The 51,456-nt window shown below is 67.6% G+C and carries 39 protein-coding genes (1 of these 39 running past the window's edge); 11 read left to right on the plus strand and 28 right to left on the minus strand.

Going from position 1 to position 51,456, the window contains the following annotated elements:
* A protein-coding gene (locus tag ACZ7KI_RS20970) for an SDR family NAD(P)-dependent oxidoreductase (protein WP_470274775.1) crosses the window boundary here: on the plus strand, positions 1–367 show its final stretch. Its footprint begins 6,128 nt before the window's first position; only the last 367 of its 6,495 coding nucleotides appear in the window; its start codon lies off the left edge, out of view; it ends in the stop codon at positions 365–367.
* 44 nt (positions 368–411) lie between these two features.
* Positions 412–4,329, plus strand: a complete 3,918-nt coding sequence (locus ACZ7KI_RS20975; protein WP_470274776.1) for a type I polyketide synthase — start codon at positions 412–414, stop codon at positions 4,327–4,329.
* A 721-nt stretch (positions 4,330–5,050) separates the two neighbouring features.
* Here ACZ7KI_RS20975 and ACZ7KI_RS20980 read toward each other — a convergent pair.
* From ACZ7KI_RS20980 to ACZ7KI_RS21035, 12 genes are all read right to left on the minus strand, one after another.
* A complete protein-coding gene (locus ACZ7KI_RS20980) occupies positions 5,051–6,571 on the minus strand; it encodes a benzoate-CoA ligase family protein (protein ID WP_470274777.1) in 1,521 nt (506 codons plus the stop codon).
* The gene (locus ACZ7KI_RS20985) at positions 6,562–6,804 is read right to left on the minus strand and encodes a DUF6052 family protein (RefSeq protein ID WP_470274778.1); all 243 of its coding nucleotides are present in this window, start codon (positions 6,802–6,804) and stop codon (positions 6,562–6,564) included. The genes ACZ7KI_RS20980 and ACZ7KI_RS20985 overlap by 10 nt, the downstream gene beginning before the upstream one ends.
* Entirely contained in the window at positions 6,785–8,092 is a 1,308-nt protein-coding gene (locus ACZ7KI_RS20990) for a phenylacetate--CoA ligase family protein (RefSeq protein ID WP_470274779.1), read from the minus strand. Before ACZ7KI_RS20990 ends, ACZ7KI_RS20985 begins: the two co-directional genes overlap by 20 nt.
* Complete coding sequence (locus ACZ7KI_RS20995; protein ID WP_470274780.1) at positions 8,089–9,831, minus strand: FAD-dependent monooxygenase; 1,743 nt, start codon at positions 9,829–9,831, stop codon at positions 8,089–8,091. Before ACZ7KI_RS20995 ends, ACZ7KI_RS20990 begins: the two co-directional genes overlap by 4 nt.
* Positions 9,831–10,622, minus strand: coding sequence for a tryptophan synthase subunit alpha (locus tag ACZ7KI_RS21000; protein ID WP_470274781.1), 792 nt, complete (start codon positions 10,620–10,622; stop codon positions 9,831–9,833). Before ACZ7KI_RS21000 ends, ACZ7KI_RS20995 begins: the two co-directional genes overlap by 1 nt.
* Complete coding sequence (locus ACZ7KI_RS21005; protein WP_470274782.1) at positions 10,610–11,326, minus strand: alpha-hydroxy-acid oxidizing protein; 717 nt, start codon at positions 11,324–11,326, stop codon at positions 10,610–10,612. The genes ACZ7KI_RS21000 and ACZ7KI_RS21005 overlap by 13 nt, the downstream gene beginning before the upstream one ends.
* 78 nt (positions 11,327–11,404) lie before the next feature.
* The gene (gene trpD / locus ACZ7KI_RS21010) at positions 11,405–12,457 is read right to left on the minus strand and encodes an anthranilate phosphoribosyltransferase (protein WP_470274783.1); all 1,053 of its coding nucleotides are present in this window, start codon (positions 12,455–12,457) and stop codon (positions 11,405–11,407) included.
* On the minus strand, positions 12,454–13,458 hold the full coding sequence (locus tag ACZ7KI_RS21015; protein WP_470274784.1) for a methyltransferase: 1,005 nt from the start codon (positions 13,456–13,458) through the stop codon (positions 12,454–12,456). The genes trpD and ACZ7KI_RS21015 overlap by 4 nt, the downstream gene beginning before the upstream one ends.
* Positions 13,451–14,764 carry a tryptophan 2,3-dioxygenase gene (locus ACZ7KI_RS21020; RefSeq protein ID WP_470274785.1) on the minus strand — a complete coding sequence of 438 codons (1,314 nt, stop codon included), beginning with the start codon at positions 14,762–14,764 and terminating at the stop codon, positions 13,451–13,453. Before ACZ7KI_RS21020 ends, ACZ7KI_RS21015 begins: the two co-directional genes overlap by 8 nt.
* 50 nt (positions 14,765–14,814) lie before the next feature.
* Positions 14,815–15,579: a tryptophan 2,3-dioxygenase gene (locus ACZ7KI_RS21025; protein WP_470274786.1), complete on the minus strand. Its 765-nt coding sequence runs from the start codon at positions 15,577–15,579 to the stop codon at positions 14,815–14,817.
* Positions 15,576–16,961: an FAD-dependent oxidoreductase gene (locus ACZ7KI_RS21030; RefSeq protein ID WP_470274787.1), complete on the minus strand. Its 1,386-nt coding sequence runs from the start codon at positions 16,959–16,961 to the stop codon at positions 15,576–15,578. Before ACZ7KI_RS21030 ends, ACZ7KI_RS21025 begins: the two co-directional genes overlap by 4 nt.
* Before the next feature lie 52 nt (positions 16,962–17,013).
* Positions 17,014–17,796, minus strand: a complete 783-nt coding sequence (locus ACZ7KI_RS21035; RefSeq protein WP_470274788.1) for an alpha/beta fold hydrolase — start codon at positions 17,794–17,796, stop codon at positions 17,014–17,016.
* A gap of 233 nt (positions 17,797–18,029) precedes the next feature.
* On the opposite strand from ACZ7KI_RS21035, the gene ACZ7KI_RS21040 reads away from it, so the two are divergent.
* The gene (locus ACZ7KI_RS21040; protein WP_470274789.1) at positions 18,030–19,205 is read left to right on the plus strand and encodes an epoxide hydrolase family protein; all 1,176 of its coding nucleotides are present in this window, start codon (positions 18,030–18,032) and stop codon (positions 19,203–19,205) included.
* Positions 19,206–20,030: 825 nt separating this feature from the next.
* On the opposite strand, the gene ACZ7KI_RS21045 is transcribed toward ACZ7KI_RS21040, so the two are convergent.
* Positions 20,031–20,951: a VOC family protein gene (locus ACZ7KI_RS21045; RefSeq protein WP_470274790.1), complete on the minus strand. Its 921-nt coding sequence runs from the start codon at positions 20,949–20,951 to the stop codon at positions 20,031–20,033.
* A 217-nt stretch (positions 20,952–21,168) separates the two neighbouring features.
* Here ACZ7KI_RS21045 and ACZ7KI_RS21050 point away from each other — a divergent pair, with 217 nt between their 5' ends.
* A complete protein-coding gene (locus ACZ7KI_RS21050) occupies positions 21,169–21,855 on the plus strand; it encodes a DUF899 domain-containing protein (protein WP_470274791.1) in 687 nt (228 codons plus the stop codon).
* Between the two features lie 63 nt (positions 21,856–21,918).
* On the opposite strand, the gene ACZ7KI_RS21055 is transcribed toward ACZ7KI_RS21050, so the two are convergent.
* The 6 genes from ACZ7KI_RS21055 to ACZ7KI_RS21080 are packed head-to-tail and all read right to left on the minus strand — an operon-like array spanning position 21,919 to position 29,692.
* Complete coding sequence (locus ACZ7KI_RS21055; RefSeq protein ID WP_465502605.1) at positions 21,919–22,206, minus strand: putative quinol monooxygenase; 288 nt, start codon at positions 22,204–22,206, stop codon at positions 21,919–21,921.
* A gap of 23 nt (positions 22,207–22,229) precedes the next feature.
* Positions 22,230–23,846, minus strand: coding sequence for an MFS transporter (locus ACZ7KI_RS21060; protein ID WP_470274792.1), 1,617 nt, complete (start codon positions 23,844–23,846; stop codon positions 22,230–22,232).
* A 44-nt stretch (positions 23,847–23,890) separates the two neighbouring features.
* Positions 23,891–25,456 (minus strand): 4-hydroxyphenylacetate 3-hydroxylase family protein, encoded by a 1,566-nt coding sequence (locus tag ACZ7KI_RS21065; protein ID WP_470274793.1) that lies wholly within the window; start codon positions 25,454–25,456, stop codon positions 23,891–23,893.
* Positions 25,453–26,820, minus strand: a complete 1,368-nt coding sequence (locus tag ACZ7KI_RS21070) for a condensation domain-containing protein (RefSeq protein ID WP_470274794.1) — start codon at positions 26,818–26,820, stop codon at positions 25,453–25,455. The genes ACZ7KI_RS21065 and ACZ7KI_RS21070 overlap by 4 nt, the downstream gene beginning before the upstream one ends.
* 23 nt (positions 26,821–26,843) lie before the next feature.
* Positions 26,844–27,914, minus strand: coding sequence for a 4-hydroxyphenylpyruvate dioxygenase (hppD, locus tag ACZ7KI_RS21075; protein ID WP_470274795.1), 1,071 nt, complete (start codon positions 27,912–27,914; stop codon positions 26,844–26,846).
* A gap of 26 nt (positions 27,915–27,940) precedes the next feature.
* A complete protein-coding gene (locus ACZ7KI_RS21080; RefSeq protein ID WP_470274796.1) occupies positions 27,941–29,692 on the minus strand; it encodes an amino acid adenylation domain-containing protein in 1,752 nt (583 codons plus the stop codon).
* Positions 29,693–30,097: 405 nt separating this feature from the next.
* Here ACZ7KI_RS21080 and ACZ7KI_RS21085 point away from each other — a divergent pair, with 405 nt between their 5' ends.
* The gene (locus ACZ7KI_RS21085; protein WP_470274797.1) at positions 30,098–31,330 is read left to right on the plus strand and encodes an MFS transporter; all 1,233 of its coding nucleotides are present in this window, start codon (positions 30,098–30,100) and stop codon (positions 31,328–31,330) included.
* Here ACZ7KI_RS21085 and ACZ7KI_RS21090 read toward each other — a convergent pair.
* Positions 31,309–32,118 (minus strand): alpha/beta fold hydrolase, encoded by an 810-nt coding sequence (locus ACZ7KI_RS21090; protein ID WP_470274798.1) that lies wholly within the window; start codon positions 32,116–32,118, stop codon positions 31,309–31,311. The genes ACZ7KI_RS21085 and ACZ7KI_RS21090 overlap by 22 nt on opposite strands.
* Before the next feature lie 105 nt (positions 32,119–32,223).
* Between ACZ7KI_RS21090 and ACZ7KI_RS21095 the strand changes: the two genes are divergently transcribed.
* Together ACZ7KI_RS21095 and ACZ7KI_RS21100 are read left to right on the plus strand one after the other, a co-directional pair.
* Positions 32,224–32,892, plus strand: a complete 669-nt coding sequence (locus tag ACZ7KI_RS21095; RefSeq protein ID WP_470274799.1) for a winged helix-turn-helix transcriptional regulator — start codon at positions 32,224–32,226, stop codon at positions 32,890–32,892.
* Between the two features lie 410 nt (positions 32,893–33,302).
* Positions 33,303–34,523: a cytochrome P450 family protein gene (locus ACZ7KI_RS21100; RefSeq protein ID WP_470274800.1), complete on the plus strand. Its 1,221-nt coding sequence runs from the start codon at positions 33,303–33,305 to the stop codon at positions 34,521–34,523.
* A 369-nt stretch (positions 34,524–34,892) separates the two neighbouring features.
* Here ACZ7KI_RS21100 and aroF read toward each other — a convergent pair whose 3' ends face one another.
* A complete protein-coding gene (gene aroF / locus ACZ7KI_RS21105) occupies positions 34,893–35,942 on the minus strand; it encodes a 3-deoxy-7-phosphoheptulonate synthase (protein WP_470274801.1) in 1,050 nt (349 codons plus the stop codon).
* 224 nt (positions 35,943–36,166) lie between these two features.
* Here aroF and ACZ7KI_RS21110 point away from each other — a divergent pair, with 224 nt between their 5' ends.
* A complete protein-coding gene (locus ACZ7KI_RS21110) occupies positions 36,167–37,348 on the plus strand; it encodes an acyl-CoA dehydrogenase family protein (protein ID WP_470274817.1) in 1,182 nt (393 codons plus the stop codon).
* A gap of 44 nt (positions 37,349–37,392) precedes the next feature.
* A complete protein-coding gene (locus ACZ7KI_RS21115) occupies positions 37,393–37,809 on the plus strand; it encodes an SgcJ/EcaC family oxidoreductase (RefSeq protein ID WP_465502616.1) in 417 nt (138 codons plus the stop codon).
* Between the two features lie 107 nt (positions 37,810–37,916).
* Here the strand turns inward: ACZ7KI_RS21115 and ACZ7KI_RS21120 are convergent, their stop codons facing one another.
* Positions 37,917–39,569, minus strand: coding sequence for a (2,3-dihydroxybenzoyl)adenylate synthase (locus tag ACZ7KI_RS21120; RefSeq protein WP_470274802.1), 1,653 nt, complete (start codon positions 39,567–39,569; stop codon positions 37,917–37,919).
* A 254-nt stretch (positions 39,570–39,823) separates the two neighbouring features.
* On the opposite strand from ACZ7KI_RS21120, the gene ACZ7KI_RS21125 reads away from it, so the two are divergent.
* Positions 39,824–45,121, plus strand: a complete 5,298-nt coding sequence (locus ACZ7KI_RS21125; protein ID WP_470274803.1) for a type I polyketide synthase — start codon at positions 39,824–39,826, stop codon at positions 45,119–45,121.
* An 89-nt stretch (positions 45,122–45,210) separates the two neighbouring features.
* On the opposite strand, the gene ACZ7KI_RS21130 is transcribed toward ACZ7KI_RS21125, so the two are convergent.
* From ACZ7KI_RS21130 to ACZ7KI_RS21145, 4 genes are all read right to left on the minus strand, one after another.
* Entirely contained in the window at positions 45,211–46,224 is a 1,014-nt protein-coding gene (locus ACZ7KI_RS21130; RefSeq protein ID WP_470274804.1) for a methyltransferase, read from the minus strand.
* 11 nt (positions 46,225–46,235) lie between these two features.
* The gene (locus ACZ7KI_RS21135) at positions 46,236–47,435 is read right to left on the minus strand and encodes a cytochrome P450 (protein WP_470274805.1); all 1,200 of its coding nucleotides are present in this window, start codon (positions 47,433–47,435) and stop codon (positions 46,236–46,238) included.
* Between the two features lie 513 nt (positions 47,436–47,948).
* Positions 47,949–48,098 carry a hypothetical protein gene (locus tag ACZ7KI_RS21140; RefSeq protein ID WP_470274806.1) on the minus strand — a complete coding sequence of 50 codons (150 nt, stop codon included), beginning with the start codon at positions 48,096–48,098 and terminating at the stop codon, positions 47,949–47,951.
* A 21-nt stretch (positions 48,099–48,119) separates the two neighbouring features.
* A complete protein-coding gene (locus ACZ7KI_RS21145) occupies positions 48,120–48,641 on the minus strand; it encodes an arginase family protein (protein ID WP_470274807.1) in 522 nt (173 codons plus the stop codon).
* A 263-nt stretch (positions 48,642–48,904) separates the two neighbouring features.
* Between ACZ7KI_RS21145 and ACZ7KI_RS21150 the strand changes: the two genes are divergently transcribed.
* Complete coding sequence (locus ACZ7KI_RS21150) at positions 48,905–49,372, plus strand: DUF6308 family protein (protein ID WP_470274808.1); 468 nt, start codon at positions 48,905–48,907, stop codon at positions 49,370–49,372.
* A gap of 384 nt (positions 49,373–49,756) precedes the next feature.
* Here the strand turns inward: ACZ7KI_RS21150 and ACZ7KI_RS21155 are convergent, their stop codons facing one another.
* Positions 49,757–50,302, minus strand: coding sequence for a hypothetical protein (locus tag ACZ7KI_RS21155; protein WP_470274809.1), 546 nt, complete (start codon positions 50,300–50,302; stop codon positions 49,757–49,759).
* Positions 50,303–50,923: 621 nt separating this feature from the next.
* On the minus strand, positions 50,924–51,121 hold the full coding sequence (locus ACZ7KI_RS21160) for a hypothetical protein (RefSeq protein ID WP_470274810.1): 198 nt from the start codon (positions 51,119–51,121) through the stop codon (positions 50,924–50,926).
* Between the last annotated feature and the right edge of the window lie 335 nt (positions 51,122–51,456).

A 51,456-nucleotide genomic window follows, 5' to 3' on the forward strand; every position in this document is an offset into this window, starting at 1 on the left:
CTCGCTGACCTCGGTCGAGCTCCGCAACCGGCTCACCGCCGCCACCGGCCTCAGGCTTCCGCCGACGTTGGTCTTCGACCATCCGACGGCGAACGCGCTGGCCGGATACCTCGGTACGGAGATCACCGATTCCGGTGCTCCCGCCGCTCCGGCACCTTCGCCGGCGCTGGCGCAGCTGACCGCGCTCGAACGAACGATTTCCGAACTGGACGAGGACACCGAACTGCGCGCGACGCTGGGCGCACGGGTGCGTGCCCTGCTGACCGTGCTGGACGACGAGCGGCCCGGCGACGCGGAAGACACCCTGCGGTCCGCCTCCGTCGACGAGCTGTACGACTTCGTCGACCGGGAGTTCGGCCGTGCGTGAACCTGCCGTGCCAGTGACGACGACGAATCCGTTGGGGGCAAGCCATGTCCGATGACCCGAAGCTCGTCGAATACTTCAAGCGGGTGACGGCCGAACTGTACGAAACCAGGAAACGGTTGAACCGCCTCGAAAACGAGGCCGCCGATCCGGTGGTGATCGTGGGCGCGGGCTGCCGATTCCCCGGCGGTGTCGAGTCGGTCGAACAGCTGTGGGAGGTCTTGGCCCAAGGACGCGACGTGATCTCGGAATTCCCCGCCGATCGCGGATGGAACCTGGGGGAGATCTACGATCCCGATCCCGAAGCGCCGGGGAAGTCCTACGTCCGCCACGGCGGGTTCATCGAATCGGCGACCGAGTTCGACGCGGGATTCTTCGGCGTCTCGCCGCGCGAAGCCCTGGTGATGGACCCACAGCACCGGTTGCTGCTGGAGGTCTCCTGGCACGCGCTCGAGTCCGCCGGGGTCGATCCGGCCCGGCTCCGCGGCAGCCGGACCGGCGTGTTCACCGGGCTGGTCGGCGGCGACTACGCCTCTCGGGTGGAGGAGGTGCCGGTCGAGCTGGTCGGGCAGGTTTCGATCGCCAACGCGGCCAGTGTCGCGTCCGGACGGGTGTCGTACCTCTTCGGTTTCGAAGGACCGGCGATCACCCTCGACACCGCCTGCTCGTCCTCGCTCGTCGCGATGCACCTGGCCGCCCGGTCGCTGCGGAACGGCGAATGCGACCTCGCGCTGGCCGGTGGCGCGACCCTCATCCCGAGCCCGATCCGGTTCATCGAGTTCTCGCAGCAGCGTGGTCTCGCGCCGGACGGCCGGTGCAAACCCTTCTCCGCCGACGCCGACGGCACCGCCTGGGCCGAGGGCGCGGGGATCGTCGTCCTGGAAAGGCTTTCCGACGCCCGGCGCCTCGGGCACCGGGTGCTCGCCGTGCTCAAGGGGTCCGCGATCAACCAGGACGGGGCGTCCAACGGTCTCACCGCGCCGAGCGGGCGAGCCCAGCAGCGGGTCATCACCGACGCGCTCGCCGACGCCAAACTGTCCACACAGGACATCGACGTGGTCGAAGCGCACGGCACCGGCACGAAACTGGGCGACCCGATCGAGGCGCAGGCGCTGCAAGCCACCTACGGACGGGACCGCCCCGAACCGGTCCTCGTCGGAGCGGCCAAGGCGAACCTCGGGCACACCCAGGCCGCCGCCGGGATCGCCGGTGTGCTCAAGATGCTGATGGCCATGCGCCACGGTCTCGTGCCGCCGCTGCCCCATCTCGACCGGCCGACCCCGCACGTCGACTGGGACGGCGGCGGGATCGCGCTGACGACCGAAACCGTTCCCTGGCCCGAAACCGGCCGCCCCCGCCGAGCCGCGATCTCATCGTTCGGAATGAGCGGTACGAACGCGCATCTCATCCTCGAACAGGGCGAGTCACTCGCCGACGCCGAGGACGGCACTCCGCCGCCGCTGCTGCCGTGGGCGGTTTCGGCCGCCACGGCGGCCGGGGTGGCGGCGCAGGCGAAGAAACTGCTCGACGAACTCGGTGACGCAGACCCGGCCGACGTCGCGTATTCGCTCGCCACCACGCGGACCCATCATCGGCACCGTGCCGTGGTGCTCGGCGCGACTCGCGAGGAACTCCTCGACGGCCTTTCCGCGCTCGCCACCGGTGAACCGTCGTCTTTCGTGGTCGAAGGCACCGCGATCCCGGACACCGGGGTGGCGTTCGTCTGCCCGGGGCAGGGCGCGCAGTGGCAGGGAATGGCGGTGGAGCTGCTGGCCGCTTCGCCGGTGTTCGCCGAGCAGCTCGTCGAGTGCGAGAAGGCGCTGACCCCGTTCGTCGACTGGTCTCTCGTCGATGTGCTGCGGCAGGCCGAAGGGGCGCCTTCGATCGACCGCGTCGACGTCGTCCAGCCGGTGCTGGCGGCGGTGATGATCTCCCTCGCCCGGCTTTGGCGGCATCACGGCGTCGAGCCGACCGCCGTCGCCGGACACTCGCAGGGCGAGATCCCGGCGGCGTGGATCGCCGGCGCCTTGAGCCTTTCCGACGCCATGCGGGTGGCCGCGCTGCGCAGTCGCGCGCTGACGGCGTTGTCGGGTACCGGCGGGATGGTCTCGGTCGCCCTCGGCGCCGAGGCGACGGCGGAACTCATCGACGGCAAGCCGGGTGAGCTCACCATCGCCGCGGTGAACGGCGCACTGTCCACAGTGGTCTCCGGTACTCCCACCGCGTTGACGGAACTGCTCGCCGAATGCGAGGAGCGCGGCTTGCGGGCACGTCGCGTCCCGGTCGACTACGCGTCGCATTCGACCCACGTCGAACAGATCAGGGACAGGATCCTGCACGAGCTGGCACCGCTGACCCCCACCGGTCCGGTGCTGCCGTTCGTATCCGGCCGGACCGGCCGGTGGGTCGAGGACGAACCGCTGGACGCCGCCTACTGGTACCGCAGCCTGCGGGAAACGGTCCGGTTCGACGAGGTGACCGGCACCCTGCTGCGCGACGGCCACCGGGTGCTCCTCGAAGTGAGCCCGCATCCGGTGCTCGGCGGCGCCCTGCGCGAGACACTCGACGCGGGCGGCGAGACCGGCTCCGTGCTCGGGACGCTGCACCGCGGCGAAGGCGGCCTCGATCGCTTCCTGCGCGCGCTCGCCGAAGCCCATGTCGCCGGGGCCGAAGTCGACTGGCAGGTCGTTTTCGAAGGCAGCGGGGCGCGACGGGTGGATCTCCCGCCCTACCGGTTCCACCGCGACCGGTACTGGCTCGAACCGATCATGCCCGAGTTCGGGGACGGCGCGGCGGTGGAGGAAGCCGGCACCGAAGCGGACACCGGCCTGGCCTCGCTGCCGCCGGACGAACGCCGCCGCCGTCTGGTCCGAGTGGTCCGCGGACATGTCGCCGCGGTGCTGAAATACCCTCGCGGGCGCGAGGTCCCGCTGGACGACACCTTCCGCGACCTCGGCTTCGAGTCGCTCACCGCCGTCGAGTTGCGCAACCGGATCGCCGCCGCGACCGGCGTCGACCTCCAGCTGACCGATGTGCTCAACTATCCGACGGTCGAAGAGCTGGCGGAGTTCTTGACGGGCGAGGTCCCGGAGAGCGGATCCGGCGTTGCCGCGGCGGAAGAGTCCGATTCGGACAGTCTGGTTTCGCTGTACCTGAGCGGTGTCGAGCAGGGACGGCCGCATGACGCGATGGGCCTCGCCAGGATGGCCGGACTGCTGCGGGCCTCGTTCGACGACGAGACGGACGCGGCCGCGCTGGTGGCGGTCTCGCGGCTGGCCGTCGGTTCGGGCGGTCCCGCGCTGGTCTGCGCGATACCGCCGGTTTCGCCGATCACCGACGCCGCGTACTCGTTCATCGCCCCCGCGATGCCGCGGCCACACGACATGTGGACGATGTGGCCGCCGGGATTCACCGACGGCCAGCCCTTGCCGCCCGACCTGCCCAGCCTGTTCGCGGCACAACGGCGGGCGCTCGACGAGCACGTGGGCGACGGAAAGCTGGTGCTGGTCGGCTACTCCGCGGGCGGCTGGGTCGCCCGCGCCTTCGCCGAATACCTCGAGGCTCAAGGCCGCCCGGCCGACGCCGTCGTGCTCGTGGACATCTATCTGCCCGCTTCGGACCGGAACGAGGTACGCGGGCGGTTCATGCGGGAGCAGGCCGGACGGCAGGAACTCTTCGGTGGCGGGAAAACGGGTTCGATGGCGAGCCAGCTCGGCGCGATGGGCCGGTACGTCACGTTGTTCGACACCTGGGAGCCGGTCCCGATCCGGACGCCGACCCTGCACCTGCGGGCTTCGGAAGCCCTGCCGGGCCTGCCCTCGTTCACGGCGGACGAACAGTTCCCGACCGCGCTCTGCGCGCGGACCGTCGATCTGCCCGGCAACCACTACACCCTGCTGACCCAGCACGCGGAATCCGCCGCCTCCGCGCTGCACGACTGGCTGACGGAGCGCTTCGGCGACTGACCCCTTGCCGTGGCGCCGGGTCCTTTGTGCGAGGTCGTGAGTGGTAATGAGGGTTATTGAGGGGTAAGGCAAACGTGTCGTGTCTCGGGCGGGAGTGCGGCATCCGGGCACGCGAGTCACGCCTTATCGAAGTACATGAAGGCCCCCTTCCTTGCGCTAGGCGCAGGGTCCCGGCAAAGTCGAGGTAGAGCTTGATCGAGCCGAGGTAGGGCAGGCCTGATTCTGGATGCCGCGGGGCTGCGGGTGCGGTTTCGGAGGAATGTCGTGAGTGGCGGTTCGGGTGAGGGCCACTTGTGTCTTAGGTACCTGCCATCGGGCGACACGCGTGATCCGACGGAGGGTACGCGTGAGTGAACGGAGAACACCCGACGAAATCTGCCGCTCCCGCGTGTCATCCATCCAGACACACGTGTCCTCCGTCTGATCACACGCGCCATCCATCCAGCCACGCGAAACCACCCACTCGGCCCCGGTCGTGAGTGGCGATTCGGGCTAGAACGCTCATTGCGACTCGCGACCCCTCATGAAACTGCGCAAATCGCCTGGAACAGGCGCCATGGTCGCGAACAGTATCTCTTGTGGACAGTCAAGAGGCGGGCCGATCCTGACCGGGTGTGGCGAGGCCGCGACGATGAAGGAATCGGTACACTCAACGTCCCCGATCCTCCATCGTCGGCCACCGGCACCGAACGGCCGCCCCGCCGCTCCGCCAAGGCCCGGCTCAAGCGGCGTCGCGAAGCCTGCCCCGGTCGACCTTCCCCGAGGGTGTCACGGGAAGGGCGTCGACGAACCGGATGTCGCGCGGATACTTGTACGGGGCCAGCCGGGCGCGCACGTACTCCTGCAGTTCGGTCGCTTCGACGGGGCCGGACAGGACGACATAGGCGCGGCTGCGCGTCAGCCCGCCGTCCTGATAGCCGACGACGGCGCACGCTTTGACCGCGGGATGCGTCGCGAGACAGTTCTCGATCTCGACCGGCGCCACCCACACCCCGCCGACCTTGAGCAGGTCGTCGGCGCGGCCACGGTAGTGGAAGTACCCCTCGGCGTCGCGGGTGAACAGGTCACCCGACCGGACGGTGTGCTCGGCGGGGAAGGTGGCGGCCGACTTCTCCGGCGACCGGTAGTAGCCGAGCGCGACCGGCTCGCCGGACACCTCCAGCACCCCCGTCTCGCCGTCCGGCACCTCGGTCCCGCTCTCGTCGACGACCCGCGCGCGGTAGCCGGGCACGACCTTGCCGAGGGTGCCGATCCTGGATTCGCCCGGCCGGTTGGTGATGTAGCCGTGGTAGGCCTCCGAGGAGCCGATGCCGTCGATGACTTCGACCCCGAAGGTGTCCAGCCAGCGCCGGTGCAGATCGGGCGGCAGATGCTCGCCCGCCGAGGTGACGAACCGCAGACTGCTCAGGTCCTTGCCGGCGGCGTCGGGGTGCTCGACCATCGCCTTCATCATCGTGGGCACGTTGACCAGGATCGTCGGGCGATGCCGTTCGACGAGGTCGAAGAGCGTGTCCGCGGTGGACCGTTCCGGGAAGAGGATGCCGGTTCCGCCGACCCCGAGCGGGAAGAGCGCCACCATGTCCCTCGCGTAGCCGAAGAACAGCTTGGGCACCGGCAGCACGACGTCGTCTTGGTCGATCCCGAGCGTCGACCGCGCGTACCACTGGAAGCTCAGCCACGGGCTGCGCGCGGTCAGCCGGCACGCCTTCGGTTTACCCGTGCTCCCGCTGGTGAGTTTCCAGATCGCCTCGTCGTCGCCGTCGACGTGGACGGCCTCCAGTGTCGCGGGCAGTTCCGAAACGAGCGTCTCGAAACGGTGTTCCCCCGGCGCGAGCTCGTCCGGGGCGGCGCCGACCACGACGATCTCCCGTGCGCCAGCCGCCCTGAGTTCCGGTGCCGTGCCGGCGTCGGCGACGATCGCCTTCGGTTTCAGGTAGTCGAGGTAGTACCGGTAATCGTCGCGGCCGAGGAAGCTGTAGACCTCGACGGTGATGGCTCCGATCCGTTGTACCGCGAACCAGGTCGCGACGTATTCGACCCCGTCGCGCAGGGACAGCAGGACCCGGTCGCCCCGGCCGACCCCGAGCGCGCGCAAGGCGTTGCCCGTCCGGTTCACCTGTGCACGGAGCTCGTCGTAGGTCGTCGGGCCGTCGTGGGTGAGCAGAGCCGTCCGGTGCCCGTCGCGTCCGTCGAGGAAGCGTTCGGCGACGTTGAAGCTCTGGTCGGAGCCGTTCAGGGACATCGTTTCGGCACTCCCTCGGTCACGGGTGGATCAGCGGATACCCAGCGGTGCGAATAGAACTCGAAGTCGATCGCCTGCCCGTCCAGCGCGGCGTGGACCTCGGCGACCGCCGCCCTCGCCGCGGCCCGCACCGCCGGGACGGCGCAGCCGGTGGCGAGGTCGTGCAGGGTCAGGTAGGTGTCAATCAGCGCGTGGCGGTGTTCGGCACTGAGTTCACCGGTCGCGTTCGTCATGGAACCTCGCCGCCTTCGCCTCGAATCGGGGAAGCTCGCCCTGCGCGGCGAGCTGGACTTCCGGTTGCAGCCCGATCAGCCGTTTGACCGCGTCGCGGATTCCGGTGGTGAGCGCGACGGCGTCGGCGCCGGGGCGGGGCTCGATCCGGAGCACCATCTTGTCGAGGCCACCGTCCGTGCGGAGCACGGTCTGGAATTCGGCCACCTCGCCGAAACCGCGGACCACGTCCTCGACCAGCACCGGGGTCACCGAGATCCCGCGGATCTTGCGCATGTCGTCACTGCGGCCGAGGATCCCGCCGTCGTAGAAGTCCCAGGTGCGTCCGCACGGGCATTCGTGCCACGGCCGCTTCACCACGACGTCGTCCGTCCAGTACCGGAAGACCTGGATCCCTTCCCTGCCAAGGCCGGTCATGACCCGGACGCCGCGCTCGCCGTAGCCGACCGGGAGCCTCGTGCCGGGATCGAGCACCTCCTCGATGACACCGGATTCGATGACGTGGCAAGCGCCGGGCCGGGACGGGCATTCGAACATGAAGACCGTGCCGAGTTCGGTCATCCCGGCGAAGTCGAACACCTTCGCGCCGAATCCTTCGGTCAGCGCCCGCGTCGTGGCGGCGGATCGCGGTTCGGCGCCGGTCACGATGATCCGGAGCCTGCTTTCGGTCGCCAGGTCGATTCCCATCGCGGCGGCGGTTTCCAGCAGCCTCATCGCGTAGGTGGGCGTGGAGCCGAGTACTTCGATGCCCTGGTCGACGATCAGCCGGACACGGGTGGCGGAGTCCATCGAGCCGGTCGGCACGATGGTGCACCCCATCCTGGACAGCGCGTCCTGCATCCCCCAGAAACCCATGAAGAGGCCGTATCCGAAGGCCACGCACCCTTTCTGGCCGGGCCGGACCCCGGCGGCGTGCAGGGCGGCGCACCACATGTCGACACCCCACGCCCAGTCCCGTGCGGTGTCGAAGGTGCGCAGTGGCGTGTTCCCGCTGGTGCCACTGGTCTGGTGGAACCGGACTCCGGCGACGGGATCGGTGGACGGCAGGATGCCGAACGGTGGGTCGACGGCCTCCGCCGCGACCAGATCCTTCTTGTACAGCAGTGGGATCCGCTGCCGGAAGTCGGCGAGCGACTCGATGCCGTCCGGGATGCGCGTCGCCCAGAATTTCGAGTTGACCCGTGCGTGCTCCAGCGCCTTCCGCAGCTTCACCCACTGCCAGTCGGCCAGCCGGTCCCGCGGCATGGTTTCGGTCGCGGGTTGCCAGAACGCGGCCTCCGGAGTACTCATTCCGTCTCCTCTTCGTGCAGGACGCACAGGTCGGCGCGGCCGGACGCGACCGTGGTGTCGGCCTCGTCGATCGTCGTCAGCCCGTCGTCGGCGATCACCACGATTTCGGCGGTGTTGCGGATCAGGTCGGCGACCTGGACGACCCGTCCCGCCGGCAGCGGGTCCCGGTCCGCGGCGGCGAGCAACAGACCGTCCACACCGGACTCTTTGAGCGAACCGGCCAACGCGATCACCGCGTCCAGCCCGTCCCCGGAGTAAGTCCGTTCGTCCAGGCCGAACGCGGCCACGACCGGGAGCGAAGCCCGTGCTTCCGCCCACGTGGAGGCGGACGGCACGGTCGCGGCGAGCCGGTCTCCGAGGTCGAGGACCAGCAACCGATAGCCCAGTTCCGCCGCGGTTTCGGCCAGACCGGCGTCCGACGCGGCGAGCCGGACCGCCGCCGGGGCCGGACCCACCGGAGCGGGCGGGATCCCGCCGGTCCCGTCGACGAGGAGCAGTCCGGCGCCCGGCTCGCCGGTCGTCACGATCCGGTTCGCGAGTTCGAGCGGCCCGAGACTCAGTGGCGTGAGCGCGGGCGACGACGCCGGTGGCATCGGCCTGCCGGTGGCGCGCGCGTGGAACCAGCGGGTGAACTCGCTCGCGAAATCCGGGTCCAGCGCGACGATGTCGTCGTGGGAGATCCGCCATGACCTGGCGAGCAACTGGTAGGCGAACTGGATCGGCTCGAAGCCGAGATAACGGTGCGCGTGGTCGAAGTGGCGTTCCGAACGGAGGGAAGCCTGCTGGAACTGCTCGACTCTTGGCCGCCGGGTCTTCTCGTACATCGCGAGCGCTTCGGAGATCCGGCCGGGCTGCGCCCGTAGTTCACCGGCGAGCGCGATGGCGTCTTCCAGCGCCAGCCGGGTGCCGGAACCGATGGACCAGTGCGCGGTGTGCGCGGCGTCGCCGATCAGTACGACGTCGTCGGTGTGCCAGTTTTCGCATTCGAGGAGCCGGAAACGCGACCATTCCGAGCCGCGCGGCAGGATCGGCTTGCCGTTCAGGTGGTCCGCGAAGACGCTTTCGCAGAAGCGGAGTGACTCCTCCAGGCTCATTTCCGCCAGTCCGGACCGCCGCCAGGCGTCGTCCGAGACGTAGAGGATCAGCGAACACCAGCCCTGGCCGGAGGGATAGAAATAGCCTTGGAAGAGGCCCCATTCCGTCTCGGCGAAGGCGTAGGTGAAGTAGGGCAGCGGGAGTTCGACGCCGAACCAGCCGAAGTGGAACTTCGACGGGGTGAAGGCGGGCCGGAAGGTGTCGGCGAGTTCGGTGCGGACCACCGAGCCGACACCGTCCGCGCCGACGACGAGATCGGCCGCGTCGTGTTCGGCGAGTGACTTCGTCTCGTGTCCGAAGTGGAGTTCCACCCCGAGCCGCCTGGCGTCCCGGCGCAGCACCGTCTGTACCTGATTGCGGGGAATGCCGTGGAACCGGTTGCCTTCCACCCGGCGGACCGTGCCGCGGTACCGGATCTCGACGGGGGTCCAGGTGGTTCCGGCCGAGACGATCTCCTCGTGGATGTCCGGCGCGATCGCGCCCAGTTCGGCCAGCGCGCCGTCGGGGAACACGAGCCCCCAGCCAGCCGAGGCGTCTTCGGCGTTGCGTTCGAAGACATGCACCTCGTCCGCGATCCCGCCGCGTTTGAGCAGTGTGGAGAGGAAGAGCCCGCCCGGCCCCGCCCCGATGATGTCGACTCGCATCACGCCCTCGATTCGGTGCTCGTCCGGACGGTCGCCGCTTTCCACCGGGTGACGGCGTCGCGTACGCGGTCGAGCCGCGCACCGCCCGCCGCGCCGAGCACCCGGTAGAGCTCGCTCCCGATGACCACGCCTGCCGCGTGCCTCGACACCGCCCGGATGCCGCCCTCGTCACGAAGGCCGAATCCGGCGAGAAAGGGCTTCTTCGCGCCCTCGGCGGCGGCCTCGGTGAGCCGTCCCGCCTCGGCGTGGGTGAGTGGGTCACCGGTGCGGGCGGCGAGGGAGCGGTAGGTCAGCACGTCGGCTTCTGCCTCCAACCTGGCGGCGCGGCCGGGTTCGGTCGAGGAGGCGATCAGGGGAACCGCGCTGAGCCCCTGGTCGAGGACCTGGCCGACGGTGGGCGAAGCAGCCGGATCGGTCAGCACGAGACCGTCGGTGCCCGCCGTCACCGCGCCGGTCAGCAGCGATCGCACGCCGAGATCGGCGACCGTGGCCGGATACACCAACGGCAGCAGCGGGGTGTCCGGCAGCGCCGCACGCAGTTCCCCGACGATCTCCCACGAGCGACCGGGCGGGAGGCCGCGCGCCCGATCGAACGAGCGCGCCACCTCGGTTCCGCGTGGTCGCGTGCCTTCGGTGGGGATCCCGAGTTCCAGGACGTCGGCGCCCGCTTCCACCAAGGCCTCGGCGAGCCGTCCGGTCGGCGCGATCGGATCACCGACGGTCAGGTAGACCACCAGTAGTGCCTCGCCCCGCGACCGGCTTTCGCCGAGCCGGTCGCCTAGGTGAGGCATCGGACGGTTCCGGCTCGCAGCCGCTTCGCGAGGGCGGCGGGGTCGGGGCTCTTCGCCAGCGCCGTCCCCACGAGCACGGCGTCCGCGCCGGCGGCGACGGCCCGCGCGACATCCTCGGGAGTGTGGAACGCGCTCTCGGAAATGACCCGGACCTCCGGCGGGATCGCCGAAAGCAGGGATTCGGTCCGGCTCACCGTGCCGGTGTCGAGTTCCAGCGCGACGATGTCCCGGTTGTTCACGGCGATGGTCTTCGCACCGAGTTCCAGTGCCCGCGCCACATGCTCGGGCTGATGCGCTCCGACGACCACTTCCAGTCCGAGGCGTTCCGACCGCTCGATCATCCGCTCCAGCAGACCGGGCTCGACGACGGTGTTGACCGAAAGCTGCACCGCGTCGAAACCGGCGTCCGCCGATTCGTCCACCTGGTCGATGGAGTTGAAGAATTCCTTGCGCATCAACGGAAGCGGGCAAAGGGCGCGAATACGCGCGGCGAGTTCGATCCCGCCGCCGAAGTACACCGGGTCGGTCGGTGTCGACAGCGCCTCGACCCCTCCGGTGACCAGCTCGGCGAGATAACCCTCCAGGTCCTCAGGGCGCAGCAACAGCCCGTCGCGAGGCGAGATGAACTTGACGTCGGCCATCAACGCGGCCCGGCCGTCCAGTCGCGCGTTGTCGAGAACCTCTTGCAAACTCCGACCGTTCACCTGATCCCTCCTGATCATGAGCCACTCGGAAATCGTCGCATCGTCGTGGTGCGCGGGCTTCTCGCTCATTGCCGGATTTCAGTGCTGGGCGGCGATGGTGCCGGAAAGTTTCGCCCAGCCGCGCAGGAGCGATTCCGCCGCGCCCGAGTCGATCGAGTGTTCCGCGACGGGGAGCCAGTGGCGGATGTCGGTGGTCAGCGAGTCGCCGAAACCGTGGTGGGCGGCCAACGCCGCGGCCGCGTTGAGCAGCACGGCGTCCCGGACGGAACTTCGCTTGCCCCCCAAGGTTTCCAGCGTGATGGCCGCGTTCTCCGCGGGGCCACCGCCACGCAGCGCGCCGGGTGCGGAAAGCGGGATCCCCGCCGAACGCGGATCGAACTCGTCCCGTCGCACGGTTCCGTCGGACACCACCCAGACCGTGCTCGTCGTCGCCGTGGTGAATTCGTCGAGTCCGTCGTCGCCGCGGACGACCAGTGCCCGTGTCCCGCGCCGGGCGAACGCCTCCGCGAGGGTCTTCGTCTGCGTGGCGAAGGCACAACCGACGAGCGCGGCGTCCGGTCGCGCCGGATTCGAGAGCGGGCCGAGCAGGTTGAAGGTGGTCGGAACGGCGAGTTCACGGCGTGCCGGGCCGATATGTCGCAGCCCGGGATAGAACGCCGGGCCGAAACAGAATCCGATGCCCAGTTCGGCGAGACACCGTTCCACCCCTTCGGGCGGCAGATCGATGACGACGCCCAGCGCCTCCAGCACGTCCGCCGACCCGGAGGAGGAAGACGCGCTCCGGTTGCCGACCTTCGCCACGTCCGCGCCGGTCGCCGCGACGACGATCGCCGCCATGGTGGAGATGTTCACCGAACGGGAACCGTCGCCGCCGGTACCGACGATGTCCACCGCGGACCGGCTCAGCCGCACCGGCGGCGCGTGCGACACGGTCCGCTCGGCCAGTGCGGCGACCTCGGCCGCCGTTTCGCCCTTCGCGCGCAGCGCTACGGCGAAACCGGCCAGCCGTACCGGGGTGACGTCGCCGGCCATCACGGCGTCGATCACCCACGCGGCGTCCGAAGTGGACAGATCAATCCCGTCGAGCAGGCGCCGGGTGAGTGTCGTGAAATCCCGTTCGGCCGTCGTCATCGCGTCACCCTGGCCTCGATGAGCGAAGAACGGGACGAACCGGTGATCCGGGTGATCTCGAAACCGGCGCCGCCGAGCAGTTCCCGCCAGTGTGTCTCGGTCCGTTCCCTGCCGCCGAGCAGGACGAGCATGTGCAGGTCCAGCAGTTTCGCCGGATGGGGTTCGGTGCCGTCGGGCACGACCTGTTCCAGGATCAGCAGTTTCGAACCCGATGCCATCGCTTCCGCCACCCGGCGCAGGATCCGCGTCGCGTCGGTGTCGTCCCAGTCGTGCAGGATCTGCGCGAGCACATACACGTCCCCGCCGGCCGGGACACGTTCGAAGAAGTCCCCACCGACCACCTCGCGGCGGCTGGACGTCGACGGCGGACCGACGACGTGCGGCTGGTCGAAAACCGTGCCGTGCAGATGCGGATGGCGGGAGAGCAGTTCGTCGACGAGTGTGCCGTTGCCGCCCCCGACGTCGACCACGCTTCCGGCGCCGCTCCAGTCCCATTCGTGGAGCGGCAGCATCCGCAAGGTGACCAGCCCCGCCTGCGCCCGGTCGAAAGCCGCGGCCGCGGCGGGCCGCTCGCCGTGCCAGTCGAACATCGGCTTGCCGAACACCTCGTCGAAACCCGCTTCGCCGGTGCGCAGGCTGTGTCCCGCCGCGGACCAGGCCAGGTAGGCCTCGTCGTCCATCAGCGTCGCCAAATGCCTCAGCGAACCGGGGGTGTCCTCGCGCAGCAGCGAGCCGAGTCCGGTGACGGCGAAGGTCCCTCTCGGCTCCTCGGTGAACAGCCCTTCGGCCACGAGAACCCTGAGGAAGCGGGTGAGCGCGTCTTGATCGACCCCCGCCTTGGCCGCGATGACCTCCACCGGGAGCGCGTCGTCGCCGAGCCGCTCGATGATGTCCGCCTTGGTCACCGCGAAGATCGCCTGCGAAACGACGTAACCCATGATCTTCCGCCGCAGCAAGCTGTTCGCCTCGTCGTTGGCGAGAAATTCGTCGTTGTCACGCAATGCGGGCACCTTCCTGCTGTTCGCCGTTCTCGGGATGGAGTACCGGGAACAGCGGCTGGTCCGCCGCCACCCGCAGATAGTCCGCGCCGGCGGTGCCACCGGTTCCCGGTACCCGGCCGATGATCTTCAGCGTGATACCCCAATGGGTTCTCTTCATCCCGCGCCACGCGTCGTCGAGCTTCCGCATCGCCGCGGCCAGCGCGGTGGAAACGGGATCGGCCGGCAGGGCGGTGAAGACCTCTTGCAGCGACAGGCCTTCCACGGAGAACGGTGGCGCCTGCGGATTGGGCCGGATCGGCGCGCTGCGCAATTCGACCTCGCGATACGCCCTCGACTGGATCGCACTACGGCCACGCGTGTTCGCGCGGATTTCGGCGAAGCTGTCCTGTGGCATGGTCGTCAGTACGCGGTAGAGCATCGTGGTCGCGCTGATCCTGCCCGCCGCGCCGGTGATCTCCTCGATCGCGGCCGACGGCCGACCACCGTCCACAGCGGACACGGCCCGATCGAGGCCGCGCGCGATTCTGCGGTAGAGCAGTTCGAAGGCCTGCACGCTACGGATGAACATGACCTCGTCGTGTCTGCTCGTGGTCGGCAGCATCGCGATCCGCACCGCGTGCCGGACCGGCTCCTCGATCCGCGCGAGGGTCGCGTCCGCCACCGCGATCTCCTGGTCTCCCGGAGCGCTTCCGTCCGTGGACGCCGGCTGGAGCAGAGCACTCGCCAACGGCGCGATCTCCCCGGCTCTGACGAGCGCGCGGAATACGGCCTGGGTCCGGGCCCACTGCTTGCTCGAGTTCGGATTCGCGCGCAGCCCGGTCGCCTCGAACCGCAGGAGATCGGCCAGCAGTGCGACGATCAGACCGTCCAGCTCGGTGTCGACCCGGTCCGGTCCGCCCGCTTCGGCGACTTCTTCCAGTAGCGGGATCGCGGCGTAGGAGTCGTAGTTCCCGTTTTCCTGGTCGAAGGTGCCGGGCAGCCAGCCTGCCAGTACGCGGTCGTGGACCGTGCGCGGCGGCGGGAGTGCTCCGGCGAGGACGCGGAGTCTTTCGATCAGGAGCGGATCGGCCTGATTGCGGCCGACCGCCTGGAAATGCCCGAGCACGGCGTCGTAGGGGAACCGTGCCGCTTCCCCGGTCGCCGCTCCGGAACGGAGCCGCTCGAACCACCGGTCGATCTGTTCGACGGCGGGCCGCGGAGAGCGTCTCCATGAGCCCGCGCCGACCGCGCGGAGGCTGAGTCGGCCGACCCCGGTCGTCGTGGGGACGACTCCATTCGCGGCCAGGGTGTCCTTCTGCGGTGTCATAGTGCTTTCCCTCATCAGATCAGGAATCGATGGCCGGGTTTCACCGCGGGTCAGGTGATGTTCCGCACCTCCCACAACGCGGGGAACAACGGCGTGAACACCGCACGCCGCAGATAGGCCGCGCCGGTCGAACCGCCGGTCCCGGTCTTGTCGCCGATGATGCGCTGCGCCATCATCGAATGCCGGTAGCGCCATTCGGTGAAGGTCTGGTCGAGGTCGACCATCCGCTCGCACACCTGCGCCACCACGCCGTCCTCGCGGTAGGCCTTCGCGATCGTCGGCGCCGCGATTTCGGGCGAATCGCCTGGGAGCACGGGAAATCCCTGCGCGGTGAGGTAGGTGGCGAACGAGTCGAACAAGGACGGTCCGGCCAGCGCGGTGAGCAGCCGTTCCCGGTCGGCCGTTCCCTCCGGGAACCGGTCGAGCACGCCGGGGTCGCGTCTGCCGAGGACCACCTCGATCTCGCGGAACTGCGCGGAATAGAAGCCGCTGCCGCCGAGGTCGTCCCGGAACCGGGCGAACTGACCGGGGGTGAGGGTGTCGAGGACGTCGATCTGCCGGAGCATCACCCGCACGATCGCGAGGAGGCGGCCGATGGTCCGCAGGGCCGCCCCCACCTCGCCGTCCCCGAACGCCCGGCCCAGTTCGGCGAACTCGTGCAGCAGCTGCTTGAACCAGAGCTCGTGCACCTGGTGCACGATGACGAAGAGCAGCTCGTCGTGTTCGCCGGTGTTGGGCTGTTGAAGCTCCAGCAATTCGTCGAGGGCGAGATAGTCGCGGTACGCGGTATGTGCTGCTTCGTCGGCTGCGCTCATGCCGCGTGCCTCTCCGGCGTCACCACCGCTGGAGGGGGTGTGGGCACCGGGGCCGGAACCTGCCGGGACTGCCTCAGCACCCGCATCATCATGGCGGGCTTCATCAGGTTCGCCGGTGGGTCCACCAGCCCGGCCACCCGCATGAAGGTGCCGGTGACCCGGCCGTCCCTCGTCGCCGCGCGCTGCACCCGTCCCATGTAGGCGTTGGCTATCCGGACCTGCGCGGGGCGTTTTCCGGCGACACCGGGGAAACTCAGATCACCCGACGCGGAGATCTGCCAGGGCACGTCGATGACGGCGGAGATGTCCTTGAAGAACGCCAGTGCTTCCGGCGCTTTCCCTTCGCGCAGGTGTTCACGCAGGGTCAGCGCCTCGAGCGCGGCGACGGTCATGCCCTGTCCGTAGACCGGGTTGAAACTGCAGACGGCGTCACCGACCACGAGCAGACCTTCCGGAAAACCGGTCAGCCGCTCGTAGTGACGGCGCACGCTCGCCGGGTACCGGAAGGCGACCGGTTCGCTGAGCGGTTCGGCGTCCTTGATGACGTCGTACACGTCGGGAACTTCGAGCGACTTCGCGAACGCCAGGAAGCCGGCGTCGTCGGTGGGCGCGCTGTCACCGAGCACGCCGGTGAGCGAGACCATGAACTTGCCGCCCTCGATCCGGGAGAGGAACGCGCCCCGCGGATGCGACGGAGTGGACACGGGGTTGATCGACAGGTCGTCCCCGAGTGGTCCGTTCTCCGGCAGCCGGTAAACCCGCGTCGTGTAGGTCAGATCGATCTTGACGCGGTCCTCTTCCGGCGCGGCGTGACCGAGTTCGGTGAGCCACGCGGGCGTTCGCGAGCCGCGTCCGGTCGCGTCGACCACCAGATCGGCCGTCAGCCGCAGGTCGTCGCCGGAGGCACCGTCCCGGACCTCCACGCCCTCGACCCGGGAGCGGTCACCGGACAGGACCGGCCCGAGCACCGTGTGGTTCGCCAGCAGCCGGACGTTGGCGATCGCCTCCACCCGGTCGCGGACGAGACCTTCCAGCACCGGACGCGCGGCCGACACGCAGACCAAACCGGTGTGCGCCGGGGAAAGCCGCCTGCCGTTGAAATACCAGCGGAGTTCCCCGAGATCCCCGGTGGGGACACCGGCGGCGACGGCGGCGTCGGTGAACCCGTCGAACAGCTCGTCGAGGATCTGCTGACCTCTGGCGAGCAGACCGTGCACGTGCCTGCCCTGTGGCACACCGCGACGTGCCGTCCGCAGACCGTGCAGTTCGTCCCGGTCGACGATCACGACGTCCGCGTAGGACTCCGACAGGACCCGTGCGGCCAGCAGGCCGGCCATACTGCCACCGAGAACGACCGCGCGCTCTCCCACTTGCTTGCCCACCAGGGCCTCCCTGTCTTCGTCCTTGATTCGATCAGTGGCCGGAACGCCGGACTCAGTCGTCCGTGCCGAAGAACTCGATCACCGACGGGGCGACGGCGGTGGCGACCAGGTTGTGGTCGCTGTCAGGCAAGGTCAACGCGTTCGCCCCGGGGATCCGTGCCACCACTTCGGCGACGGAATCACGTTGCCATTGCGGGCTTTTCGCGCCGGTGACGCCCAGCGTCGGCACGGTGATCTTCGAGATCCGATCGGGCACGTGGCAGTCACCGATGATCTCGCCGTCGTAGGGCAGGGTGTGCGCCAAGCCGACCAGGTGCGACCATGCCTCGGACTGCTCGATACGGCCGACGGAATCCGGTTTGAAGCCGACCGCGTTGATCATGAAGTGCTTGACCGCGTCACCGAGCTGATCGTTGCGGACGTACTCCGCGAGGTCGGACCGGTATTTTTCGTCGAGGCGGTCGCGCGTGCCTTCCAGGATATACGGTGGTTCGTAGGCCACGAGTTTCGTGATCCCGTTGCCGCGCAACGCGACATCGAAGGCCAGCACGGCGGCGGTGCAGTGGGCGAACACGTGCGCCTGGCCACCGGCCTCGGCGATGACCGCTTCGAGGTCTTCCAGTTCGCGCTCGACCGCGTACGGGCCGGTGTCGCCGCTTTCCCCGCGGCCGCGGCGATTCACGTTGAACACCTCGTAATGCGGGGACAGCAGTTCCGCCAGTTCCGCGGTGGCCCAGTGGTCACAGAGCGCGCCGCCGAGGAGGATCACGGGGTGGCCGGCACCGACCCGCTGGACCGAGATCGCGGTGCCGTCGCGCGAAAATACCTTGTCCATGGCTCTCCCACAGGGTCGATTGCTCTTTTCGACGCCGTCGCCGGGCGACCGCGCCACCGGCGTTTCTCATCCCGGTGATGGAAATCGTCACACGATTCCCCGCACGGATACTTCTTCCCGACTGCTTGGTGGAGTCCGTTTCCTTCCCGCAGCGAAGGAGACGTACGCGGTCTATTCGGGGAGTTAGCGTGCTCGCCGGGGGAGCCTTGTCGTTATCGATGATCGGAGTCGTTATGAAGCCCTTCCGCCTCGCTGTGCCGGAGGCCGACCTGGCGGACCTGCGTCGCCGGATCGGGCAGACCCGGTGGCCCGACGAACTTCCCGGCGTCGGCTGGGATCGCGGTGTCCCGCTCGGCTACCTGCGCGAGCTCGCGCGGTACTGGGCGGAGGAATTCGACTGGCGCGCGGTGGAAGCGAGAATCAACGCCTTTCCGCAGTTCACCACCGAAATCGACGGTGAGGACGTGCACTTCCTGCATGTCCGCTCACCCGAACCGAACGCGACGCCGCTCGTGCTGACGCACGGCTGGCCGGGTTCGTTCGCCGAATTCCTCGACGTCATCGGGCCACTGACCGATCCCCGCGCGCATGATCTGGACCCTTCGACCGCCTATCACGTCGTCATCCCGTCCATTCCGGGTTACGGGTTCTCGACGCTGCGCCAGCCGGGCTGGGACGTGCCGAGGATCGCCGGTGCCTGGCGGGAACTCATGGCACGCCTCGGGTACGACCGCTACGTGGCGCAAGGCGGTGACGCCGGCTCCCCGATTTCGCTGGTGCTGGGCATGCTGGATCCCGAGCACGTGCTCGGCGTGCACGTGAACATGCTGATGACCTTCCCTTCGGGCGACCCCGCGGAACTCGAGGGAATCAGCGAAACCGACGGGGCGCGGCTGGCCGGGCTCGGCCGGTTCGACACCGAACTCTCCGGCTACATGAAGGTCCAGGCGACACGGCCACAGACGATCGCCTACGCGCTCACCGACTCACCCGTCGGCCAGCTGGCTTGGATCGTCGAGAAGTTCCGTGAGTGGACCGATTCGACGGAACTCCCCGAAGACGCGGTCTCCCGGGACCACATCCTGACCGGGGTGACGCTGTACTGGCTGACGGCCACGGCGGGTTCCTCGGCACAGTTCTACTACGAAGGCGCGGAAGCCGTCCGGCAGGCGGCGAGCGGCGTGGTGCCGCCCCCGGTGCCGGTACCGGTCGGCGTCGCGGTCTTCCCGCGCGACATCTTCGTGCCGGTGCGCCGTCTCGCGGAACGCGACATCCCCAGCATCACGCACTGGACCGAACATGACCGCGGCGGGCACTTCGCGGCGCTGGAGCAACCGGAGCTGCTCGTCTCCGATCTGCGGGCGTTCACCGCGAAACTCCTCGCGGGGGAGAGCCGTCGAGCGGCTTGAGCGGTAACCGAGCATGCCACCACTGCGGCATTGGGGATGCTGTTGGTTCTATCCGGGCGGTCACGCGCCGAGGAGTCGCGTGAGTTGCGCTGGTCCGGCGACAGGGGGATCAACTGTCCACAAGGACCAACCATATGCCTGAATGGCCGTTTGATCCGCAATATCCTGTGCTGGAAGTCCGTGAAGGCCTCCTTCCCTACTCTGACGGTAGTGAAGGAGGCTTTCGCTACCGTCGGATGTGATCTCTGGTGACAGTGGGGCGGCGGCCGGTCGTGAAGTACATGAAGGTCCCCTTCCTTGGCGCCTAGCGCAGGGTTCCGGCAGAGTCGCATAAGTGCTGGTCGGCTGCACCTCTATAGCGGGACAAGACGAACGCGTCGTGGTGGACACGGCGGGAGCGGGCCCACGGAAGGGGCCTCACCCGGGTCCGGACTGTCCATAAGGGACACTTCTCGGGACAAATGTGCCCGATTTGGGCATCTTGCACGGTTTCGCGTGGCTGGATGGATGGCGCGTGTGATCCGACGGAGGACACGTGTGACTGGGTGGATGACACGCGGGAGCGGCAGGTTTCGTCGCGTGTGTTCTCCGTTCACTCACGCGTGCCCTCCGTCGGATCACGCGTGTCGCCCGATGGTAGGTACCTAAGACAGCAAGTGGCCCTCACCCGAATCGCCACTCACGCCATTCCTCCGAAACCGCACCTGCAGCCCCGCGGCATCCAGAATCAGGCCCGCCCTACCTCGACCTTGCCGGGACCCTGACCCTCAAAGTAGGGAAGGGGACCTTCATGTACTTCGGTAAGGCGTGACGACCAGCCGTCGCTCAGGCGTCTTCCGCGCCCATCATCAGCGCGGCGAGGTCCTCCGGGGCGAGGAACGACGGTGGCGGAGGAGTGCCCCAGCTGAAGAAGCTCAGCGCACCCTCGAACACCTCGGGCTGCCACAGTTCGTCGTCGAGAATGCAGTCCGTGTCGCTGTAGTACTCGCTGAAGTTGCCGGCGGGATCCTTGAGGTACCAGAAGAAGTTGGACCCGACATGGTGACGGCCGAGGCCCCACACGTGCCGCTCCGGATGGTTCTCGAGCATCGACGTCGCACCGCGGCCGACCTCGTCGACGTCGTCGACCTGCCAGCCGGTGTGGTGCAGATAGGTCACCGGGGAGCGCAGGAGGAGCAGGTTGTGGTGTTCGGTCGTACACCTCAGGAACGCGCCCGCGTTCCGGATCAGGTCGCTGACCTTGAACCCGATGCCCTCGACGAAGAATTTCTGTGAGATCGCGAAATCGGTCGAACCGAGGACGACGTGCCCGAGCCGCTTCGGTCGCACCCGGTCGTCACGCAACACCCCGGGAGCTCGCGTCCCCGGGCGTTCGATCCGTCCGTTGGCGTTGTACGGCGTCGGCTGGCCCACCGCTTGACGGATCCGCGGCTCGATCTTCAGGGTCACTTCGGTGCCGGTGGCCGGATCGGTGCCGATGAGGCTGCCCGGCGCGCGACGGTGGGCCGCGCCGATCCGCTCCAGATTCGCCTCGGCGCGGCCGAGATCGTCCTCGTCGTCGACGGAGACGGTCATCCCGGCCAGCCGCCGGAATCTCGACGACACCAGCCGCAGCTGGCGACCACCGTCCACAGTGGAGTACCAGCCGTCTTTCCCGGGAGTCAGGCCGAAGTCGTCGTAATAGGCGGAGGTCTCCGCGAGATTGGGCACTCCGATGGTGACCGATCCCAGCCTGTGCAGTGTCACGCGACAGCTCCCTTTCGGCTACGGGCCCGGCAATTGTCCACTGATCAGAATACCGGAGTGAACGCACGCCACAGTGGTTCCGCGGCAGGTGTGACAATCCAGGATAAGCAGGCCGATGCCCTCTTTTCCGGCAAACACGGAGTAGGGGAACGGGTCCCCGGCGGGCTAGCATCGAATGAAAACACAGGTATGGTTCGCCGAGAGTGAGGATGTTGCAGTGACCGTCCCCGAAGTCGTCTCGCGAGAAGAATGGACAGCAGCTCGCACCGCCTTCCTCGCCAAGGAGAAAGAACTGACCAAGGCGCGTGACGAGATCAACGCCCAGCGCCGTGCGCTGCCCCGGATACTGGTCGAGAAGAACTACACGTTCCACGACCCGGAGCGAGGTGAACTCTCGTTTCCCGATCTTTTCGAAGGCAGGCGGCAACTCATCGTCTACCACTTCATGATGCTGGGTCCCAGTGAAGAGTTCTGCACGAGCTGCTCCTTCTGGATCGACAACATCGGGCACCTCGCGCATCTGCACGCCCGTGACACCACGCTGGTGATCGACTGCCCGGCGCCGCTGGAGAAGATCCAGCCGTTCAAGGAACGAATGGGGTGGACGGTGCCCTGGGTGTCGTCGCTCGGCTCGGATTTCTACCAGGACTTCCACGTGTCACTCGGGGCCGGCGTCCAGCCGCCCGGAATCAGTGCTTTCGTCCGTGAGGGCGACACGATCCAGTACGCGTACTCGACCCACGGCCGCGGCAGCGATCTGCTGAACACGACCTACAACTACCTCGACCTGACGCCGCTCGGCAGGCAGGAGGAGGGGCTCGGGTTCACCCAGGAGTGGGTCCGGCACCACGACCGTTACGAGAACGCGGACCGGTGCGGCGTGTGCGAACACGCCGTCGGCTGAGAAAGCCGAAAGGGCCGTACCCGGATGGCTGCCGGGTACGGCCCTTTCGTCGTGGGTCGTCGCTCAGTAAGGCGAGCCGACGCTGGCGATCTCGAACTTCGCCAGGTCACCACCCTGGATCTCGGTGAACTGTTCCGGCGGGTTGGCGACCTGGCGCCACGCGTTGAGCACCTCGTCGGATTCCCAGCGCTCGAACAGGTTCACCCGGCCCGGATCCACCGCGTCCGCCGTGATGGCGAAGTCAAGGCAGCCGTCGAACTTCCGGGCACGCGAGATGACGTCCTGGTGCAGCTGCACGTATTTGTCCCGGTCGGCCGCGTCGATCTGGAAGTATCCCGCGACGATGATCATTTCCTGTCCCTTTCGTCGAACTTTCAGTCCTTGGCCAGAACGGATGTTCCGGCTTCGGAGCCTTCTCCGGTGGCGGTTTCTCCCGTTTCCGGCGCGCCAGCCTGCCCGTCGCCACCGGGGCTCTGGTGAGAGAGCGGCGGGATCTGCCGGAACGACTTGATGCACAGAATAGCCAAAAGCGTGAACAAAACCGCGCCGACGATCGCGACCACGTTCAAACCGCTGGTGAACGCGCTCCTCGCTGATTCGAGCAATTGCGAACCGGCCGGTTCACCGAGCCCCGGCGCGACGGCGAGGGCGTTGGTGATGCTTTCCCGTGCCGCGTCCGCTCCGGGCGGCACCTCGACCTGGTTGCTGTACACGGCGGTACCGACGGTGCCGAACAGCGCGATACCCGCCGCCACACCGAATTGCCCGCCCATCTCCATGGACGCCGACGCCGCGCCGATCTTGTCCGGCGGCGTGTTGCCCATCATCAACTCGTACCCGAGCGCGGTGCCGGGCCCGATGCCGGCCATCGCGAGCGCGAACCCGATCACGGTGAGCGTCAGGCCACCGGTGGCCGAAACCTGCGTGAGCAGGCCGTAGCCGATGGCGGCGATCAGCAGGCCGACACTCATCACGTAGGCGGGGCGGATCTGCCTTCCGATCCCGCTGCCGAGCATGATGGCGACCACCATGGCGAATCCGGTCGGCACCAGCCAAAGACCGGCAGCCAGCGGGGTGAGCCCGACGACGGTCTGCAGGTAGAGGCTCACCATCAGCAGCCCGCCACCCTGGATGGCGCCACCGCCGAGGCTCAGGATGAACGACGAACGGAACACCCGGTGGGAGAACAGGCCGAGGTCGATCATCGGGTCGGCGAGCCGCTTCTGCCGCGCGATGAACAGCGCGCCGAAGATCAGGCCGACGACCATCGAACCGACCAGCAGCGGCTTCCAGCCCTCGCGGGCCACCTCGGTGACGCCGTAGATGAGCGGCAGGATCGCGAGCAGCGAGAGCAGGACACTGCCGAAATCGACCTTCCGCCCGCCCGGTGCCTTGAACTCCGGCAGCACCGAGCCGCCGGCGATGAGCACCAGCAGGACCACCGGCACGGCGAGGAGGAAGACCGAACCCCACCAGAAGCTCGACAGCATCAAGCCGCCGACGATGGGTCCGAGCACCGAACCGCCCATGAAACAGGCCATCCAGATCCCGATGGCCGCGGATCGCTGCTTCGGGTGCTGGAAGATGTTGCTCAGCAGCGCCAAGGACGAAGGTGCGAAGGTCGCGCCCGCGATCCCCAGCAGCGCCCTGGACACGATCAGCATCTCACTGCTGGTCGAGAACGCCGCCAGCAGTGACGCGATCCCGAACGCCGCGGCGCCGAACATCAGGATCTTGCGTCTGCCGATCCGGTCGCCCAACGCGCCCATCGTCGGCAGGAAACCGGCGAGCAGGAAGCCGTAGATGTCCAAGATCCACAGCTGTTCGGTACTGCTGGGCGCGAGATCCGCCGTGATGTGCGGGGTCGCGAGCACAAGTACGCTCAAGTCCACTGACATCAGCAGGGTCGGCAGCGCGAGCAGGAGTAGCCCGAACCATTCCTTCCGCCCTGCCAAGACGGGCGCATTGCCCGTCGGTGTTGTTGCGTCCATCAACCTTCCTTTCTCTGGGGCACGGCCCGGCGGTGATCAACTGATCACCGCTGGAGGAAATCGGCGCTCGTCCGTCTCAGCTCGTCGAAGGAGGAGAGGTCGGGAGCGGTCCAGCCGTCCAGGTCGTATTCGGCCAGGCATTCGCGGACGAAGTCCCGGTAACCGTCGACCTGCCCCGAGACGACCTGCGACATCATCAGCTCGATCCGGGTGTTCTCGTGGTTTCCCGAATAGTTGCGTTCGTACAGTTCGTGCCTGCCCCCGAATTCCGAGCCGATGGCATCCCAGAGCAGCTTCATCACCTTGACCCTGGCCACCGAATCCGTTCCGTTCGAACCGCGCACGAAACGATCGAGATAACCGCGGATCTCCGGATTGCGGAAGTCGTCGGCACTGGAATTGAGGTAGATCAACCCGCTGGCCACGTCCTGCATCACGATCTCCTTGATGCGGGAGTACCCCATCTGCATGAACCAGCGGTAAGCCATTCCGTACTGCGGGTTCGGCAGGACGGCGCCGTTCTTCCAGGGAACCGGGTTTCGCGCGGCCGCGTCGGACAGCCCCTGGAACAACGTCCGCCACGCCAGCACTTCGCCGATCCTGGTCTGCACGCCGCGGAAGTCCTTGGAACCGGTGAGCTCCAACGCCTCGAAAAGCAGGCCGGCCAGGAATTCCAGTTTCACGGCGAGCCGCGTGCAGCCCTGGAACATCGCGCGCTCGTTGAACCCGGAATGTCCGGTGAACATCTGCATCTTGCCGATGTTCCCGTAGACGAAGACGTTCTCCCACGGCACGAGCACCTTGTCGAAGACGAGAATGCTGTCGTTCTCGTCCATCCGCGCCGACAGCGGATAGTCGAAGGGACTGCCCATCACCGCCGCGGTCGCGGCGTAGGAGGTCCGGCAGATCAGTTTCACGCCCGGCGCGTCCATCGGAACGGTCGCGACGAGTGCGAACCGCTTGTCCTTCACCGGCATGCCCTGGTTCGCGATGAAGTTGTAATGCGTCATCGCCGAGGCCGTCGCCACGACCTTGGCGCCACTGATCACGACTCCCGCGTCGGTCTCCTTCTCCACATGCACGATCACGTCGCCGATCTCGTCCGGCGGTTTGCTGCGATCGACCGGTGGGTGCACGAAGGCGTGGTTCCAGAACAACACCTTCTCCTGCGTTTCCCGGTACCAGCGGTGGGCGTTGTCGGTGAACGGCGCGTAGAAGTCGGCGTTGGCCCCGAGGGTGCCGAGGAACGACGCCTTGTAGTCGGGTGTCCTGGTCATCCAGCCGTAGCTGATCCTCGCCCAGCCCGCGATCGCGGCCTGGTCCGCGACCAGGTCTTCGGCACTGTGCGGGGTGCGGAAGAACCGGTGGGTGAACCCGTCGCTCCCGGTGTCGGTCGGCGCGGTGAGCGTCGCCTGGCGTTCCGGATCGTGCAGCGCGTCGTAGAGCCGCGCCGTCATCCTCGCCGGGTTGGCGAAGGCCGGATGCCTGGTGATGTCCTTGACCCGGTCGCCGTAGATGAACACCTCCCGGCCGTCCCGCAACGTCTCGAGGTATTCGTCGCCGGTCAGCGGCCGGGTCTTGCGGGCGTTGGCGGCGGGTTCGGTACTCATCGCGCCTCTTCCGCGAGCGGCGCGTCGGTGTCCGTGACCACAGTGGACAGAATCGCGCGGAACTGCTCGACCAGGCCGGCGACGGTCTCCTCCCGGAATTCCTCCCGGTCGTATTTCACGCTGCCGAAGATGCCGTGCTCCGCGTCGACGTCCAGGGTCCAGAGCATCCCGTTGGGGATGTCGGAGGAGACCTCCTGGCCGAGAACCCGGTGGCGCACCTCGGAATACTTCGCGGTGGCCCCGAATTCGCCGTCGGCGCCGAACGGGTGCTGGAAGACCTGCAGCGCGCTGACGGCGACCCCCGGCGTGGCGAAGGTGCTCGGCAACTCCGGGGCCTCCGCGACGAGATGGGCGAAGGGGAGGTCGTTCACCTGCGCCTCGATGCAGGTGGCGCGGGTGCGCTGGAGGACGTCGCGCAGGGTTTCGCAGCCGTCGAGGTCGGTCCGCAGCGGCAGGAAGTTGAAGAACGGGCCGACGGTCTCCTCGAAGCGTTCGTCGAGCCTGCCCGAGGTGATGGTCGGCACGACGATGTCCGTCGCCGAGGTCCGGCGCGAGACAAGGACGTTGTAGGCGGTCTGCAGCACCATGAACGCCGACGCCCGGGAACTCCTGGCGAGTCGTACGGTCGCCTCGGTCAAGGCCGGATCCAGCACGAACCGGTAGGTCGAAGTCACCTTGTCCGGCCCGGGGGTGACGACCGCGTCCGCGGGGAGGCCTAGCAGGCGCGCGTCACGCAGTTTGTCCCGCCAGTACGCGAGCGAACGCTCGTGCGCCTTCGACGTGCTCGCTTCCCGTTGCGCGACAGCGAACTCCCGGTACTGGCGCACCTGGGGAAGCCGGGGATCGCGCCCTTCGAGCCGCGCGCCGTAGTACTCGGCGATGTCCCGCATGAGCAGCCGCATCGACCAGCCGTCGGTGCCGATGTGGTGCCCGACGAGCACGAACAGGGACTCCTCGTCGGACAACCTGCCCAGCACCGCCCGCACGAGCGGCGGGCGGTTCGCCGAGATCGTCCCCGTTTCCACCTCGCGGAGGAACTCTTCGACGCGGTGCTCCGAACCGGTGCCGGGGATGTCTACGACTTCCAGTTCGGCGGGGGACGGCGGGCGCACCTCCTGGTACCGGTCGCTCGACGGCCGGTTGATCACCGTACGCAGTGCCTCGTGCCTGCTGACCACGTCACCGAGCGCCTCGCGGAGCAGGGCGACGTCGATCGAGCCGAGCAGCCGCCAGCCGCGGACGTTGTGATACCGCGGGCCGAATGGCCCCTCGTCGGCTTCGACGTTGTCGTCGAAACCGCACAGGAACTCCTGGGTAAGGGAAAGCGGGTAGCGGCGTGGTGCCTTTTCGTCCACTTCGGACATTTCGTGAACCTCCTCGAGGTGTGTCACGCGGCGGTCTCGCCGACGGCCCGGTCGGCGGACTCCTGGTCGGCCACGGCCTCGTAGAGCGCTTGGATGTTCCCGCTGCCGAAGGTCTGGGCACCGAGCCGTTCGATGATCTCGACGAAGAAGGTGTTGCGCGGATGCACGGATTTGGCGAAGATCTGGAAGAGCTGGCCGTCGTGGTCCTCGTCGACGAGGATGGAGAGCCGCTGCAACGAGTCGATCGTGTGACCGATGGGGGAGAGCCGGTCCCCCAGCCTGCGGTAGTAGGACTCCGGCGTGCTGAGGAAGCCGATTCCGTTGGTGCCGATCGCGTCCACCGCCCGCACGATGTCGTCGGCGGTGAACGCGACGTGCTGCACGCCCGCCCCACCGTGGTCGCGGAGGAATCGGTCGATCTGTCCCGGCGCGCGGCTGATGTCGGGCTCGATCACGGTGAAGGTGACGGCGCCCGAACGACTTTCGACGACCTTCGAGTTCATGGCCTGCGCGCCGACGGAGATCTTCTCGGTGAAGACCGTCCGGAAGTCCAGGACCTGTTCGTAGTACGCGACGGTCGGCTCCAGCTGTCCCGGGGGTACGCAGACGGCGAAGTGGTCGACCAGGCCGAGGTCGACATCAGCCGCGCCGGCGCCCTCGATCGGGCGGAAACCCGGCAGCACTCGGGAGTCCACAGTGGAGGGTCGTTGGACGAAGGTGTGGGTGAGGTCGCCGAACCCGCCGATGGTCGCGGTGACGATGCCGTCGGTTTCGACGACGCCGGACACCGGACGCGCCCCCCTGGCGACGGCGTCGTCGAAGGCCGCTGCCGCGTCGGGGACACCGAGTGCGATGTCCCCGACCCCGTCGCCGTGCCGGGCGAGGTAGAACGAGCCGGGCTCACCGTCGGCGCGGGGTTCGGCGACGACCAGCCTGATGTCGTTCCGGCCGACCGCGATCAGGCGGGAGTCGTCCGAGTGGGACTCCGCGTACGGCGCGAGCCCGAAACCCCCGGCCAGCCAAGCGGCGGTGGCGCCGGCGTCGGCGGTGTAGAACTTCACGTGGTCGACCGTCAGGTCGTCGAAGGTGGACATGTGGCTGTTCCCCTTGTGGTTGCCCGTCATTGGTCTTCGGCCGTCAGCTCGGCCACGTGTTTGGCGAGCAGTGCGACCGTCGGGAGGTCGAAGAGTTCCGCGACCGTGACGCGGACGCCGAGCTCGCCTTCGATCCGCAGGACGAGCCGGGCGGCGTGCAGGGACTGGCCTCCGTTGTCGAAGAAGCTGTCGTCGAGGCCGACACGTTCGGTGCCGAGCACTTTGGCGAAGATGCCGCACAGCGTCTCTTCGACCGGGTTGCGCGGCGCCCGGTATCCGTTGTCCGCACCGAATACCGGTTCCGGCAGGGCGGCCCGGTCGATCTTCCCGTTCGCCGTCACGGGCAGCGCGTCGAGTGCCTGGAACGACGAAGGAACCATGTAGTCCGGCAACGTTTCGGCGACATGAGCGCGAAGCTCGGCCAGATCCACCCCGCCGGGGCCGGGGACGACATAGGCGGCCAGCCTGCGCTCGCCGTTCTCGCGGGCGCCGACGACGAGGGCGTGGGCCACGCCGGCGTGCCTGCCGAGCGCGGCCTCGATTTCCGAGAGCTCGACCCGGAAACCGCGGATCTTCACCTGGCTGTCGGTCCGTCCGGAGAACTCCAATCCGCCGCCCTCGCCGACGCGGACCAGATCCCCGGTACGGAACATGCGCTCGCCCGGGGCACCGAACGGATCGTCCAGGAAACGTTCGGCGGTGAGGTCGGGGCGGCCCGCGTAGCCGCGCGCGACTCCGGCGCCCGCCACGTACAGCTCGCCGATCTCGCCGTCGGGAACGGGCCGCAGGTCGCCGTCGAGGACGTAGGTCCGGGTGTCGTCCATCGGGCGGCCGATCGGGACCGTCCCGGTGACCTCCTCCGGGGCGTCGAAGGTGGCGTAGGTGGAGAACAACGTCGTTTCGGTCTGGCCGTACATGATTCGCACCCTGATCCCGGGGCATGCTTCGAGCACCCGCCGGACAGCGGTCGCCGAGACGACGTCCCCGCCGGTCATCACCTCCTTGACCGTGGCCAGCGATTCCGGCGCTTCTTCGGCGACCACACGGAAAAGACCCGCGGTCAGATGCACCGAGGTGACGACGTCCGCGGCGAGGATCCGCCGCACCGCCTGGAGATCGAAGGTCCCCGGCGGGGCGAGCACGACCTCACCGCCGCGCAGCAGCGGTCCCCAGACCTCGAAGGTGGACACGCCGAACGCGTAGGGCGCGACCATCAGTACCCGTCCGTGGACCGAGGAATCCCAGCAGGAATCGCCGAGAAGGCTCAGCACGGAACGATGGGTGACTTCGACGCCCTTCGGCCTGCCCGTCGATCCCGAGGTGTAGATGACATAGGCCAGCCGGTCTTCGTCCGCGCCGGGAAGCGGGGCTTCGCCGGGTCGTCCTCCCGCCGGTTCCCGGTCGACCACGATGAGCTCGTCGGTGAGGGGCAGCTCGCCGCCGCTCATCGCCGTGTCGGTGAGCAGGATCCCGGCGCCGATGTCGTCGACGATCCACTGCATCCGGTCGAGCGGGTAGGCGCTGTGCAACGGCAGGTAGGCGCCGCCCGCCTTGAGCACGGCGAGCAGGGCGACGATGAGATCGGGCGACCGGTCCATCAGCACGGCCACCGGGGTTTCGGCGGTGACGCCGAGGGCGCGGAGCCTGCCGGCCAGCCGTGCGGCCCGTGCGTCCAGTTCAGCGTAGGTGACGGCCGTGTCGCCGGACCGCACCGCGACGGCGTCGGGGTGGGCTCGTGCGCGGGCCGAGAAGGCCTCCTGGATGGACGCGACGGTCATCGAAGTCTCCAATCCGTGAATCGGGTGGTGACCGAAAGACCCACCACCGGAGCTTTTTCCAGGCTTTCACCGGGCCACAGTGGAGAACGTCTTCTGGGTTGCGAGCCGCTCGCGCCGTCAGACCGTGCCGGCGATCGCCGGGATCCGGACATCGGCACACGCCTCCTCGTCGGCTCACGCATCCAGCGCACACGAACGCGTTCAGTGTGCTGTTCCGGACGTGGTCACAGCCAGTGATCGAGCCACCGCGTCGACGTGAATTTTTCATGTCGTCGGCGAAGTCGGCGCTTTCGGAGAAGGCCCCTTCCCCGGGTGGCTGACGCTGGGCGGTGCAGTGAGCCTGCCCGCGGATGAAAAGGCTCAGTGGATCGACGCGAGAGCGCACTCGGCACAGGAGGCCAGGTCGTGAGCAATCTGATCATCGGCGAGCAGGCAAGCCCGACCCCGCCGGCCAGCCCGCCGGGCACTCCGGGGCCGGGCCTCCGGCAGACCTTGCTGGCCTACGCCTTGTTCGTCCTGCTCGGCGCGCTGTTCGCCGGCCTCGGCGCGGCCTTGCCGCAGCTGCGGGTGGCCTATCAGCTCGGTCCGGCCTCGGGAAGCGAACTCATCAGCGTTTTCAACGGCGGCTCGCTGCTGTCGACCCTGCTCTTCGGGATCGCCGGCCGTCGGCTGCCGCCGCGCCGGTCGATCACCGTCCTGGTGCTCGTAATCGGCAGTGCCGCGGTACTGATGGGGCTGGCCACTTCGTGGGCGATGCTGCTGATCACGGCGCTGATCGCGGGTACCGGGTTCGGTGGTCTCGTGGTGTTGCTGAACACGGCTTTCGCGAAGGGTTTCGGGGACCGCAGCGCCATCAAGCTGAGCATCCTCAACGCCGTCTTCGGGGTCGGCGCCGTCGGCGGTCCGCTCCTGATCGGAACGGTCGGGCCGTCGAACCTGCCTTTCGTGTTCTCGGCGATCGGAGTGCTCATCCTGTTGTGCTGGCAGGTGCGGGACTGCGCCTTCCTGCTGGCCGACCCGGACGGGTCCGACGATGACGCCGTCCCAGGTGGACGGTTGCGCCGCGGCCTCCCGATCCTGGTGGCCTTCGCCGCCATCGGACTCGTGTACGCCTCGACCGAGACCGGCATTTCCGCCTGGCAGAGCACCTATCTCGTCGGCGTCGGGTATTCGGTGTCCGCGGCCGCGCAGATCGACGCGGGCTTCTGGGCGGGTTCGACACTGGGCCGTCTCGTGATTCCCGTGCTGACCGTCCGGATGTCACCGCCGCGCGTGGTGCTCGTCTGCACGGGGTTCGCCGTCCTCGCCCTCTTCAGCGCCACGTCACCGGTCTTGGCACCGTTCAGCTACAGCCTCGCCGGGTTCGCGCTCGGCCCGGTGCTCCCGATGGTGATGGCGTGGCTGGCCAGGATCGCGCCGTCCTCGGCACAGTCGACGAACGCCGCCATCCTCGGCTGCGGCATGCTCGGCAGCGTGCTTTCCCCGCTCGTGATCGGCGGGATCACCGGCAGTACGCCCGGCGTTCTGATCCCCATCACGATCGGCGTCTTCGCCACGTTGACCTTGCTGGCGCTCTTCAACGCGATCAGGGTCGCGCACCGGCGAAAGGCGGGACGTCAGCCGTTGCGGGAGAAGTAGTCGGCGAGCACGGGAGCGAGCGCGGCCGGGGAAACGTCGTGGTTCTGGCCGTCCAGTGTCCGCTGCTCACCGCGCGGCAGGGCCTTGGCCGCCTCCTGTGCGCCGTCGAGCATCCAGCCGGGACTTTCGGCGCCGTACAGCACGAGTGCTGGGACATCCACTGTGGACAGACAATCGGCGGGAACGGCGGAGCCGAGTTCGGCGTCACGCATGATCGCCGAGTCGTGGGCCAGCGTCGGCGCGACGGCGGTCAGGCCGGACCACATCGGGGACTCACGCATCTGGTCGATCATCTCCCGCGGTGAGCCGATCCGTTCCAGGAACAGCGCGACGGCGTCGCCGGAGCGGTCGGTGGCGATCAGCCCGATGAGTTCTTCGTAATAGCGGCGTGCGCTTTCCTGCTGTTCGTCGCTCGGGTAGAAGGGCGGTTCGTAGGCGGCGACCGCGGTCACCGGCTGGCCGGTCGCCGCCGCCCGCAGGGCCAGCGCCCCGCCCGACGACATGCCGAACAACGCCACCGGGCCGCCGGTGTCGGCGATCACCGCGGCGAGATCCTCGAGTTCCCGTTCGAGCGCGGCGTCGGCGACGGCGCCGGCGCCGTCACTTTCCCCTCGGCCCCGGCGGTCGTAGGTGGTGACGGTGAACCGCGTGCTCAGTTCCTCCGCCACTCCGGTGAGCGGACCGGCTCCGCGGTGGCAAAGCGCGCCGTCGACCAGTACGACCTGTGGCCCTTGCCCGATGCGGGTGCGGGCTATGGCGGTTCCATCCGCCGAGATGACGGTGCTCACGATCGCTCTCCCTTGGTCGGTTCTGAAGATAACCGTATCGTAAAGTACGGAAAACTGACTATCAACTACGGTGACGCTACTCGATGGTGTGGTTATAGTGAAACCGTGGTGGTCACACGCGAATACTTCGACGGATGCGGCACCGCGCACGCGCTCGACCTGGTCGGGTCACGATGGGCGTTGCTGATCGTGCGCGAGTTGCTCCTGGGTCCCAAACGGTTCACCGACCTCCGGGCCGGTCTGCCGGGCTCGAGCCCGACCATGCTCGCCCAGCGGCTGCGCGAACTGGAGCAGACGGGCATCCTGAGACGGCGCACCCTGCCGCCACCCGCGGCGTCCACCGTGTACGAACTGACCGAATGGGGAGCCGAGCTCGAACCCGCCCTGCTGGCACTCGGCCGCTGGGCGGCCAGGTCGCCGCTCATGCCGGAACGCGCCCCGCTGTCCCTCGATGCACTGGTGCTGGCGATGCGCACGATGTTCGATCCGGTCTCGGCGGGCGGACTCGAAGTGGACTGCCAGCTGTACCTCGGACAGCACGCGGTGCGCGCCCAGGTCGTTGCTGGGACCCTCGAGATCGGATACGGCACTTCGGACCGGCCGGACGCGGTGGTGACCGCTTCGGTGGAGGCGTTGCGGGCGGTGGTCTTCGAAGGCCGCGGGCTCGATCACGCCATCGACGGCGGAGACGTCACGGTGGAGGGCGACCTCGCGGCGGTGACCGAATTCGCGAACTGTTTCCCGGTGCCCGAACCCGCTCGGCTCCCCGGCTAGGACAGGGTTCCTGCGTCGGGCGGTCAGCGATGTTCCGACATGAGTGATCGCCTCGTTGCCGTGAAGGTCCCCTTGCTTACCCTGAAGGTAGGGAAGGAGGCCTTCGCTACCTTGGTTGCAGTCAGGCACGCCAGTTCACGCGGCGACGACCACGGAACCCGTGAGCGTTTCCCGGCGGCCGCCACCCGTTTCACACGCCCTCGCCGGGCGTTCCTCACGGCGCAGGTCTTCGAACGTGCCGAGTGCTCCGTATGCTCGCTGAAAGTCTTCAAACACAAGGGTTTCCTCACTTACGATCCACGACAGCGAGGTAGTCCACGAGGATCTCCTTCCCGCGGAACTGACTCGTCCAACCGGTCGGCCACCGGAGTCGTCTTTCAGTGCCTATGGAGTCCTCGAGGGAGATTTTCATGGAGAACCGTTGCCCAGTCGCGCTAGATGTCACCGGGGCCGACATCCACGGTGAAGCCGCCGCGTTGCGCAAGCAGGGGCCGGCGACCCAGGTCGAGCTTCCCGGCGGGGTCGTGGTCTGGTCGCTCAACAGCCATTCGGTGATCAAACGAGTGCTGTCGGACCCGCGCGTCACGAAGAGCGCCAGGAACCATTGGCCCGCCTTCATCAACGGGCAGATCCCGCCGGATTGGGAAATGATCAGCTGGATCGCGATGGACAACATGGTGACCGCGTACGGCAAGGACCACGTCCGGTTGCGCAAACTGGTCGGGAGCGCGTTCACCCGTCGCCGCACCGAAGCCATCAAACCGAGGATCACCGAACTCACGCGGGGACTGATCGCCGCGCTGGAAGCGGTACCCGCCGGGGAGATCGTCGACCTGCGCGAGCGGTTCGCCTACCCGCTGCCCGCGATGCTGGTCGCCGACCTGATCGGGATGTCGGACGACGCCAGGGTGAAGACCGCCAAGGTGATCGACATGATGGTCGACACCACCGTCACCCCCGAACAGGCGCAGTCGGTGCTGGCGGGCTGGCGCGGCGCGATGGCCGAACTGATCGCGGCCAAACGGGAAGAGCCCGCCGAAGACATCACCAGCGATCTGATCGCCGCGCGGGACGAGGACGGTTCACGACTGTCCGAAGAGGAATTGACCGACACCATTTTCGCCATCCTGGGCGCCGGTTCGGAGACCACGATCAACTTCTTCGACAACGCCATCACCGCACTGCTCACCCATCCCGAACAGCGGGCATTGGTGACCAGCGGGGAGATCTCCTGGGACGAGGTCATCGACGAGACCCTGCGGGTCGAGTCGCCGCTCGCGCATCTGCCCCTGCGGTACGCGGTGGAGGACATCGAACTCGACGGGGTCACGATTCCCCGTGGTGACGCGATCCTGGTCAACTACAGCGCGATCGGGCGGGATCCGGAGGTCCACGGGGACACCGCCGGCGAGTTCGACATCACCAGGGAGAACAAGGAGCATCTCTCGTTCGGGCACGGCCCGCACTTCTGCCTCGGCGCGGGAATCGCCCGTGCCGTCGCGACGATCGGTCTGTCCACTTTGTTCGAACGGTTCCCCGGTCTCTCCCTCGCGGTCGAACCCGGTGAACTCCGCCCGCTGCCGACGTTCATCATGAACGGCCACCGGACGTTGCCCGTCCGCCTCACCTGACGGCCCCGCGTGCGTTGATAGAACCGGCCGAGAGCCGTTCCGTTGAAGGGGTAGGGCAAACATGTCGTGTCTCGGCCGAGACTGGCTGTCCATAAGGGACACTTGTTCGCCTTGATCAACGGAGGATCCGGGACGTTGAGTGTCCCCGATCCTCCGTTGATCAAGCTCCGACACTTCACGACCGGCCGCCGAGGTCGCAGCCGTCCCACCGTCACCAAGGATCACATCCGACGGTAGCGAAAGCCTCCTTCACTACCGTCAGAGTAGGCAAGGAGGCCTTCGCTACCAAGAGAACGCGTACGCAGGAGCGACACCGGCCCCACGCCACGTTTGACTTTCCCTCAACGGAACGGCTCTCGGCCGGTCGGCTCAGCTGGCGCGCAGATAGCGCCGGGGCGCCGCCGACGGCCGCCGGTCCATCAACGTGGCCAGCGCGTGGACCGCCCCCGAAAGTTCCCGCAGATCCTCGGCCATCAGGGCCTGCGGCCCATCGCACAGCGCCTCTTCCGGACGCGGGTGCACATCCACGAGCACCCCGTCGGATCCCACCGCGATCGCGGCGCGGCTCAGCGGCAGCACCAGATCACGGCGACCGCCGGAATGCGACGGGTCGATCATCACGGGCAGATGCGAAAGGTGCTGGACCACCGGCACCGCGGAGACGTCCAGCGTGTTGCGGGTCGAGGTCTCGAAGGTACGGATCCCGCGTTCGCACAGGACGATGTCGAGGCAGCCGCGCTGTGCGATGTATTCGGCGGCCATCAGCCATTCTTCGATGGTCGAATTCATACCGCGTTTGAGCAGCACCGGTTTGCCCGCCAGCCCCGCTGCCTGCAACAGCGCGAAATTCTGCATGTTGCGGGTCCCGATCTGCAGCATGTCGGCGTATTCGGCGACCATGTCGACGTCTTGCGGCGCGACGACCTCGGTGACCACCGGGAGCCCCGTCTCCGCCCGGACGTCCGCCAGGATGCGGAGTCCGCGTTCCCCCAGCCCCTGGAACGCGTACGGCGACGTCCTCGGTTTGAACGCGCCGCCCCGCAGCAGCGTCGCCCCGGCGTCCTTGGCCATCACGGCCGCCTCGAGGGTCTGCTCCGCCGATTCCACCGCGCACGGCCCGGCGATCAGGGTCACCGTATGCGGACCGATCGGGACCCCGCCGACCTCGACGGTCGACCTGCCCTCCGGCCGGTGCTCCCGGCTGACCAGCTTGTACTTTGCCGAAATCCTCGTCACCTTGGCGACTCCGGGGCGGCTGGCGAGGTTCAGCGTCTCGAATTGGTCGACGTCGCCGATCAGCCCGATGATCGTCCTGCTCACCCCGCGGCTGACAAAGGCCTCGCCGCCGGCGGATTCCACTTGGGTGACGATCGCCTCGACCTCCTCTTCGGTGGCGTCCGGCGTCATAACGATCACCATGGTGTCGTTCTCCTCTGGTCGGGGCATCTCGGAAACCGGTGTGGCGTAAGGCCTTTCCGGCAGGAACATGGTGACTCCGGCAGCCGGTGACCCACGTCCTCAAAGCTGCCGCAATCAGGGAGACGCGGCCGCGGGGCGGTACTGGGATCGTCGGAACAGGTTCACGCGAGGACCGGTGTCCTCCCGCTACCAGCCAACCTCGGTTCCACAGCTTGGAGGAAATGGTGTCGACCACCGAGAGCCCGACTCGCGAACAGCTCGTCCAGCGGGCCACCGATCTGGTGCCCACACTCCGGAAGCACGCGGCGTGGACGGAAGAAAACCGCCGCCTGCACGACGAGACGATCGAAGCCATCACCGAGGCCGGCCTGTTCCGGCTGAGGGTCCCCAAGCGCTACGGCGGTTTCGAAGCCGACACTCGAACTCTCGTCGAGGTGGCCGCGGAGCTCGGCCGTGCCGAGGGTTCCGCAGCGTGGACGACCGGGGTCAGCTGGATCACCAGCTGGATGACCGGCCTCTTCCCGGACGCGGTGCAGGACGAGGTGTTCGCCCGCCCCGACATTCGGGTGTGCGGGACGCTGAGCCCGACGGCGATCGCGGCACCCACCGAGGGCGGTGTGGTCGTCAACGGCAAGTGGGGCTTCATCAGCGGTGCGCGTCACGCGCACTGGCAGGTCGTCATCGCCGTCCTCGTCGAGGACGGCGCGGAGCCGTATCCGGTCATGGGCGTGGTCCCGTTGACGGACCTGCTGATCGTCGACGACTGGCACACGGTCGGCCTGCGTGGTTCGGGCAGTGTCAGCACGGTCGCCAAGGACCTTTTCATCCCGGCCGAGCGGATCATCAGCCTGCCCGCCGTCCTGCAGGGCCAGTACTCGTCGGTGACCAACGCCGGGCTGGAGATCTTCCGCGCACCCCTGCTGCCGGTCGCCGCCGCGTCGTCGGTCGGCAGTGTCATCGGGCTCGGCCGCGCCGCGAAGGAGTCCTTCCTGAAGCGCTTGCCGAACCGAAAGATCACCTACACCGCCTACGACAGCCAGCGTGAAGCGCCGCTGACCCACCACCAGGTCGCCGACGCGACGCTGAAGCTCGACGAAGCCGAATTCCACGCGACACGGCTGGCGGCGCTCGTCGACGGCAAGGCGGCGGACGGTACCGAGTGGAAGCTCGAGGAGCGGGTACAGGCGCGGGCCGACATGGGTGCGACGGTGCGGCGGAGCAAGGAGGCCATCGACATCTTCGCCAACGCCAGCGGCGGATCTTCGATCTTCTCCGATGTCCCGATCCAGCGCATCGCCCGTGACATCCAGGCGGTCAACCTGCACGCGCTCATGCACCCCGACACCAACAACGAGCTGTACGGCCGCGTGCTGTGCGGGCTCGAGCCGAACACCCTCTACATCTGAGATCCGCCGAAGCCCGAGACCGGCCACGAAAGGGAAGAGTCCTGATGACGACCACTGAAACCGTCAAGGTCACCGACGCGGACAAGGCGGCCATCGCGGCGCTCACGCAGAAGGTGATCGCCGCCTGGGCGTACCACGACGCCGACGCCTTCGCCGACGTCTTCACCGAAGACGGCACGATGATCCTCGCCGGCAGCTACGCCGACGGCAGGGAGGCGATCCGGAAGTTCCTCAAGGACGCCTACGCCACCAACTACAAGGACACGCAGGTGACGGGGAAGCCGCTCAGCCTGCGGTTCCTTTCGGCTGACTCCGCGGTACTCCTGACACAGGGCGGCGTGTTGTACAAGGGAGAGTCCGAGGTCGCCGACCACAACGCGATCCGCGCCTCGTGGACCGTCGTCCGCGACGGCGGCGAATGGCGCCTCGCCGCCTATCAGAACACTCCTCGCGACAAGTGAGGTCCGTGAAGGCCTCCTTGAGGGACTCAGAGTCCCTCAAGGAGGCCTTCACGGCCTTCCCAGCTGAGGGAGCGTCCCCGCCATCCATGCGGGGACGCTCCCTTTCTTCAACTCGCCCGTCGTTCGGCCGCTACTCGCTCGGCTTCGATCCGGGCGGCGATGTCGGCGCGCAACGCCTTCTTGTCGACCTTCCCGACCGCCGTCATCGGCAGCGACGCGACGTGGACCAGCCGCTCGGGGAACTTGAACGTCGCCACGCCCGCGGCTTCCATCAGCTCGCGCAACCGGTCGAGATCGAGCCTCTTTCCGGTGCTGTAGAGGCAGATCCGCTCGCCGAGATCCGCGTCCGGCATGGCGACCGCCGCGGCGAGGCTCGCCCCGGCCTGGTATGCGAAGTTTTCGATCTCCTCGGCGGAGATTTTCTCGCCTCCGCGGTTGATGACGTCCTTCTCCCGTCCCTCGACGACGAGGTTCCCGTCCGGCCGCATGCGCACGATGTCGCCGGTGTTGTACCAGCCGTTCCGGAAGGCCGTCGCGTTCCGCTCTTCCGCCCGGTAGTAACCGCGAATGGTGTACGGGCCACGGGTGAACAGAATGCCCGGCTCGCCGTCGGCGACCGGTTCACCGTCTTCCCCGACCAGCATCAGTTCGTCGTCCGGGCAGAGCGGTCTGCCTTGCGTCCGGCAGATGACCTCGGCCGGATCTCCTCGGCGGGTGAGGCACATCAACCCTTCGCCCATGCCGTAGCCGTTCTGCAGCGTGCAGCCGAGCACGGGGCCGATCCGGCCGGCGATCTCGTCCGGGAGCCGGGACCCGGACACCTGCATCAGGTCCAGTGAGCCGAGGTCGTGGGTGGAGTCGACGGCCCGGTGTTCCAGCCAGCGCTGGGCGATCGCCGGGACGAGCGAGGTCATCGTGACCCCTTCCGCTTCGATCAGCGGAAAATTCCGCTTGGGGGTCGGCGAGCCGGTGACGACCACCCTGCCGCCGGCGAACAGCGAGGCGAGCACCCACGTCATCGGGAAACCGTGCCCGAGCGGCAGGACCGCCAGATAGACCGTGTCGCGCCCGATTCCGCAGATCTCCGCGGCCCGCTTGACGAGGTAGGCGAAGTCGTTGTGGGTGCGGGCGATGAGTTTCGGCGCGCCGGTGGTCCCACCGGACAGCAGGAAGAGCGCGACGTCCGTGCCGTCCGGCTCCGCGGGTTCGAAGACGTCGTCCTCGAGCGGACGCAGGAACGCGCGGAGGTTCAGGCTTCCCGCCTGAAGCTTGTCCGCGGTCACCAGAACGTGTTCACAGGTCTCCGATTCCCTCGCGACCTCGTGCGCCAGGGCCTGGTGATCGAACCCCTTGACCACACCGGCGGTGATGATCGCCCGCGCGCCGGCGTGTTCGGTGACCGTCGCGATCTCCTGCTTCCGGTGGCCCTGCAACGCCAGCACCGGGAGGACACCGAGCCGGAGGCACGCCACCATGATGACGACGAACTCCCAGCAGTTCGGCAACTGGAGCACCACCCGGTCGTCCTGGCGCAGCCCCAGTTCGCGCATCCTCGCTGCCGCACCATCCGCGAGGGACAGCAGTTCACCGTAGGTCAGCCGCAGACCGCGGTCGACCAAGCAGACCGCGTCCGGCGTCGCGGTCGCCGCCGAGCGCAGGTACGAAGCGAGCGGCCTGCCTTCCCAATAACCCTGCGCGATGTACCTGGCGGCGAAATCCGGCGGCCAGGGAACGGTTCCTTCGGCACTTCTGTGCGGCATGCCGGTCCTCCATACGCTTGCGGCGACTCGATTTGACCGAACGATAAGGGCCCTGACCTGCCCAGACCCTCTTCTCGAATGCGGGGAGACCACCGCCCGGCGCCGCCGAGGGGGTGCGGGCAAAGCAGGAGATGCCAGCGCGGACGGCGGCGGCAAAAGATGGTCCGGTCGGAGTTCCCGGCTGTGGTGAACGAGCCCGCGCTCCGCAGGCGATGCCAACGCGACCGGGTCGTAATGCGAAGAGGAGCAGGGACTTGAGCCAGGACGTGCAATTCACAGACGCGGTGGCCGTCGTCGGCATGAGCTGCCGGTTCGCCCCTGACCTCGACTCTCCGGACAGGTTGTGGGAGTTCCTTGTCGACGGACGCGATTCCGTGCGCGAGATGCCGGAGAAAAGATGGTCGTCTTACGCGGCCGCCAGTCCACAGGCGACCAACATCCTCCGGAAGACCACCCGCAAGGGCGCTTTCCTCGACGACATCGAGGGATTCGACGCCGACTTCTTCGGTATTTCCCCGCGTGAAGCCGATTTCCTCGACCCGCAGCAGCGCATCGTGCTGGAGCTGGCCTGGGAGGCGCTGGTCAGCGCCGGGTTGCCGCCGCATCTCCTGCGCGGTACCGAAACCGGTGTCTTCGTCGCCGCGAACTCCAACGACTACGGGCGACGGCTGCTGGAAGACGTCGGCCGCACAGGCGCCTACGCGGTCAACGGTACGACCTACTACGGCATCGCCAACCGTATCTCGTATTTCCTCGATCTGCGGGGACCGAGCCTCGCCGTCGACACCGCGTGCGCGGGCTCGCTCACCGCGTTGCACCTCGCCTGCCAGAGCCTGAGGATCGGCGAAACCCCGGTCGCGATCGTCGGCGGCGTCAACATCATGGCGAGCCCCACGCTCAACATCGCGCTCGAAGCCGCCGGGGCACTGGCACCGGACGGCAAGTCCAAGGCGTTCGACAAGAACGCCGACGGGTACGGCCGTGGCGAAGGTGCCGGCGTCGTCGTCCTCAAACGACTGTCGGACGCGCGCCGCGACGGTGACCAGGTGCTGGCGATCGTGGCGGGCAGCGGAGTGTTCCAGGACGGCAAGTCCGACGGCATGATGGCGCCGAACGGCGAAGCGCAGGAACACATGTTGCGCCAGGCCTACCGCCGGGCCGGGATCGCGCCGGAGTCGGTCGGCTACGTCGAGGCCCACGGCACCGGAACCCCGGTCGGGGACCGGGAGGAGGCCCTCGCACTGGCGGCGGTGTTCGGCGGCGAGAACCGGATCGACGATCCGTGCCTGATCGGTTCGGTGAAGCCGAACATCGGGCACGTGGAGGCGGGTTCCGGGATCGCCGGGGTGATCAAGGCGATTCTCGCCCTGCGCAACGAAGAAATCCCGCCGAGCCTGCACGACGAGCCGAACCCCGAGTTCGACTGGGCCGGTTCCGGGTTGCGGCTCGTGGACGGCCGTCAGGCGTGGCCGCGTGGCGAACAGCCGCGGATCGCCGGTGTTTCCAGCTATGGCGTCGGTGGTTCGATCGCCCACGTCATCCTGAAGGAGGCGCCGGTCGCCGTGCCCGAGGCGCTGAAGGGCGCCACCGCGGAACTGGGCACGTCGGTGTTCCCGCTGTCCGCGGCTTCCGACGGGGGAGTGCGGGCGCTCGCCGCGACCACGGCGGACTGGCTGGCGGCGAACCCCGGCGTTTCCCTCGCCGCGATCGGGAGCACGCTCTCCCGGCGGCGCTCGCACCTCGCGCAGCGCGCGGCGGTCGTGGCGGAATCCACCGCCGAACTCACCGAGCGGTTGCGCGCGCTCGCCGACGGGCGGCCCGCGCCCGGCGTCGTCAAGGGACGGGTGCCTTCGGCCGCGGACGGCAAGGTCGTCTGGGTGTTCTCCGGTCATGGCGCGCAGTGGTCCGGTATGGGCAGGCAGCTGCTCGTCGAGGAACCGGTTTTCGCCGAAGCGATCGATTCCCTCGCCGACGTGTTCCGCGCCGAACTCGGCTGGACCCCGCGTGAGGCCATTGTGGACGGTGGGCCGTGGAGTGCTTCGCACGTCCAGGCGATGACCTTCGCGATCCAGATCGGTCTCGCCGCGGTCTGGCGCCGTCACGGCGCCGAGCCTGCCGCGGTACTCGGTCACTCCGTCGGCGAGATCGCGGCAGCGGTCGCTGCCGGCGCGCTGGATGTCCAGGAAGCGGCCCGGTTCGCCTGCCGCCGAGCGGCGGCACTGCAGCCGCTCGCCGGCCGTGGCGGGATGGCCATGGTGGGGCTGGCGTTCGACGAGGTCGAGCGGCGTCTGGCCGGACGCTCCGGCGTCGAAGCCGCCATCTCCGCCAGCCCCGGTTCGACCGTCATCTCCGGCGATCACGCCGAGGTCGAACTGCTCGCCGGGGAATGGAAGGCGGACGGGATCGGGATCTGGACGGTCGACACGGACATCGCCTTCCACAGCGCGCACGTCGACGAGGTCGTCGAGGCTGTGGCCGCCGCGGCCGCCGAGCTGACCCCGCGCACCCCCGCCGTCCCGCTTTACAGCACGGCGCTCGCCGACGCCCGTTCGGCCGCTCTCCGTGACACCGATTACTGGGTGGCGAACCTCCGGCAGCCGGTCCGTTGCGCGGAGGCCGTGACGACGGCGATCGAGGACGGCTACCGGTTGTTCCTCGAAGTGTCGTCGCATCCCGTGGTCACCCACTCGATCAAGGAGACGCTCGACCACCTCGGCGTCGAGGAGGCGAAGGTCGCCTTCACCATGCGGCGCAACCAGGACGAGGTCAGCACCTTGCTGACGAACTTCGCCGAGCTGCACTGCGACGGCGCGGATTTCGACTGGACGGCCGAGCATCCGGACGCTCCGCTGCTCGCTCTCCCGCCCGTGGCCTGGCAGCACCGTCCTTATTGGATCTTCGGCGACGAGGCCGTCGGCTCGAACGGCGTCGGTGGCGGGCACGATCCGGAGAAGCACAGCCTGCTCGGCGGGAAAATGGCCGTCAGCGGGTCGCCCGCGAGGGTGGTGTGGCAGACCTATCTGGACATGGACTGCCGTCCGTATCCGCTCAGTCACGAGGTGGTCGGGGTCGAGATCACCCCGGCGGCGTCGATCATCAACACGTTCGCCGAAGCGGCGGTCCGCGACGGCAAGCAGGCGGCGATCACCGACATCGTGCTGCGCACACCGCTTTCCGTCGTCCCGCCGCGGGTCGTGCAGATCGTGTCTTCGGAGAACACCCTCCGGCTTTCCACCCGCCTCGCCGAAGACGGCGGCGCCGGTGAGGAACAGGAGTGGATCACCCACACCACGGCCGCGATCGAACCCGGCGTGCGCGTCACCGACGGCACGATCGACACCGCGGATCTTCGCGACCGGCTGCCGGAGTGGTCGTGGGAGAAGGTCGACACCATGTTCCGCCGGATGGGTGTCGGTGGGTACGCGTTCCCGTGGGACCTCGACGAACTGCGTCGCACGGACTCCGAACAGCTCGCGGTGATGACCATCGAACCCGGCGCCCCGCGCGCGGCCAGCTGGGCGCACGTGATCGACGGCGCGCTGACCATCAGCGCGGTCGTGGTGACCCCCGAGGACGCCCCGGTGCTGTGGATGTCGAGGTCGATCGAAAAGGTCGTCTTCGACGGCGTCCCGCCCGCGAAGATCGTGGTGCACAGCCGCCGGTCGCCGCGGTCCCCGCAGGACACCACCGACGTGCTGGTCGCCGACGAAACCGGCCGGATCGTCTGCGAGGTCACCGGACTGCGGTTCGCGGCGGTGGAACATCTCGGCGCAGCCGCGGCGGGCCCGCGTGATCTCGTGCACGAGATCACCTGGAAACCGTTGGAGCTCCCGGAAACCAGTCACGACCTGCGACAGATCCTCCTGGTGGGTGACCCCTCGCTGACCGGCGCCCTCGCCGCGCGGTTCGAAGCGCTCGGCGTGCCGACGACGCGGGTCTGCGAACCGAATCCGCACGTCGACCAGCCGCGGGACTGCGACTGCACCGCCGATTTCAGCGAGCAGCTGCTGTCGGAGCCGGGCGCGGTCCTGATCGCGCCCTCACTCATCCGCGAAGGCGAAACGCTCGAAACCGCGACCGAACGGGCGAGCTGGGCGGTGATCCGGACCGTTCAGCGGATCGGTGAGATCGCGTCGATCGCCGGCGACGAGTTCCCAGCGCAGCAGGTCTGGGCACTTTCGCGGGGCGTGCGCGAGGCCGGGGACGAGGCAGCGCTCGCGCACGGGCCACTCTGGGGTATCGCGCGGATCGCCGCCGGTGAACGCCCGGAACTGTGGGGTGGCGCGATCGACGTCGACGAGGTGGGCGAGGACACCGCCGAGCGGCTGCTCGAGCTGTTCCGGCACGCGGGCGGCACCGAAGACGTCATTTCGCTGACCGGCGGCGCCACCGAGGTCGCCCGCTTGACCACCATCGAGCGACCGTCGGACGGGTCCAGCCTCCCATGCCGGGCCACCGGCACCTACCTGATCACCGGCGGTCTCGGCGGTCTGGGCCTCGAGGTCGCGCAGTGGCTCGCCGACCGCGGTGCCCGTCGCCTCCTGCTGGCGGGACGGCGTGGACTGCCGCCCCGTGCGGAATGGGAAGGCGTCACGGACCCGCAGACGCGGCACCAGATCGACAGTGTGCTCACCCTCGAGGCGGCGGGGGTCACGGTCCGCGCGGTCTCGGTGGACATCACCGACGAAGACGACGTCGCCAGGGCGCTCGACCCGGCAGCACACGGTCTCCCGCCCATTCGCGGTGTCATCCACGCCGCCGGTGTCGTCAACGACGCGCTGATGGACAAGGTCGACCTGGACGGCCTGCGTGACGTACTCGCCCCGAAGGCACGGGGCGGGATGGTGCTGCACCGGCAGTTCCCGCCGGGGACGCTGGACTTCTTCGTCCTGTTCTCCTCCTGTGGCCAGTTCGCCCGGCTCACCGGGCAGACCGCCTACGCGGCGGCGAACTCGTTCCTCGACGCGCTGGCCGCGCACCGCAACGCCGGTGGCCACACCGAGACCACCAGCATCGGCTGGACGTCGTGGCTCGGTGTCGGGATGTCGGAAAGCATCGCCAGTACCATGTTCGAAGCCAACGCCCGCGGCCTCGAAGCGATCACCGCGTCCGAGGCGTTCCGCGCCTGGGCGTTCGCCGAGCGATACGACACGCCGTACCAGGCGGTTCTGCGGGTTCTGCCGCTGCCGGCGCGCACCACGCGGGTTCCGATGTTCCGGGATCTGGCCGCCATCGACGCCGAGGCGGGCGAAGCCGACAACGGGGTGGACGTCGACTGGTCGAGCCTGCCGGAGGAAGAGGCTCACGAGCTGATCACCAAGGAGGTCCGGGAGCAGGTCGGTGCCGAGCTGAACCTGGCCGCCGAAGACGTCGACCTCCGGCGCCCGCTGGTCGAGCTGGGTGTCGACTCGGTGATGACCGTCGGTCTCCGTGTCCGGTTGAGCCGCCGTTTCGGGCTCGATCTGCCGCCGACGATCCTGTGGGCGAAGCCGACGGTCGCCGCACTCTCCGCGCACGTCACGGAGATCCTGCGGGAACCCGAAGCCGCCTGACCCGGATGCCGTGAAGGCCTCCTTCCCTACCTTGAAAGTAGGGAAGGAGGCCTTCGCGGCACTTCCGGGCTTGAGGCCTACCGGCGCCCTCAGGGCTTTCTGGCCGTGATCGCCCCATTGGCTCCCGGCGCCCGGAACCGCACCGTGCGGATGTCTTCGAAGCCCGCGACACGCAGCCATTCGTGGTACTCGGCGGCCGTGTAGTTGCGTCCCCAGGTCCCGACCAGCATGGCCATGCTCATCAGCGCCGCGTCGGCCGGACCGGACTTGTCGTCATCGACCAGCAACTCGGACACGATCAGCCGCCCGCCGCTCGGCAGCGCGCGATGACATTTGGCCAGCAGCGAGGCGTTACTGTCCGCGTCCCAGTCGTGCAGGATCATGGAGAGCAAGATCGCGTCGTGACCCGGCGGCAGTTCCGCGTCCTGAAGGAAGTCACCGGCGCGCAGGCTGATCCGATCGGACAGTTTCGATTCCTCGACTCTGTCCGTGGTGTACTCGCAGACGAAGGGCAGGTCGAAGATCGTGGTGTGCAGGCCGGGATAGCGCCGGCACAATTCGATCGCGAAGGCACCGCCTCCGCCGCCGACATCGAGCAGGCTGGACGTCTCGCCGAAATCGACCTCGGCCGCGAGTACCCGAGCGGTACCGGCGGAAAGCGGGTACAGGCCGTCCCAGAAGATCTTCGGCCGTGCTTGCTCCTCGAAGATCTCCTGCTGCTCACCGGAAAGCAGCCTGGACGGCCGGTTCGCCCGCACCGCTTCGGTGACCCGCATCCAGCCGGGAGTGGCGTACTGGGCGAGCATCCTGATGTAGTCGCCGAAGTAGTCCGGCTTTCCCCTGACCAGGTAAGCCTCGGCGACCGGCGTGTTGCGGAAGCGGCCGCCGTCGGTCTCCAGCAGGTCGAGTGCGGCGCACGCGGTGAGCAGGATCTCCGACGGCCGTTCGGCGATCCCGGTCCCCGCGGCGACCTCGGCCGCGGTCGCGCTTCCGCCGGACAGAAAGGTGAACAGGCCGAGGTCTTCGGCGGCGACCAGCGTCTGCGAAGCCCACAGGCCACTGGTCAGCCGGACCAGACCGTCGAGGGCGGGTCGAGTTTCCACTTGTTTCCCCTTTAGCTGGTTTCGAATTTGACCAGGACCTGTTCGAACACGATGTGCCTGCCGTTTTCGAAGTGGCGGGCCGGTTCTTCGGTGAGGTGGTAGACGGGATGCCGGGCCAGTTCGCCCAAGACGGTCCTGAGCTCCAGTCTCGCCAGGTGCGCGCCCATGCAATGGTGGATGCCGAACCCGAAACTGAGGTGCTGGTGCGAATTCCCGCGGTCGAGGGAGAAGGTGTCCGGGTCGGGGAACTTCCCTGGATCACGATTCGCCGCGTCCAGGAGGAAGACCACCCGGGAGCCGCGGGGGATGGCGGTTCCGGCGATCGTCACGTCGCGGGTGGTGACGCGGGTGAACCGATCGGTGGGGCACCAGCGGCGCAGGGTCTCGTCGGCCGCGACCGGCATGAGGTCCGGTTCGGCTTTGAGTCGTTCCTGGAGGTGGGGATTTCCCCCGAGGTACCACAACATCCGGCTGATCGTGTTCATCGTGGTCTCATGACCGGCGATGCAATACGAGACGATGATCGACTGAAGGGTCTCCTCGGTGAGCGGCTCGCCGTTCACTTCGAGCCTGGCCAACCGCGACAGGTAGGAATCGCCCGGCTCTTCTGTCGCCCGCCGGACTTCTTCCGACACCAGCTGACGGAACTCCGACCAGAAATCGGCCATGTCGGGGTTCTTCGAAAGCCGCGCCCACAGCGTGGTGGTGAGTTCCCGGATCTGGTGCTGTGCCGCCTCCGACAACCCGAGCGCGATCGCGAGCACACCGATCGCGAGCGGCTTCGACACCTCGCCGGTGAAATCCCCATCCCCACGATCGGCCATCGGCTCGATCATGCGGGCGGTGAGTTCGACGACGGCGGACTCTAGATTCCGCACTTTTTCCTGTTGCAGCGGCGGGGACATCAGCTTACGGCGAGCGCGATGCTCCGGCGGGTCGAAGTCGATCGGCGAGAATTTCGGCGTCCCCGCCGCACGAGGGAAGAAGACGCCACTGCCGGAGCTGTACGTCTCGTGGTCCTTGAAAGCCGCTTTGACGTGCTCGTAACGGGACAGGATCCACATGCCCCCATGCGCCTCGGAATAGGTGACACCCTCGTTCTTCCCGATCTCACGGTTGACGATTTCCGCGATGTCGGGGGTGTATTCGGGATCGTGGTAGTCGAATCGCCGGGTGAGCCGGTCGATGAGCTGTTGTCGCGTCGATGTCATGCTGCCGTCCCCAGAGGTAAGAACCCGGCGCTGGCCACCGCCTCGACGGTCTCGTCCAACGGCTTGTCGTTCTTCGGTACACCGCCGCGTTTCGGGCCCTCATCGTCACATCGCGGTCCGTGCGGACTCATCTCGCTGGTTGCCATGTCCGCACGGTCATGATCTCGATCTTCTTCCGCCGCAGTTGATCACCGACTACCGGTCCGGCGCGACGGTGCACGAGATCGGCGACCACCTCGGCGTCAATCACACCGCCGTGCTTCGGCAACGTCCTCAACCTCACGCCTTCGTATCCGCTGTTCCTCCCGAGCTCAAATCGGCCGGACGGCCAGGCGATTGGCGACGACGTCTTGAGTCTGTCCGATTAGGACGGTGAATAGGTACTCCCTGCGGTGCCCGACCACGTAGATCGTGATCTTGGTGACCTGATCCGGTCGCACATCCGCGGTGGTGAGGGCAAGACCGAGGTTGGCGAAGACCTGCTGAGCTGCGCTGCCAGATCCTCGGGGTGGATCAGGTCGCCATGGGGTCGTCGGACATCTGCCCGGCGACGAACACCATGCGGCTGCCCGTGGCGATGACGACGTGACTGTAGGTCTCCGGGGTGTCCAGGCCGTCTGGCTGGATGATCTCGATGGTCGTCAGTGTGCCGCCCGCTTTCACTTGCCGGCTGCCGGAAACAGGTCAGCTGTTGGCGGGTTGGTGCCAGGTCAGGTTGGCGCCGAGTGCTGTGGTGAGGCGGGTGATGGTCTGGTGGCTGACGTTTTCGGGGGGCCAGGCGCAGGCGATGTGGGCGGCGGCGATGTCGGCGGTGGCGCGGGCGGCGGCCAGGCATTCTTCGATCTGGGTGAGGGAGGGGCCGGGGCCGGAGGGGAAGCGGGCGCCGGGCAGTTGGGCGTCGTCGATGACGTCGATGTCGAGGTGGAGGTAGACGGGGACCGGGCCGAGCCGGTCGAGGGCTGCGGTGATCGCGGCGGGGTCGGCGGGCACCCGGCGGACGTGGCTGGTGGTGAGGGCGTCGCGCTCGGCGGGGTCGAGGTCGCGGGCGTCGGCGAGCACGACGCTGGTGTCGGGGATGGGGCGCAGGCCGAGCGTGTCGTCGAACAGGCCGGGGGTGCGGCCGGTCAGCATGGCCAGTGCCATGCCGCCGAGGTAGCCGCTGGTCGAGATGGCGGGGGTGTTGAAGTTCGGATGTATGACCAGCACAGTTGGCGCGGCTTGGCCGTCGCCTATGCCGCTGTGGCGATCGTCCAGCTCTAACTCGCCCTATCGACGGGAGCGACGTGGGCAGGAATCCTGGCGGCGGTTTGGCTGCTTGCAGCGCTCGCGAGTGGCGCGACCGCTCTTTGGCAAGGACGCCACGACCACGACGATGACGTTGTCTCCGACGAATCTGCCCGGGACGGGCCGCGTTCGGTGGAAGAGGAGTTGGTGCAGTGGGCAGCTCGCAGGGCAAGTGACCGGACCCTGTGACCACCGTCCAGCAGGCGCCGGATCCGACGTTGTACCGCGGCCAGCACGAGTTGCTGGACTTCCTCGTGCTGGGCGGAGGTCGGGACGGCTCGCTCCGTGTTCTGCGCGAATACTTCAACGAGGACGCGGCTGCAGGGCGACTCTATACCGGCCGCGGGTTCGATCGTCTGGACGGCGGTGGCGATCTCCCCCAGGTGCGGGACTGCATCACTAGCGCCGACGTCTTGTCGCTCACCTTCTTGAGCATCTCGGACCGGCTGCCCGACGTCGCCTCCTCCGCCACCATGGTCACCCATGCCAACGAGATCACCGAGCTGCTTGCGCAGCTGCCGGTTGACGTCGACATGCATGAGGCAGCGTGGACGGTGTATGCACCCGGTTCGCCGGCATCGGAGCTGCATGAGCTTCTGCGACGGTGTGGCGGAACGGACCGCTGGGTGACGGCGAGCAAGTTGCTCGCGTAAGCGACCGCAGCTACTACCGGTCTACGACAGCAAGCCCAGAAGCTGCTCGGTACGCCAAGCAGCTTCTGGGCTTGCCTTTAGATGTGGTTCGACGGTGACCCACGGCGGGTCGACGGCCTGCGGGACATGCGGGACGAGGCCGGCGGGATCACGGACATCAGCTTGCTGAGAAGCTTGGACGTTGTGCTCTGGGTACGTGAAGCACGCTCTCGCGTTGTCACCAAGGAACCTGATACGTGACCCATCTAGCTAGGCGGCGTGGCGGAACCCCAGCAGGAAATGGCGATGAAACCGCGCGGTGGAGGTTTCATCCTCGCGCCAGAGAGCCCCTCGACCCTGACCGAGGGGCTCTCTGGCTTGGAGGTGGAGCACTCGCTAACGCACTTAACCACCGTCAGCGATTACGTGGCCATGCGCTCCGATGATCCGTACTCCATCGTCGTGTAGAACCAGCTTGGGCGGGCTGCCGTCGATGCCCGTTCCCGAGTACCAAATCGGCTGCTTCGGTGGACTCACGTGCGAAGTCACAACCCCGGAGTCATAGACGTCGATCCGGTTGTCATCTTCGGTTCGCTCGTCACAAACGTAGATACCGGCCGAAGGAGCAGCTTCAGGCCGACCGGATGGCCAACCCTTCAAGCGAAAATCCGGCTTGTTGTTTCGCGTGCACGGTGGCACATCCTGCGGGACACCGTTTACTGCGATTTCCGTGTCACCGAACTCCCAACCATGCACCCACAGTATCGGGCGTCCTTCGTAGCTGTCGAAGACAATCTCGACATACCCCTCTGGTGGAGTTCTCTCTGCAACCTCGAATGACTCACTGGGCTTCAGGTCGAACGCCATAGGGCAGTGACTGAGCCTGACGGTGATTGGAGCGCTCAACGCGCTGGCCACCTGCACCGTATTAACGATCGACGACATGCTCACCGCCCCAGTGTAACGTCGGCTTCCTGCGCCGCAAGGCGAGACAAGTTCCTCCGCGTCTCACTTCGCCGGTCAAAACGACATATATTTCTCGCACTTGGTAGCGCCGGAAGCGTTGTCCAACCAAGCATGAACCGCTACGTGGCTGGCACCGTTGATCACGATCAAGCCCGACCGTGCCCCGTCAAATCCCGATGCTCCGGTTCGGAAAAACGTCGACTTTCCGCCCGCCGTCGCGGAGAAGTGGAGAGTCCCACCGCCAGATCCGAGCCATTTAGAAAGGCCGACCCCCACAATGCGAAACTTGGCAGTGTTCAGTCCTGAATTCATGTCGACCAAGTAAACCGTGTCGCCACAGTTCGGACGTTTCGGCGGGTCGAGGGCCAGGGCCGTGGAGGTGGTTGTCACTGTCAACGCAAGAGCAAACAGCAATGCTACGCATGAACGAACGAACTTCATCGAGCTACTTCCCCCTCTAAAATACCCCGACGTACTGGTTTGCCAGTCGCAGCTAAGCGGAGATGAGTTGATGTTGACTATAGGCCAGTCGAGTGAACAAAAAAGGCTCACTGAAAACCGGTACTACTCCGCATATTTCTTGCGGATTCCGCACAATCAGGACGTCTAGTTGATCTTCTCAGTTGCCTGAGTCGGTGGCGAATTCTTCTCGCTCGACGGTGGATGCAAGGTCCAGTCGTTCCGGCGCGGCGAGATGAGCGTGAAGATCCAGAGCTTTACAGAGATGGGGCGGTCGTTTTTGAACGCAAGCCACACGAGAGTGATGAACGTGAAGCAGATGATCCCCACGATGAGCACGTTCACACCAGTCCCACTCCTGGCGACAAGTCCGGGTCTCCAGCCGCCCGGTTTGGGCTGCTGCAGGTGCGATCTCGCGGCCAGGGCAACTCTGGCTTGCCAATTTGGACGTCTCGACCCCGGATAGCTGCCCCGAAGCAGCTAGGCGAGATGTCCTGGGGTTAGACCCCTTATCGGACGAGTACCACTCAGTCCGATCTACTTTATTCGGTTTCTATCAGAGGACATCGATTGATGGCTCGATGTCAATGCCGTTAAGTTAGGAGCGGGCTTCGGCGCAGCGTGAGCTGTGGGGCGGCGTTGTGTCGCGTCTGAGTGTGGCGGGCTCTTTTGGTGAGCTT

The organism is Amycolatopsis sp. NPDC039088 (assembly GCF_055598845.1).

What these genes read in the sequence shown, in the direction of transcription:
- trpD (WP_470274783.1), bottom strand. Translation starts at nt 12,457, where the DNA reads ATGACGACGGCCGAACGGGATTTCACGACACTCACCCGGCGCCTGCTC.
- ACZ7KI_RS20980 (WP_470274777.1), bottom strand. Translation starts at nt 6,571, where the DNA reads ATGTCCCTGAACGGCTCCGACCAGAGCTTCAACGTCGCCGAACGCTTC.
- ACZ7KI_RS20985 (WP_470274778.1), bottom strand. Translation starts at nt 6,804, where the DNA reads ATGACGAACGCGACCGGTGAACTCAGTGCCGAACACCGCCACGCGCTG.
- ACZ7KI_RS21065 (WP_470274793.1), bottom strand. Translation starts at nt 25,456, where the DNA reads ATGAGTACCGAACCCGCCGCCAACGCCCGCAAGACCCGGCCGCTGACC.
- ACZ7KI_RS20975 (WP_470274776.1), top strand. Translation starts at nt 412, where the DNA reads ATGTCCGATGACCCGAAGCTCGTCGAATACTTCAAGCGGGTGACGGCC.
- ACZ7KI_RS20995 (WP_470274780.1), bottom strand. Translation starts at nt 9,831, where the DNA reads ATGCGAGTCGACATCATCGGGGCGGGGCCGGGCGGGCTCTTCCTCTCC.
- ACZ7KI_RS21115 (WP_465502616.1), top strand. Translation starts at nt 37,393, where the DNA reads ATGACGACCACTGAAACCGTCAAGGTCACCGACGCGGACAAGGCGGCC.
- ACZ7KI_RS21100 (WP_470274800.1), top strand. Translation starts at nt 33,303, where the DNA reads ATGGAGAACCGTTGCCCAGTCGCGCTAGATGTCACCGGGGCCGACATC.
- ACZ7KI_RS21000 (WP_470274781.1), bottom strand. Translation starts at nt 10,622, where the DNA reads ATGCCTCACCTAGGCGACCGGCTCGGCGAAAGCCGGTCGCGGGGCGAG.
- ACZ7KI_RS21070 (WP_470274794.1), bottom strand. Translation starts at nt 26,820, where the DNA reads ATGTCCGAAGTGGACGAAAAGGCACCACGCCGCTACCCGCTTTCCCTT.
- ACZ7KI_RS21120 (WP_470274802.1), bottom strand. Translation starts at nt 39,569, where the DNA reads ATGCCGCACAGAAGTGCCGAAGGAACCGTTCCCTGGCCGCCGGATTTC.
- ACZ7KI_RS21060 (WP_470274792.1), bottom strand. Translation starts at nt 23,846, where the DNA reads ATGGACGCAACAACACCGACGGGCAATGCGCCCGTCTTGGCAGGGCGG.
- ACZ7KI_RS21035 (WP_470274788.1), bottom strand. Translation starts at nt 17,796, where the DNA reads ATGGACAAGGTATTTTCGCGCGACGGCACCGCGATCTCGGTCCAGCGG.
- ACZ7KI_RS20990 (WP_470274779.1), bottom strand. Translation starts at nt 8,092, where the DNA reads ATGAGTACTCCGGAGGCCGCGTTCTGGCAACCCGCGACCGAAACCATG.
- hppD (WP_470274795.1), bottom strand. Translation starts at nt 27,914, where the DNA reads ATGTCCACCTTCGACGACCTGACGGTCGACCACGTGAAGTTCTACACC.
- ACZ7KI_RS21025 (WP_470274786.1), bottom strand. Translation starts at nt 15,579, where the DNA reads ATGAGCGCAGCCGACGAAGCAGCACATACCGCGTACCGCGACTATCTC.
- ACZ7KI_RS21135 (WP_470274805.1), bottom strand. Translation starts at nt 47,435, where the DNA reads ATGACATCGACGCGACAACAGCTCATCGACCGGCTCACCCGGCGATTC.
- ACZ7KI_RS21020 (WP_470274785.1), bottom strand. Translation starts at nt 14,764, where the DNA reads ATGACACCGCAGAAGGACACCCTGGCCGCGAATGGAGTCGTCCCCACG.
- ACZ7KI_RS21080 (WP_470274796.1), bottom strand. Translation starts at nt 29,692, where the DNA reads ATGACCGTCGCGTCCATCCAGGAGGCCTTCTCGGCCCGCGCACGAGCC.
- ACZ7KI_RS21055 (WP_465502605.1), bottom strand. Translation starts at nt 22,206, where the DNA reads ATGATCATCGTCGCGGGATACTTCCAGATCGACGCGGCCGACCGGGAC.
- aroF (WP_470274801.1), bottom strand. Translation starts at nt 35,942, where the DNA reads ATGGTGATCGTTATGACGCCGGACGCCACCGAAGAGGAGGTCGAGGCG.
- ACZ7KI_RS21040 (WP_470274789.1), top strand. Translation starts at nt 18,030, where the DNA reads ATGAAGCCCTTCCGCCTCGCTGTGCCGGAGGCCGACCTGGCGGACCTG.